Source organism: Pseudomonas asiatica (assembly GCF_009932335.1).
GTDB lineage: Bacteria > Pseudomonadota > Gammaproteobacteria > Pseudomonadales > Pseudomonadaceae > Aquipseudomonas > Aquipseudomonas asiatica.
This window is the reverse complement of sequence record NZ_BLJF01000001.1, coordinates 1,643,417-1,699,127: the sequence shown is the minus strand read 5'-3', so window position 1 is coordinate 1,699,127 and position 55,711 is coordinate 1,643,417. Positions and strand designations below refer to the sequence as shown.

The 55,711-nt window shown below is 60.9% G+C and carries 54 protein-coding genes and 3 pseudogenes (2 of these 57 cut by a window edge); 24 read left to right on the top strand and 33 right to left on the bottom strand.

Going from position 1 to position 55,711, the window contains the following annotated elements:
* The 6 genes from leuA to GYA95_RS07995 form a co-directional block, all read right to left on the bottom strand.
* On the bottom strand, positions 1-1,276 hold the 5' portion of the coding sequence (gene leuA, locus GYA95_RS08020) for a 2-isopropylmalate synthase (RefSeq protein WP_015270092.1). It extends 422 nt beyond the left edge of the window; 1,276 of the gene's 1,698 nt are visible here — the first part of the coding sequence; it begins with the start codon at positions 1,274-1,276; its stop codon lies off the left edge, out of view.
* 277 nt (positions 1,277-1,553) lie between these two features.
* Positions 1,554-2,060: a GNAT family N-acetyltransferase gene (locus tag GYA95_RS08015; protein WP_015270091.1), complete on the bottom strand. Its 507-nt coding sequence runs from the start codon at positions 2,058-2,060 to the stop codon at positions 1,554-1,556.
* A 91-nt stretch (positions 2,061-2,151) separates the two neighbouring features.
* Entirely contained in the window at positions 2,152-4,590 is a 2,439-nt protein-coding gene (locus GYA95_RS08010) for a TonB-dependent siderophore receptor (protein ID WP_043935566.1), read from the bottom strand.
* Between the two features lie 77 nt (positions 4,591-4,667).
* Positions 4,668-5,504: a FecR family protein gene (locus GYA95_RS08005; protein WP_015270089.1), complete on the bottom strand. Its 837-nt coding sequence runs from the start codon at positions 5,502-5,504 to the stop codon at positions 4,668-4,670.
* A complete protein-coding gene (locus tag GYA95_RS08000) occupies positions 5,501-6,025 on the bottom strand; it encodes an RNA polymerase sigma factor (RefSeq protein WP_015270088.1) in 525 nt (174 codons plus the stop codon). The genes GYA95_RS08005 and GYA95_RS08000 overlap by 4 nt, the downstream gene beginning before the upstream one ends.
* Before the next feature lie 93 nt (positions 6,026-6,118).
* On the bottom strand, positions 6,119-6,505 hold the full coding sequence (locus tag GYA95_RS07995; protein WP_043935564.1) for a MerR family transcriptional regulator: 387 nt from the start codon (positions 6,503-6,505) through the stop codon (positions 6,119-6,121).
* A gap of 73 nt (positions 6,506-6,578) precedes the next feature.
* Between GYA95_RS07995 and GYA95_RS07990 the strand changes: the two genes are divergently transcribed.
* The 3 genes from GYA95_RS07990 (at position 6,579) to GYA95_RS07980 (ending at position 10,275) form a co-directional block, all read left to right on the top strand.
* Positions 6,579-7,679 (top strand): SDR family oxidoreductase, encoded by a 1,101-nt coding sequence (locus GYA95_RS07990; RefSeq protein WP_015270086.1) that lies wholly within the window; start codon positions 6,579-6,581, stop codon positions 7,677-7,679.
* A gap of 160 nt (positions 7,680-7,839) precedes the next feature.
* Complete coding sequence (locus GYA95_RS07985; protein WP_080604863.1) at positions 7,840-9,351, top strand: sensor domain-containing diguanylate cyclase; 1,512 nt, start codon at positions 7,840-7,842, stop codon at positions 9,349-9,351.
* Between the two features lie 24 nt (positions 9,352-9,375).
* Positions 9,376-10,275: a DMT family transporter gene (locus tag GYA95_RS07980; RefSeq protein ID WP_015270084.1), complete on the top strand. Its 900-nt coding sequence runs from the start codon at positions 9,376-9,378 to the stop codon at positions 10,273-10,275.
* Positions 10,276-10,323: 48 nt separating this feature from the next.
* Here GYA95_RS07980 and GYA95_RS07975 read toward each other — a convergent pair whose 3' ends face one another.
* The 4 genes from GYA95_RS07975 to GYA95_RS07960 all read right to left on the bottom strand — a co-directional run bounded on the left by GYA95_RS07975 (position 10,324) and on the right by GYA95_RS07960 (position 15,530).
* Positions 10,324-11,577 carry an OprD family porin gene (locus GYA95_RS07975; protein ID WP_015270083.1) on the bottom strand — a complete coding sequence of 418 codons (1,254 nt, stop codon included), beginning with the start codon at positions 11,575-11,577 and terminating at the stop codon, positions 10,324-10,326.
* A gap of 58 nt (positions 11,578-11,635) precedes the next feature.
* Positions 11,636-12,940: a CitMHS family transporter gene (locus GYA95_RS07970; protein ID WP_013972233.1), complete on the bottom strand. Its 1,305-nt coding sequence runs from the start codon at positions 12,938-12,940 to the stop codon at positions 11,636-11,638.
* A gap of 123 nt (positions 12,941-13,063) precedes the next feature.
* Positions 13,064-14,377, bottom strand: a complete 1,314-nt coding sequence (gene dctA, locus GYA95_RS07965; protein ID WP_003256769.1) for a C4-dicarboxylate transporter DctA — start codon at positions 14,375-14,377, stop codon at positions 13,064-13,066.
* 73 nt (positions 14,378-14,450) lie between these two features.
* Positions 14,451-15,530 carry a 4-oxalomesaconate tautomerase gene (locus GYA95_RS07960; RefSeq protein ID WP_015270082.1) on the bottom strand — a complete coding sequence of 360 codons (1,080 nt, stop codon included), beginning with the start codon at positions 15,528-15,530 and terminating at the stop codon, positions 14,451-14,453.
* A gap of 147 nt (positions 15,531-15,677) precedes the next feature.
* Between GYA95_RS07960 and GYA95_RS07955 the strand changes: the two genes are divergently transcribed.
* The gene (locus GYA95_RS07955; RefSeq protein WP_013972231.1) at positions 15,678-16,571 is read left to right on the top strand and encodes a LysR family transcriptional regulator; all 894 of its coding nucleotides are present in this window, start codon (positions 15,678-15,680) and stop codon (positions 16,569-16,571) included.
* Positions 16,572-16,631: 60 nt separating this feature from the next.
* Here GYA95_RS07955 and tcuB read toward each other — a convergent pair whose 3' ends face one another.
* The 3 genes from tcuB to GYA95_RS07940 all read right to left on the bottom strand — a co-directional run bounded on the left by tcuB (position 16,632) and on the right by GYA95_RS07940 (position 20,317).
* Positions 16,632-17,813 (bottom strand): tricarballylate utilization 4Fe-4S protein TcuB, encoded by a 1,182-nt coding sequence (tcuB, locus tag GYA95_RS07950; protein WP_015270081.1) that lies wholly within the window; start codon positions 17,811-17,813, stop codon positions 16,632-16,634.
* Positions 17,794-19,248, bottom strand: coding sequence for an FAD-dependent tricarballylate dehydrogenase TcuA (tcuA, locus tag GYA95_RS07945; protein ID WP_015270080.1), 1,455 nt, complete (start codon positions 19,246-19,248; stop codon positions 17,794-17,796). Before tcuA ends, tcuB begins: the two co-directional genes overlap by 20 nt.
* Before the next feature lie 148 nt (positions 19,249-19,396).
* Positions 19,397-20,317, bottom strand: a complete 921-nt coding sequence (locus GYA95_RS07940; RefSeq protein ID WP_161551365.1) for a LysR family transcriptional regulator — start codon at positions 20,315-20,317, stop codon at positions 19,397-19,399.
* Between the two features lie 383 nt (positions 20,318-20,700).
* On the opposite strand from GYA95_RS07940, the gene GYA95_RS07935 reads away from it, so the two are divergent.
* The 6 genes and pseudogenes from GYA95_RS07935 to arsJ all read left to right on the top strand — a co-directional run bounded on the left by GYA95_RS07935 (position 20,701) and on the right by arsJ (position 25,214).
* Positions 20,701-21,057, top strand: coding sequence for a metalloregulator ArsR/SmtB family transcription factor (locus GYA95_RS07935; protein WP_013972227.1), 357 nt, complete (start codon positions 20,701-20,703; stop codon positions 21,055-21,057).
* A 9-nt stretch (positions 21,058-21,066) separates the two neighbouring features.
* Positions 21,067-21,153 (top strand): annotated as a pseudogene (locus GYA95_RS28200) (arsenate reductase ArsC); the annotation flags it as partial.
* An 18-nt stretch (positions 21,154-21,171) separates the two neighbouring features.
* On the top strand, positions 21,172-22,233 hold the full coding sequence (gene arsB / locus GYA95_RS07925; RefSeq protein WP_015270079.1) for an ACR3 family arsenite efflux transporter: 1,062 nt from the start codon (positions 21,172-21,174) through the stop codon (positions 22,231-22,233).
* Positions 22,234-22,236: 3 nt separating this feature from the next.
* The gene (arsH, locus tag GYA95_RS07920) at positions 22,237-22,953 is read left to right on the top strand and encodes an arsenical resistance protein ArsH (protein WP_015270078.1); all 717 of its coding nucleotides are present in this window, start codon (positions 22,237-22,239) and stop codon (positions 22,951-22,953) included.
* A 23-nt stretch (positions 22,954-22,976) separates the two neighbouring features.
* Entirely contained in the window at positions 22,977-23,981 is a 1,005-nt protein-coding gene (locus tag GYA95_RS07915) for an ArsJ-associated glyceraldehyde-3-phosphate dehydrogenase (RefSeq protein WP_015270077.1), read from the top strand.
* Between the two features lie 9 nt (positions 23,982-23,990).
* The gene (gene arsJ, locus GYA95_RS07910; RefSeq protein WP_015270076.1) at positions 23,991-25,214 is read left to right on the top strand and encodes an organoarsenical effux MFS transporter ArsJ; all 1,224 of its coding nucleotides are present in this window, start codon (positions 23,991-23,993) and stop codon (positions 25,212-25,214) included.
* A 124-nt stretch (positions 25,215-25,338) separates the two neighbouring features.
* Here arsJ and GYA95_RS07905 read toward each other — a convergent pair.
* A pseudogene (locus GYA95_RS07905) lies at positions 25,339-25,659 on the bottom strand (zinc-binding dehydrogenase); the annotation flags it as partial.
* On the opposite strand from GYA95_RS07905, the pseudogene GYA95_RS07900 reads away from it, so the two are divergent.
* Positions 25,595-25,798: pseudogene (locus tag GYA95_RS07900) on the top strand (LysR substrate-binding domain-containing protein); the annotation flags it as partial. The pseudogenes GYA95_RS07905 and GYA95_RS07900 overlap by 65 nt on opposite strands.
* A 99-nt stretch (positions 25,799-25,897) precedes the next feature.
* On the opposite strand, the gene GYA95_RS07895 reads toward GYA95_RS07900, so the two are convergent.
* The gene (locus tag GYA95_RS07895) at positions 25,898-26,749 is read right to left on the bottom strand and encodes a LysR family transcriptional regulator (protein WP_015270073.1); all 852 of its coding nucleotides are present in this window, start codon (positions 26,747-26,749) and stop codon (positions 25,898-25,900) included.
* Positions 26,750-26,859: 110 nt separating this feature from the next.
* Between GYA95_RS07895 and GYA95_RS07890 the strand changes: the two genes are divergently transcribed.
* Positions 26,860-27,240, top strand: a complete 381-nt coding sequence (locus GYA95_RS07890) for a cupin domain-containing protein (RefSeq protein WP_003256754.1) — start codon at positions 26,860-26,862, stop codon at positions 27,238-27,240.
* 92 nt (positions 27,241-27,332) lie between these two features.
* On the opposite strand, the gene GYA95_RS07885 is transcribed toward GYA95_RS07890, so the two are convergent.
* Both GYA95_RS07885 and GYA95_RS07880 read right to left on the bottom strand, forming a co-directional pair.
* The gene (locus GYA95_RS07885; RefSeq protein WP_015270072.1) at positions 27,333-28,544 is read right to left on the bottom strand and encodes a M24 family metallopeptidase; all 1,212 of its coding nucleotides are present in this window, start codon (positions 28,542-28,544) and stop codon (positions 27,333-27,335) included.
* Positions 28,545-28,743: 199 nt separating this feature from the next.
* Positions 28,744-29,307: a type 1 glutamine amidotransferase family protein gene (locus GYA95_RS07880; protein ID WP_015270071.1), complete on the bottom strand. Its 564-nt coding sequence runs from the start codon at positions 29,305-29,307 to the stop codon at positions 28,744-28,746.
* A 331-nt stretch (positions 29,308-29,638) separates the two neighbouring features.
* On the opposite strand from GYA95_RS07880, the gene GYA95_RS07875 reads away from it, so the two are divergent.
* From GYA95_RS07875 to GYA95_RS07865, 3 genes are all read left to right on the top strand, one after another.
* Positions 29,639-30,412: a creatininase gene (locus GYA95_RS07875; protein ID WP_015270070.1), complete on the top strand. Its 774-nt coding sequence runs from the start codon at positions 29,639-29,641 to the stop codon at positions 30,410-30,412.
* Between the two features lie 83 nt (positions 30,413-30,495).
* Positions 30,496-31,881: a GABA permease gene (gene gabP, locus GYA95_RS07870; protein WP_013972215.1), complete on the top strand. Its 1,386-nt coding sequence runs from the start codon at positions 30,496-30,498 to the stop codon at positions 31,879-31,881.
* A gap of 223 nt (positions 31,882-32,104) precedes the next feature.
* Positions 32,105-33,121 (top strand): GlxA family transcriptional regulator, encoded by a 1,017-nt coding sequence (locus tag GYA95_RS07865; RefSeq protein WP_015270069.1) that lies wholly within the window; start codon positions 32,105-32,107, stop codon positions 33,119-33,121.
* Positions 33,122-33,241: 120 nt separating this feature from the next.
* Here the strand turns inward: GYA95_RS07865 and grxC are convergent, their stop codons facing one another.
* Together grxC and GYA95_RS07855 are read right to left on the bottom strand one after the other, a co-directional pair.
* Positions 33,242-33,496 carry a glutaredoxin 3 gene (grxC, locus tag GYA95_RS07860; protein WP_015270068.1) on the bottom strand — a complete coding sequence of 85 codons (255 nt, stop codon included), beginning with the start codon at positions 33,494-33,496 and terminating at the stop codon, positions 33,242-33,244.
* Positions 33,497-33,509: 13 nt separating this feature from the next.
* Positions 33,510-34,028, bottom strand: a complete 519-nt coding sequence (locus GYA95_RS07855; RefSeq protein ID WP_013972212.1) for a carboxymuconolactone decarboxylase family protein — start codon at positions 34,026-34,028, stop codon at positions 33,510-33,512.
* 130 nt (positions 34,029-34,158) lie between these two features.
* Between GYA95_RS07855 and GYA95_RS07850 the strand changes: the two genes are divergently transcribed.
* Complete coding sequence (locus GYA95_RS07850; RefSeq protein ID WP_015270067.1) at positions 34,159-34,989, top strand: AraC family transcriptional regulator; 831 nt, start codon at positions 34,159-34,161, stop codon at positions 34,987-34,989.
* 50 nt (positions 34,990-35,039) lie between these two features.
* On the opposite strand, the gene GYA95_RS07845 is transcribed toward GYA95_RS07850, so the two are convergent.
* Together GYA95_RS07845 and GYA95_RS07840 are read right to left on the bottom strand one after the other, a co-directional pair.
* Positions 35,040-35,525 carry a glycine zipper domain-containing protein gene (locus GYA95_RS07845; RefSeq protein WP_015270066.1) on the bottom strand — a complete coding sequence of 162 codons (486 nt, stop codon included), beginning with the start codon at positions 35,523-35,525 and terminating at the stop codon, positions 35,040-35,042.
* 350 nt (positions 35,526-35,875) lie between these two features.
* Positions 35,876-36,571, bottom strand: a complete 696-nt coding sequence (locus GYA95_RS07840) for a DUF2238 domain-containing protein (protein WP_052329214.1) — start codon at positions 36,569-36,571, stop codon at positions 35,876-35,878.
* Positions 36,572-36,797: 226 nt separating this feature from the next.
* On the opposite strand from GYA95_RS07840, the gene GYA95_RS07835 reads away from it, so the two are divergent.
* Positions 36,798-37,997: a zinc-dependent alcohol dehydrogenase gene (locus tag GYA95_RS07835; protein WP_015270064.1), complete on the top strand. Its 1,200-nt coding sequence runs from the start codon at positions 36,798-36,800 to the stop codon at positions 37,995-37,997.
* 296 nt (positions 37,998-38,293) lie between these two features.
* Here the strand turns inward: GYA95_RS07835 and GYA95_RS07830 are convergent, their stop codons facing one another.
* The gene (locus GYA95_RS07830) at positions 38,294-38,527 is read right to left on the bottom strand and encodes a PLDc N-terminal domain-containing protein (protein ID WP_015270063.1); all 234 of its coding nucleotides are present in this window, start codon (positions 38,525-38,527) and stop codon (positions 38,294-38,296) included.
* 186 nt (positions 38,528-38,713) lie between these two features.
* Here GYA95_RS07830 and GYA95_RS07825 point away from each other — a divergent pair, with 186 nt between their 5' ends.
* The 6 genes from GYA95_RS07825 (at position 38,714) to GYA95_RS07800 (ending at position 42,229) form a co-directional block, all read left to right on the top strand.
* On the top strand, positions 38,714-39,217 hold the full coding sequence (locus GYA95_RS07825; RefSeq protein ID WP_013972207.1) for a CinA family protein: 504 nt from the start codon (positions 38,714-38,716) through the stop codon (positions 39,215-39,217).
* A 432-nt stretch (positions 39,218-39,649) separates the two neighbouring features.
* Entirely contained in the window at positions 39,650-40,114 is a 465-nt protein-coding gene (locus tag GYA95_RS07820; protein WP_004376291.1) for a hemerythrin domain-containing protein, read from the top strand.
* A complete protein-coding gene (locus GYA95_RS07815; RefSeq protein ID WP_015270062.1) occupies positions 40,114-40,359 on the top strand; it encodes a hypothetical protein in 246 nt (81 codons plus the stop codon). Before GYA95_RS07820 ends, GYA95_RS07815 begins: the two co-directional genes overlap by 1 nt.
* Before the next feature lie 45 nt (positions 40,360-40,404).
* A complete protein-coding gene (locus GYA95_RS07810) occupies positions 40,405-40,578 on the top strand; it encodes a hypothetical protein (protein WP_023661905.1) in 174 nt (57 codons plus the stop codon).
* An 86-nt stretch (positions 40,579-40,664) separates the two neighbouring features.
* Entirely contained in the window at positions 40,665-41,774 is a 1,110-nt protein-coding gene (locus GYA95_RS07805) for a mechanosensitive ion channel family protein (RefSeq protein ID WP_015270061.1), read from the top strand.
* Positions 41,775-41,800: 26 nt separating this feature from the next.
* Positions 41,801-42,229: a hypothetical protein gene (locus GYA95_RS07800; protein ID WP_015270060.1), complete on the top strand. Its 429-nt coding sequence runs from the start codon at positions 41,801-41,803 to the stop codon at positions 42,227-42,229.
* Positions 42,230-42,247: 18 nt separating this feature from the next.
* Here the strand turns inward: GYA95_RS07800 and xth are convergent, their stop codons facing one another.
* The 3 genes from xth to GYA95_RS07785 all read right to left on the bottom strand — a co-directional run bounded on the left by xth (position 42,248) and on the right by GYA95_RS07785 (position 44,056).
* Positions 42,248-43,042 (bottom strand): exodeoxyribonuclease III, encoded by a 795-nt coding sequence (gene xth, locus GYA95_RS07795; protein ID WP_015270059.1) that lies wholly within the window; start codon positions 43,040-43,042, stop codon positions 42,248-42,250.
* The gene (locus GYA95_RS07790) at positions 43,039-43,281 is read right to left on the bottom strand and encodes a hypothetical protein (RefSeq protein ID WP_003257678.1); all 243 of its coding nucleotides are present in this window, start codon (positions 43,279-43,281) and stop codon (positions 43,039-43,041) included. Before GYA95_RS07790 ends, xth begins: the two co-directional genes overlap by 4 nt.
* Positions 43,282-43,441: 160 nt before the next feature.
* Positions 43,442-44,056 (bottom strand): hypothetical protein, encoded by a 615-nt coding sequence (locus GYA95_RS07785; RefSeq protein ID WP_161551472.1) that lies wholly within the window; start codon positions 44,054-44,056, stop codon positions 43,442-43,444.
* Positions 44,057-44,822: 766 nt separating this feature from the next.
* On the opposite strand from GYA95_RS07785, the gene GYA95_RS07780 reads away from it, so the two are divergent.
* Positions 44,823-46,475 carry a SulP family inorganic anion transporter gene (locus GYA95_RS07780; protein ID WP_015270057.1) on the top strand — a complete coding sequence of 551 codons (1,653 nt, stop codon included), beginning with the start codon at positions 44,823-44,825 and terminating at the stop codon, positions 46,473-46,475.
* A gap of 237 nt (positions 46,476-46,712) precedes the next feature.
* Here GYA95_RS07780 and GYA95_RS07775 read toward each other — a convergent pair whose 3' ends face one another.
* The 8 genes from GYA95_RS07775 to GYA95_RS07740 form a co-directional block, all read right to left on the bottom strand.
* Positions 46,713-48,440 (bottom strand): PAS domain-containing hybrid sensor histidine kinase/response regulator, encoded by a 1,728-nt coding sequence (locus GYA95_RS07775; protein ID WP_015270056.1) that lies wholly within the window; start codon positions 48,438-48,440, stop codon positions 46,713-46,715.
* Positions 48,424-49,587 carry an alcohol dehydrogenase-like regulatory protein ErcA gene (ercA, locus tag GYA95_RS07770; protein ID WP_013972181.1) on the bottom strand — a complete coding sequence of 388 codons (1,164 nt, stop codon included), beginning with the start codon at positions 49,585-49,587 and terminating at the stop codon, positions 48,424-48,426. Before ercA ends, GYA95_RS07775 begins: the two co-directional genes overlap by 17 nt.
* A gap of 89 nt (positions 49,588-49,676) precedes the next feature.
* Positions 49,677-49,949, bottom strand: a complete 273-nt coding sequence (gene pqqD / locus GYA95_RS07765; RefSeq protein ID WP_003257646.1) for a pyrroloquinoline quinone biosynthesis peptide chaperone PqqD — start codon at positions 49,947-49,949, stop codon at positions 49,677-49,679.
* A gap of 52 nt (positions 49,950-50,001) precedes the next feature.
* Positions 50,002-50,073, bottom strand: coding sequence for a pyrroloquinoline quinone precursor peptide PqqA (pqqA, locus tag GYA95_RS07760; protein ID WP_003253598.1), 72 nt, complete (start codon positions 50,071-50,073; stop codon positions 50,002-50,004).
* Positions 50,074-50,345: 272 nt separating this feature from the next.
* Complete coding sequence (gene exaC, locus GYA95_RS07755) at positions 50,346-51,866, bottom strand: acetaldehyde dehydrogenase ExaC (RefSeq protein WP_015270055.1); 1,521 nt, start codon at positions 51,864-51,866, stop codon at positions 50,346-50,348.
* 162 nt (positions 51,867-52,028) lie between these two features.
* Complete coding sequence (gene pedH, locus GYA95_RS07750) at positions 52,029-53,813, bottom strand: PQQ-dependent alcohol dehydrogenase PedH (RefSeq protein WP_043935557.1); 1,785 nt, start codon at positions 53,811-53,813, stop codon at positions 52,029-52,031.
* A 162-nt stretch (positions 53,814-53,975) separates the two neighbouring features.
* The gene (locus tag GYA95_RS07745; protein WP_015270053.1) at positions 53,976-54,914 is read right to left on the bottom strand and encodes a quinoprotein relay system zinc metallohydrolase 1; all 939 of its coding nucleotides are present in this window, start codon (positions 54,912-54,914) and stop codon (positions 53,976-53,978) included.
* Between the two features lie 40 nt (positions 54,915-54,954).
* Positions 54,955-55,711, bottom strand: the 3' portion of a protein-coding gene (locus tag GYA95_RS07740) for a quinoprotein dehydrogenase-associated SoxYZ-like carrier (protein WP_015270052.1). It continues 11 nt past the right edge of the window; only the last 757 of its 768 coding nucleotides appear in the window; its start codon lies off the right edge, out of view — the gene reads right to left on this strand; its stop codon occupies positions 54,955-54,957.

Below are 55,711 nucleotides of genomic sequence, written 5' to 3'. Positions count from 1 at the left end.
CGCTGGTGATCTCCCTCCCTTCACTATCGGCGACCTGCTGCACCAGGCCGCTGAACTCCATCTGTAACCGACGCGGCAGGACGATACCCTGCTGCTCCAGGAGATAGGCCACACCACCCTTGCCTGACTGGCTGTTGACCCGGATGACTGCCTCATAGCTGCGCCCCATGTCGGCCGGGTCGATCGGCAGGTACGGCACCTCCCAGAAACCGTCGGGGTTTTTCCGCCGTTGGGCGAAGCCCTTCTTGATGGCGTCCTGGTGAGAGCCGGAAAATGCCGTGAACACCAGCTCTCCCGCATAGGGATGGCGTGGATGGGTCGGCAACTGGTTGCAGAACTCGACCTCACGCTGGACATGGATGATGTCAGAGAAATCCAGCTCCGGGCTGATGCCACTGGTGTAGAGGTTCATGGCCAAGGTCAGGATATCGACATTACCGGTGCGCTCACCATTGCCGAACAAGGTGCCCTCGACCCGCTCGGCGCCTGCCAGGCAGGCCTGCTCGGCGGTAGACACACCTGTGCCACGGTCATTGTGCGGGTGGATACTGATGATCACGCTGTCGCGCTTGCGTACGTGGCGGCAGAACCATTCGATCTGGTCGGCGAACACGTTGGCGGTCGAAACTTCCACGGTGGTAGGCAGGTTCAGGATCATCTTGTTGGTGGGAGACGGTTCGAATACGTCTATCACCGCTTCGCAAATTTCCAGGCCAAAATCGAGCTCGGTGAAGCAGAAGGTTTCTGGTGAATACTGGTAAGTCCACTGCGTCTGCGGATTGGCCTGCATCAGCGCCTTGATCTCCCGGGTAGCCTGCGTGGCGATGCCGATGCAACCTGCGCGATCCACGCCGAACACCACATCACGAAATACGGGAGCCGTTGCGTTGTACACATGAACGATGGCACGTGGCGCCCCCTTGAGCGCTTCGAAGGTACGCTCGATCAAGTGTGTACGGGCCTGTGTCATGACCTGGATAGTCACATCTTCGGGGATCCGACCGCTCTCGATCAATTCACGCACATAGTCGAAATCGGTTTGCGATGCTGCCGGGAAGCCAACCTCGATCTGCTTGAAACCAACCTTCACCAAAAGGTCGAAGAATCGACGCTTGCGTTCGGCGTTCATCGGCTCGATCAGTGCCTGGTTACCGTCTCGCATGTCGACGCTGCACCAGGTGGGAGCGACCTTCTGGACCTGATTGGGCCACTGGCGGTCTGGCAGGTCGACTGTGGCGAAATGGCGATATTTGATTGATGGATCCTTAAGCATCATGGCGGCTTTCTCCTGGGCCTGTGTAACACCTTGTACTTGCCCGTGATGGACAAGCCAAAATATTGGATCCAATTTACACAGAACCTGGCTTACCTCGATTGCGTTATTCAGCATCAATTCGGTAACTTGCGAACATTTATTGTTATAAACAATGAAAAAATGGATTTTTATATCGAAAAATGAAAATAGGCAGCCACAGACTGCCTTCAGCACCATCCCGTCGGAAGCTACAGCCCCAAAATCCGGCAAAGGCGAATGCGCCTTCATGAAAAAGCGCTTATTGGCTTGCTTCCGTCTCCTCTTGCTTGAAGATACGGAACCCTCGCGCCTGATAATTTCGAAGCGCGGCAGGATGGTCGAAGGTGCAGGTATGTACCCACACCCGCTCTGTACCGCTCCATCCCCACGCAGATCGGACAGCATGGCTCAGGAGCGCTCCGCCGAAGCCACACCCCAGGAATTGAGGTGCCAGCCCGAAGTAGCGTATCTCTGCGTTACTGCCATCGGGGCGATAGAGCTCGTAATAGCCAGCTATCGCACCACGGTAATAGGCAACCCAGGTACGGTGGCAATCCTGTTCGACGAGTGCCTGCCAGTCAGAAATCCCCCAGGTGTCAAGATCGCCCCACTCCCAAGGTGTGCCTACCAGCTTGTACAGAAACCGATTGAATTCCGCCTGAGGCACTTCACATTCAATGATCTGGAGTTCGTGAGGCTGTGGTTTTTCCTTCAGCTCGGATGCCGAGACCATTTCCAGATAATAAGTGGTGCAAGACCGTTCCATCGTAGACTCCCTACCCTACAAGCCAGCTATTGGTGTGAAACATGACAATGACCACCGGGGCCGACATCGAGCCCGGTGGTTTTTCACTACCTTACCAATTGTGCGTGTAACTGGCAGTCAATACCGTGCCGGGTGCCGGCAAGTGGCTGGTGTTGTTGTTATTGCGCAGCAACTGGCTGTAGAGCGGGTAGTAGTCGCGGTTGAACAGGTTCTGGATGCCGACGCTCACCTTGTCGTCTGCGGTGATCTGGTACTGGCTGACCAGGTCGACTGTCGTATAACTGCTAACCTGATGTCGACCAAAGCTGTCCAACCCATCGAGCCTGTAGTCCTTGGCATCGAAGAACGTGGCTTGCAAGCGGTTGCTCCAATCCAGGGTCGGCTTGTATTGCACGTAGGCGGTCAGCTTCAGCGGCGGAACGCGATAGCCGGTCATGTCTTGCCAGTCTTTACCGTCCGGTTTTTCTCGTCCGCGCATCCAGGTCGCACTCCCCCCTGCGCCCCACACCGCATCGTCCGACAGCCAATCGGCACTGGCTTCAGCACCGTAGATACGCTCCTTGGTGCGGGTCAGAATCAGGCCGTTGTTGAAACTTTGTACATCCCCCAGTTTGGAGGTGGTGTAGAACAGCGCCAGGGTGCCGAGTGTGTTGCTGCCCAGGTCTCCTCGCCAGCCAAGCTCATAGTTGTTGGTCTTGACCGGTTCCAGGTTCGATGCGCCGATGTCGAAGCCACGGCGCGCATTGCGCAGTTGGATGCCCACGTCGGGCAACTGGAAGCCCTGGCTGAAGGAGGCGTAGATTTCCTGGCCGAGTACCGGCGAGTAGACGATGCCCAGGTTCGACAGCACCGCATCGTAATGAATGTCGCCACCCTTCACCGCCACCGGGGAGGCAGACGTGGATTCGGACAACGGAACGAAGTCATCGAATTCGGCGGTGGAGTATTCGTAGCGCAGGCCGCCGTCGACCGACCAATGCTCATCGAAGCGATGCTGCAGCTGGGCGAAGGCACCGGCGCTCCGCGTCCTCAACGGGGGCATGTACGTGAGCTTGCCAGTCTTGTCGAAAACCAGGCCGCCACTGGCGTCATAAGCCGCCGGGTCGAAGACATCGAGCGGCATGTCGCTGCGCTCCTGGTTATAGTCACCACCCCACACCAGTTCGGTACTGCCGCTGTCGCCAATCGGCGTGCGCAGGGTCAGGCGGCTTCCGAAGACTTCGCTGTTTTGCATGATCTGGTCAACATTGCCGCCGCGGGTGGCAACGGCACGGGCATCGAACGGGGTGAAGCGTGTGAAGTAGTCCCGGTAGTACATCTGGGCAGAAAGCCGGCTCCCGAGGATGTCGAGATTTTCATACTCCAGGTTCACCAGCGTGTTGCGAATGCGGTTCTGCTCGTCAAGATCCAGGCCCTTGATCGTATTGGCCGGCACAGAGCCAGCAGGGAGTTTCGCGACGCTTGGGTCGGTAGCGTAATCGGTGTCCTGGCGGGCATCGTAGTGGCTGACTGCAAGCTGCACTCGCTGGTTCTCGTCAATGTGCAGCCCCAGCTTGCCGCCAATGTTGTAGATGTTCGAATCGAACAGGTCGCCTTGGCTTGGCTCCGGGGCGATCCGGTCACCGTGCGCATCATACGAGGCACCGATATGGCGGGTACCGAAGTCGAACGAGTAGTCCACCGCACCCTGAGAGCCCGCGAAATATTGCTGGAACTGCCCCCCCAGGCCATCGCTGCCAAGGCGGGTCAGCGGCGAGGTCGCGCTCAGGCTGGTTTCGGCGCGGTTTTCACCACCCGCGGGCCGTGTGGTAATGGAGATGATGCCCCCCGTGGCGCCGCTGCCGTAGATGGCGCTGCTGCCACGAATGACTTCGACCCGTTCGATCAGTGCCGGGTCGATGTTGGCCAGGTTGCGCGAGGAGTCGCGGTTGGTATTGAGCGGCACCCCGTCGACCATGACCAGCATGCTGCGCCCGCGCAGGGTCTGGCCATACTCGGTGACGGTGCGGCTGGAGTCGGACATGCCGGGAACCGCCTTGGCCAGTACCGTAGCCAGGCTCTCTGACCCCTGGCGCAGCTCCTGCAGTTGTTCATGCTCGAGAATGGTGGATTGCCGCGTCGCGGAAACCAGGCTGCTGCTGGTGCGCGAGGCGGTGATTTCCGTCTGGGCCATTTCCACGGGTCCGCTCTGGATTCCAGCACTTGATGCAGGGCCCCCCTGCGCGACGATGACGAACGTGCGCTCATCCTTGGCCTGTACCTGCAAGCCAGTATCCTTGAGCAGCGTTTGAAGTGCTTCCTCGGGTGTGAACCGCCCCTTCACCGCAGGCGCGTTTCGGCCTGCACCAAGATCGCTGGCGAAGATGATCTGTACCGAAGACTGCTGTGCGAGCGCGTTGATGGCCTCGCCCAGCGGTGCAGCGGGGAGATCCACGTTCACCTTTTCCCGGCCCTGGGCCGACATTGCGATGAGCAGGCTACTGGCAAGCAATGACAGGCGTAGCTGGCGACTGCGGAGGGGAAAATGCACTTCTCGAGTTCCTTTTTGTGGTTGGGCTTTTTCAGTAGCCGCCATGGGGATCGAGAAACCCTACCTGCGACTGAGAATTATTTTCTTGTCGGTTTGCGTTGAATCCGGACGCTGCCGTCCCCTACCTGCAGCACGGCGACAGGCAGGATGCTGGGCAGCAGATCCAGTAGCAGGTCGACATTGCGCGCTTCGAACACCCCCGTCACCTTGAGTGCGGCCAGGCTTGGGTCGCTCAGCTCGATGGGGGCCTTGCGATAGTGGCGCAACAACGACACCGCTTCATCCAGCGGCGTCTGCTCGAACACGATGCGATCATCTTTCCATGCCATCGCCTTGGAGGCGTCAGCCTTTGCAACCGGCATCAGTTGCCCGCCAATCGAGTCGACCTGTTGCCCTGGCCTCAGGGTGACAGGCGCCTGTGCTGCAGCTGCAGCGGTGACGTCCACGCGCCCACGGGCCAGGGTCACACGCACCGCGTCGTTATCCAGCCGGCGGACATTGAACAGAGTACCGAGCACCTCGACTTTCGCCATGCCAGCGGACACTACGAAGGGGCGGTACACGGCCGAGGACACATCGAAAAGCGCCTGCCCTGCGCGCAGGTCGACTTCGCGGCTGAGCAGACGCCAACTGATATCGACATGCGTGCCACTGTCGAGCAGCAGCTTGCTTCCATCGCTCAGCAGCACAGCGCGCCGCTCACCAATGGCGGTAGCGAAACGCTCGCTCTTGTAGGCAGGGTTCAGCCACGCCAGGGCCGCAAAGGCGATCGCAACCGCTAGTGTAATGCCGGCCGACTTCACCGCTTTGGAGGGCGCTGGCCTGAACGGCGGCATGGGGAACAGCTGCTTGAGCTCTTCACGATGTCGCCCCAGTGCCTCGTCCAATGGCGCCTGTTCGGGCTGCCTGGTCATGGATGCACCTCATCGCGCCCAAGCCGTTGCCTGCACGCCGCCAACCCCAGGCGCAGATGCTTTTCCACAGTCTTCAGGGAAATACCGAGGCGCGCAGCTACTTCTGCCTGGGGGATTTCGTGAATCTTGTGCATGACGAAAACAGCCTGGCAGCGTGGTGGGAGGTCTGCGATAGCGTTGACGAGCAGTTGAAACTCGCGCGCGCTGTCATACCTGGTCACCGGGGTGGCTGCCGGGCAGGCCACCTCTGGCAGCTCGGAAATTGCCTCTACCCAGGCGCCTCGGCGGCGATCGCTACGATAGCGGCTCACGGCGGTGTCGTGGGATATTTTTCGTAGCAGGGCCAGTGGGGTTCTGACGTCTTCTTTCTCACCGCGCTCAAGCAACTGCACACACACGTCATGCACTACATCGCGCGCCACGCTTCTGTCGCCGAAGCGTCGGCGAATGTGGTCCACCAGCTCGTCATAGTGACGGACCAATGTAGACAGCAGCGACGGTTTGGCGGGATCGAACGACACGATGCATCCTGGATAAGAGGTAGGCCTCGAAAACAAGACACAAGTGTAAATGAGAAATAATTGCGAATAAACAAGCTACAGCATCGAGCCATGCTAAACCGAGAGAGGGCGAGGAATGGTCAGACCGTTGGCAATGGCACTGGCTTCCAGCTTTGCACGCTCCGCATCCAGAAACACATAGGCGGCTTGCAGCGTGGTGATCTTCGCTTGAATTTCGGCCATCTTGCCGGCTACCAACATCGCGCCTTGGGCGCAATCGATCGTGTTACCGCGCTTGGCCGCAAGGATGTCGCCAATCTCGGCGAGCGAAAAACCGCCACTCTGGGCACTTTGAATAAAGGCCAGGTCAACAACGGTCTGGTCGCTGTAGCTGCGGTAATTGTTGGCTTGGCGATGGGCCACGATAAGCCCGAGTTGCTCGTAATAACGCAATGTATGGCGGCCCACCCCACTCCGGCGCTCCAACTCTCCGACATTCACGATAAAAATTCCTTGACTGTAGAGTAGGCTCTACACCTTAGCCTGCACTGATCATCCAGACAAGGATTCAGATATGAGCGTGGAATGCTTCGTCACTGGCGGCAGTGGGTTTGTGGGTCAACATCTGCTGGCCCATCTTACCGCGACAGGGCACAAGACCTGGGTGCTCATGCGCAACCCTGCAAACATCGAACGCCTCAAAGAGCAGGTAGGCCAACTGGGAGGTAATCCCGCGTATTTAAACGCAGTTGAAGGAGACATCAGCAGGGATGGGCTTGGACTCAGCGAAGCAGACAGGCAATGCGTAACTTCGGCCGCCGTGGTCTTTCACCTCGCGGCGCAGTTTACCTGGGGCCTTACAATGGAACAGGCCCGCGCAGTCAACGTACACGGGGCGCTGAGGGTCGCCAGGCTTGCGGCGAGCCAGCGTATCCGCTTGCTGATGGCTGGCGGTTATATGCTGCAGAACCTTACCCATCTTGCAAGTATCGGGGTTGATAACGCGCACCCTGAAAACACCAATTGGCCTGCAGTATACGGCCGTGTCGGGGGCTACGAAGGCAGCAAGCTGGAGTCCCATTTCTCGGTCGTCCGTTACATGCAGGAGGTAGGCGCAGATTACTCGATCGTTCATCCTGCTACGGTATGTGGTCACAGCGAGAGTGGGCATATCCCTGAAGGTCAACCTCTGGTGGACCTCATCAGAAACCTGGCACTGGGCCGGTTCAAGGCTGTCCCCGGCTCCGCCAGGCACTGGTTGCCGCTGGTCAGCGTTGATTACCTGGTAAAGATGATGACCTGCGTGGCGTTCGACCCATCAATGGTCAACCGGCAGGTCCTGGCGCTGTATGAGCACACGCCGAACCTGCAGGGTATGCTTGAGCAAATGGCACAAACGCTGGATATAGAGCCCCCCCGCCGCCATGTACCCATAGGGTTGCTGAAGTGGCTGTTGGCGATTCCAGGACTGGCCAACCGATTATCGATCAGCGCGGAGTCACTGAACTTCATCCAGACGCAGCGGTTCGACATGAACGACAGCCAGCAACTGGAACGAAAGTATCAGTTGGCCCATCCCGACATGACGCGAACTTTGGAAAAGACGGTGCGCTACGTTGAGGGTTACTTGCCCAATCGTCATGTTGATACTTCTGCATACCCTGCCGGAAGATAACAAACGGGTTCTGATAGAACGCGTGATTCTGTCGAACATTCCAGCAACTTCGGTGTTATATTGTTGCACATGAACCGGATGGTTACTTCCTGACCGTCTGGTTAGTTAAAGCGTGCCGACGCTCAACTTGGTCTTTAGGGAAAAAGGCGTGTGAATTGACGTGAAGCGTGACATCCACCTCGTTGTGCTACTGCTATCGGTCATCGGTTGCTCTCTCGCCTCGCTAACGCTGTGGAAGGTCATGGCTTCTCGCGAGCGTGCCCTGGAAGACGTCAATGTCCATGGCCTTAACCTGACCCAGGCATTGTCCACCTATTCGGAAGGTATTGTCCGTCAGAGCTCAATGCTACTGCTCGGGCTGGTCGAGCGCCTGGAAACCGAAGGCTCCGGACCTGCGCAGATCGAGCGGCTGGATCAACTGGTCAAGCGCCAGCAACCATTGATGCCGCCAATGAGCGGCATCATGATCTACGCCAGGGACGGACGCTGGCTGATGTCGTCCAACCAGCCGACCCCCGTCGGTGCCAACAGCAGCGACCGCGCCTTTTTCATACACCATCGTGACGACCCGTCCCGCGACCCTTTCATCGGCCTGCCAATCCGTAGCCGCGTCAACCAGGAATGGGTGATCACCATCAGCCGACGGTTCAACGATGACCATGGCGAATTCGCCGGCGTTGTCGCCATGACGCTTGGCGTGGAGAACTTCCTGCAGCTATTCGGCAAACTCGATGTCGGCCATGAGGGTGCCATCGGGCTGGCCTATACCGACGGTTCCATGCTGGTGCGCTACCCGTTTCGGGAACAGGACATGGGTCGCAACTTTTCGAAGTCGCCCATCTTTACCAAGTATCTCGTCGACCAGTCAGCAGGCACTGCATCGTTCACCTCCAGCCTGGACGGCGTGGAGCGCCTCTATGCGTTTCGCAAGAGCGACAAGCTACCTTTGGTGACAACGGTCGCGCTGGGCAAGCAGGAGGCACTCTCGGCCTGGCGGCTCGAGGCGCTGCTGTCAACGCTGGTGGTCGCTGTGCTGCTGGCACTGACCGGGGCCATTGGCTGGCTGTTGATTCGCGCCATGAGCCGGCGAAATGCGATCGAAAGCGAGCTTCGACTGACCCAGCAACGGCTACTCGACAGCAACCAGCAGCTCGAGAGCCTGGCGATGCACGATGCGCTCACGGGGCTTGCCAACCGGCGCTGCTTTGACGAAGCGCTGACTCAGGAAATCCGCACGGCCCATCGCAATGGCACCACGCTGGCTTTGCTGATGATCGACATCGATCATTTCAAACCCTACAACGACACCTACGGGCATCCGGCGGGCGATGCCTGCCTGCAGCAGATAGCCTCCCTGCTCTCCTCCTGCATTCGCCGCCCTCGCGACCTGCTGGCACGCTACGGGGGTGAGGAAATGGCGGTAATCCTGCCCGATACCGACAACGATGGAGCGGCCGTCGTCGCCAGGCTGATGCTCGAGCGCCTGGCCTTGCAAGCCATCCCTCACAAAGGCAGCCCATTCGGACACATAACCGCCAGTATCGGTATCGCCTGCTCCGATGGTACGGCCCTGGACAGCGCGCCATCACTGATTGAGCGCGCCGACCGGGCGCTCTATATCGCCAAGCAGGCCGGCCGCAATCGCCTGCATGTCGACCGGGCGAAGACATAAAGCCAAATAACAAGGAATGTATAAATGCAATCTCATTTCAGCAAAGGCTTGCTCTTTGCACTCTGCGCCGCTGCACTGAATGCAACGATCGGTGTACTCAGCAAGGTATTGATGAACAGTGGATTCAGTTCCAGCAGCATCGCCCTGATAAAAACAGTCCTCGGCTGCCTGTTGCTGTCAGCACTGCTACTGATCCTCAAGCGGCCACTGCATACGGCCAAATGGTTCCATGCCGCCGTTTGCGCCTTTCTCGGCATTTTTGTGCTGTTCCACTTTGAGACTTCGGCCTATAGCCATTACGCCGCGGCAGGCGTCGTGGTGATCCTGATGGCAAGCGCGTCCATTTCTTCGATATTACTGGGACGGATAGTCCTCAAGGATCCAATCACCGCCAATGCGACAGTAGGCGCCGGTTTGACCATAGCCGGTATTGCCGTGATTTTTGGAGCCGACCTGGACCAAGGCTTCACGCTGCAAGGCGCAATGCTTGCTGCGACTGGGGGCTGCGGCTACGGTGCATTTTCGGTTGCCATGAAGCGCATGGGCGTTTCCGGGGGGCTGCATTTCACTCGGCAACTATTGTTTTTCGGCAGTCTCTACCTGCTGATGCCGGCTGCAACCGATGGGTTCATCATTGGTGAACTGTCGCTGGGAGCGGTCCTGGCATTGCTGGCGCTGGCTGCGTTGCCGACTATCCTCGGCTTCTTCTGTACCACCAAGGCCATCGAGTACCTGAAACCCTCGCAAGTCCAGGCGCTGGAGCTGACCGAGCCGCTGTTTGCCGCACTGCTGGCGTTCGTGGTGCTCAATGAAGTACCGCGGGACACGTTGTACCTGGGGGCCGGGCTAATTCTCTTCGGCCTGTGCTTCTCCAATGAGCTGATCCGACTGGGCAGGAAAGCGCCACAGCCGTCCAAAGCATGAAACGCGTGCGAGCAAGCACCTCGAGGCATGCATGCTCGCACGGCCGCATTACCAGATCGCAATATCGTAGGTCAGGTAGATCCGGTTGCTGTCGCGCCCTCGGGAAAAGTCAGAGCGGTAGACGTAGTTGCGAAGCTTCACACCCAGACCTTTCACAGGCCCGGATTGCACCACGTAGGCAAGCTCCACATCACGCTCCCACTCGCTGAGCCCGGCTTCACCGGAACGACCGTTGTCCCCGCTCAGGTAACGCGCCATGAAGGTCAGCCCGGGCACACCGGCCGCTGCAAAGTTGTAGGCGTAGCTCGCCATCCAGGTTTTCTCTTCCTCCTCGATGAACTTGCCTATGCCAACGTTACTGAACGAGTAAACCGTCGCGCCGCTGATGTACGGCAGCCCTGCCTCGCCGTCGAGCACCTGGTAACCGGCACCGACAGTGTGCCCGGAGTGGGTATAGGACAACTGCCCGCTGAACATGTCATTGTCGATCTGGCCGCCATGAGCGGCTCCGCTGTCGCGGCTCTTGAAATAGCGCAAGTCGGTGGTGAACACCCCTCCACCCAACGGCAGGTCGTGTACCAGGCCGGCATAGTCCTGGCGATAGAAGTGTTCGAGCTGGCCGTGGAAATAGCTCAGGCGCAGCTGCTTGCTGACGGCATAGTCGGCACCGGCAAAGTTGAAATCGCCAGACTCGCCGCCACCATAACCATCCAGGAACAGACCGGTGCTGTCCGAGGAGTCCCGCTGCTTGAAGCGGTCCAGGTGGCCGGCGGTCAGGGTCAGGCCATCGACATCGGTACTGGTCAGCTGCGTACCCTGGTAGGTCTGAGGCAACAATCGTGCATCGTTGTACACCAGCACCGGTGTCTTGGGCAGCAAGGTGCCATGCTTGACGATGGTCTGCCCCAGTCGCGCCTTGGCGGTTACCCCGGCACTGGCGAACTCGTCCGCGGCACGGCCATCGTCATGCACCGGCAGCAAGCCGGTACCGCTGCGGCCGCGGCCCGAATCGAGACGGACGCCTACAAGCCCCAAGGCATCGAGCCCCAGGCCCAGCGGGCCTTGGGTGAACCCTGATTGGTAGTCGAGCAGAAAACCCTGCGCCCATTCCACCCGCTCGCTCTTTGCAGTTGCAGCAGCGCGGGCGCTCATGCCTTGTTCGTCGCGGAAGTTTTCGTTGAAGTAAACGTTGCGCAGCTGCAGCTTGAGCTTGCCGTCGTCGATGAATCCGGCAGCGCCGGCCACAGGCAGCCAGCCGCAAAGCAGGCCACAGGTGGCCCGGCGGAAAACAGTTCGGGACATTTTCGATACTCTGTTGTTGTTCTTGGATGAGGTGGGCGCCAGCGGCGCCCGAAGCAGATCAGACGAAGAAGGACAAGGCACCCGTGACCAAGGCCAGTGCGGTGATGACCAGTGATGTCAGCACCGCCCATTTCACGGTGGCCTTCTGGAAGTCGCCGATGTCGCGATCGACCATGCCCACCAGCAGCAAGGTCGAGGCCACCAGCGGGCTCATCAGGTGCACTGGCTGCCCCAGCACCGAGGCGCGGGCGATTTCAACCGGGTCGATGCCGTAGGCGGCCGCAGCGTTGGCAAGGATCGGCACCACGCCAAAGTAGTAAGCGTCGTTGGACAGTACGAAGGTCAGCGGCATGCTGGTCAGCGCCACCACCAGCGGGAACCAGTGGCTCCACGCCTCGGGAATCCAGTCGACCAGGGTCTGAGCCAGCGCATCGACCATCTTGGTACCCGAGAAGATCCCCGCGAAGATGCCTGCGGCGAATACCAGCAGTACCACTGTCATGGCATTGCCAGAATGGGCGAGGATGCGCTCTTTCTGCAGATCCAGCTGCGGGTAGTTGATCATCAGCGCCGCGACGAAACCGATCATGAACAACAGTGCGGAATGCATCACGCCCATCACCAGCGCTGCCATGACGGCAATCACCAGCACCAGGTTCACATACGCCAGGCGTGGGCGCTTATGTGGGCTCTCGCCGAGGATTTCCTTGATGTAGCAGTTGCCGCCACCCGACTCCAGGGCGATGTTGCCGATGCGTCGGCGCTCGGCGCGGCCCAGCAGGAACGCGGTGAACACCACCCAGGCCGCACCGCCGATCACGGTGGGCAGCATCGGGATGAAATACTCGGTCGCATCCAGCCCGAGCGCGGCAATGGCCCGGGTGGCCGGCCCACCCCAAGGGCTCATGCCACTCATGATGCTCAGCGACAGCATGGATACCGTGGCCAGGATCATCGGGTTCATGCCGATGCGCTTGTACAGCGGCAGCATGGCCGCACAGGTAATCATGTAGGTGGTGGTGCCATCACCGTCGAGCGCCACCAACAGCGAGAGCAGCGCGGTACCGATGGCGATCTTGACCGGGTCGCCATTGACGCGCTTGAGGATCTTGCGGATCAGCGGGTCGAACAGGCCGGCATCGATCATCAGGCCGAAGAACAGGATGGCGAACAACAACAGGGCCGCCGAGGGCGCCACCATTTTCAAGCCATCGAGCATCATCTTGCCCAGCTCGGGGGCGAAGCCGCCGATCACTGCAAAGACAATGGGTACCACGGTGAGCGCAACGATTGGCGACAGGCGTTTGCTCATGATCAGGTAGGTGAAGGTCACCACCATGATCAGGCCCAGGAGTGCGAGCATGGTCTTTTCTCTTGTTTTTATTCTATTGCGGCCATCGGCAAGGCAGACGGCCCCCTACCCCACTCGGCATCGCTGGGATGCTGAGTGGGATTCTAAGTCAACTATGGAAGGTGAAGAGGCTTTTCAGCCGTGATGCCGAGGCTCGGCAGACCAGTCGGCCTGCGCAATATCCGCCTCGTCCGGTGCAGCCGGAATGCCGTTCAGGCGGCGCAGCAAGGTTTCCCGCTCACAGGCATTCTCCGACAGCGAGATGACCACCGTGGCCACGGCATTGCTGGCCAGGCTGGTCAGGGCACGCGCCTCGGACATGAAGCGATCGATGCCGATCAGCAAGGCAAGCCCTGCCAACGGGATGTCGTGAATGACGGTCAAGGTCGAAGCCAGCGCAACGAAACCACTACCGGTCACACCCGCCGCGCCTTTTGACGACAACAGCATGATCGCCAGCATCGTCACCGTCTGGCCAAGGCTCAGGTCGATGTTGCAAGCTTGAGCGATGAAGACCGCCGCCAACGACAGGTAGATGGCAGTACCGTCGAGGTTGAAGGAGTAACCGGTTGGCAGTACCAGCCCGACCACACCTTTCTTGCAGCCCAGTTTCTCCAGCTTTTCCAGCATGCGCGGCAGTACAGGCTCGGTGGACGAGGTGCCGAGCACCACCAGAAACTCCTCGCGGAAATAGCGCAGCAGCTTCCACAAGCTGAAGCCATGGGCACGGCAGATGCCGCCAAGCACCACCAGCACGAAGAACGCACAGGCGATGTAGAGCGTACCTACCAGCTTGGCCAGTGCACCCAGGGACGTCACACCATACTGCCCGACGGTGAAGGCCAGGGCACCGAAGGCGCCGACCGGTGCGAAACGCATCAGGTAGCCAAAGATGCGAAACACCATGGTCGAGGCAGACTCCAGCACATCGAGTACCGGCTTGCCCTTCTCGCCCATCGAAGACAAGGCGAAGCCGCTGAGCACCGCGATGAACAGCACCGGCAACACTTCACCCTTGTTGAACGCCCCGATGAACGTGTCGGGAATGATATGCATGAAGAAGTCGACCACGCTGAGCTTCGCCGCAGATGCGGCGTACTGGCCGAGCCCCGCAGTGCTGAGAGTGGCAGGGTCGATGTTCATGCCGACACCAGGACGGAACAGGTATACCGCTGCCAGGCCGATCATCAGGCTGATAACAGTCAATACCAGGAACAGCAGCAAGGTCTTGCTCATTAAACGCCCGAGGGAGCGCTTGTCGGTCATCCCGGCGATACCGGTGACGATGGTGCAGAAGACCACCGGCGCGATCATCATCTTGATCAGCTTGATGAACGCATCACCCAGGGGCTTGAGCGCAACGGCCTGTTGCGCCCAGAAGTGACCGACCACCACGCCCAGCAGGACGGCGCAGAGGATCTGGAAGTACAGCGATTTGGCGAGTCTCATGAGGCATCACCCATTGTTGAAATTGTGCGGATGCGCTTGTTGCGAATGTACAGGTCTGGACTACCGCCTGGGCCTACCCCGCCAACCTGCGGAATGTAGGCGCGTAAACGAAGCCTGAGAACAGCCGCCGGGCGGTTCGCACCACAGAGGCCTGAATCGTCTTGCCATCTGCGCCACTGCGCGACAGCGCGACATCGATACCGCCGCTTGGATGTTCCAGACGCACTTCGGTCAACTGCACGGCGCCCTCGCCCAGCAGATCGCCGATCACCGTACCTGGGCTGACGCAGGCAGTCGCCAGCCCTATCGCTCCGGTGATGGCCAAGGCGCGGTGGCAGTTGTGTGGCATGAAGTAGCGAACCTGCAACGTGCCGTCATAACGGGGCTTGGACACCAGCACAGGCTTGGGGATGACCATGCCGCTGACATCACCCAGGCCCATGGCCTTGCCGGCCTTCAGGCGCAACGCCTCGAGGCGCTCGAGCAGTTCGCCGTTGGCGTCGAGTTCGGCCGGGGATTCCGAGCCGGTGACGCCCAGCTGGCTGGCCTCCACCACCATCATCGGCATGGCCATGTCGATGCAGGTGACTGCAACGCCGTCGATCACATCCTTGGCCTTGCCAGTCGGGAACAGTTTGCCGGTCTTGCTGCCGACCGCATCGAGGAAGGTCAGGTGTACCGGGGCGGCAGTGCCCGGTACGCCATCGATCGCCGTGCGGCCTTCATAGCGCACGATGCCGCCGGGGGTTTCCACCAGCGAATTGACGAAAGTGCCGGTGTTCAGGTTGCGAATACGCACCAGCGTCTTGCCGTCCTGGCCTTTGACAAGACCTTGCTCGATGGCGAACGGGCCAACGGCGCACAGCATGTTACCGCAGTTGGGCGCGGTATCGACCCGGCGCTGGGCGACCATGACCTGCACGAACAGGTAGTCGACGTCGGCGTCGGCATGCAGCGAGGGGCTGACAATCGCTACCTTGCTGGTCTGCGGGCTACCGCCACCGATGCCGTCGATTTCCAGTTCATGCCCGGAACCCATCAGGTTGATCAGCAATTCGTCGCGTTCGACCACATTGGCAGGAAGGTCCCATGCATGGAAAAAGGGGCCCTTGGAGGTGCCACCGCGCATGAGTACGCAAGGAATTCGTTGCATGATTTCGCACTCTTGTTGATCAATGGACATCATTGATGCTGTGGACAAAAGATTGACAGGGATGGATAAATCAATCCAATGCAAATATCGTAGTTATTGTTCCGATTTGAGCATCAATACCGAACCCAATGCCAAGAGCGATCCGAGATGGAATATGAGCTGCAAGACATACGATCTTTCGTGAAAATCGCCGAACTCGGCAGCTTCCACGAAGCCGCAGAAGCGCTGCACCTGTCCCAGCCCGCCTTGAGCCGACGGATCAAGAAGCTCGAGGAAGGCTTGGGCACTTCGTTGCTGGAACGCACTACTCGTCGCGTCAGTCTGACCAGCGTCGGGCGTGACTTCCTGCCCAAGGCCAGGCGCCTGCTGGATGACTTCGAAGACTCGATCCTGAGCATTCGCGAACTCGCAGAACGACAGACCGGCCAGGTAACCCTCGCCTGTATTCCGACCGCAGCGTTCTATTTCCTGCCATCGGTGATCCGCGACTACAACGAGCAATACCCCAAGATCCGCATTCGTCTGCTGGACCTCAGTGCCAACGACGGGCTCGAAGCCGTGCTGCGGGGTGAAGCCGATTTCGGCATCAACATGATGAGTGGCCAGCACCCGGACATCGAGTTCGTCTCCCTGGTACAGGAGCACTTCGTGCTGGCCTGCCGCAGGGACCACAAGCTGGCGAACCGTGAGGCCGTCACCTGGACAGAACTGGCCGACTACCGCCTGATCGGCGTAGGCCGGCTTAGCGGTAACCGGATGCTGCTTGACCATGCCCTGTCCGGGCTCAACCTGCGGCCCAAGTGGTTCTATGAGGTTCAGCACCTGTCGACCTCGCTGGGCATGGTCGAGGCCGGGCTGGGCGTGTCGGCCATGCCCAGCCTGGCCATGCCCAGCGCCGACCACCCGACGCTGGTCAGCGTGCCGCTGATCGAGCCCCAGGTAACCCGCACCCTGGGGTTGGTCTACCGCAGAGGGGCGTCGCTGTCGCCGGCAGCGGAGAAGTTCGTGTCGATCCTGCTGGACAAGTGGCCCAACCGTTGAACGAAATGCCTTGCTTCCGGCTCGGCACGGCGCAGGGGAAATACGGGCTGAGTTCATGGTTCACTCCCCGCCCAGGCCCAGCTTGTTGGGCCGGCGCTTCTCGATTGCAAACTTGAGCAGTGCCGCGCTGCGGAACAGGCCATGGGCAAACTTGCCATAGGGCAGCGTGATGAACAGCGCCATCACCGTCCCCAGGTGAAGCGCCAGCACGATCGCCATCGCTGCGGTATCACGCAGGCCCAGCAAGGCGAGGCCTGTGGCGCTGACCAACAGCAGAAGCAGAATGAAGGCCCGGTCCATGGGGCGCTGGGCCACATCGCCCTGCTCCGGCGCCCTGCGCAGGTTCAGCGCCAGCAACCCGGCCGGCCCGACAATCAAGCCAATTCCGCCCAGGGTTCCGAGCAACACCGGTGCACTCAGCAGCGGGTACGGCGCCTGCTGGCCCAGCAGGTAGTGATAACCGGTGGCGACCACCGTGGCGGCAAAGCACAGCATGAAGCCGTAGAAGGTGAAGTGATGGAAGCGACGGCGCCAGAGCGTGTAGCGATCATCGGCATTGTTGCAACCTTGGCCGTGCCCACCGTCGAGGTATTTCAAGGTCAACACCGCGCTTGATGCCTCGAACACCGCCCCATTGGCCGGTTGCGCCAGCGCCTCGGCAGGCGAGACCGAGCGCCAGAAGCGACGTATCGCCACCGCCAGGGCCAGCGCTGCAGCGGCAAAGACGCTTCCGAACATCAGTGCCAGGGTGTTGTGCGGGAAGACCGCATAGAAATTCCCAGCCAACCGCCCGGGCAGCAGCGTGCCGTTGACGAACAAGGTCAGCAGCAGGAACAGCGACAAGGCTACGGCCAATGCACTGGCGACATAGGTGCCGTTGTGCCTGTACAGCCGCCCGAAGAGGGCCGGCCAGGCGTACTCGGCGTATGTCTGCCCGCGCACTTTGGCCATCGCCTGGGGCACGTTCACCGCGAATTCGTGGGGCTGCGCGTACTGGCAGGCATGCAGGCAGGCGCCGCAGTTGTGGCACAGGTTGGCCAGGTAATGGATATCGGCCTTGCCGAACTCCAGCCTGCGGGTCATCGCCGGGAAAACCGCGCAAAAGCCCTCGCAGTAACGGCAGGCATTGCAGATCCGCATTTGCCGGTCCACTTCCTGCTCCTCGACGTTCAACACCGGGATCAGTTCGAGGGCCGGCCCGGCGGTGTCAGGCTGGCGTGGCTCAGGCAGTTGCGCAGTCATGGCTCTTCTCTTTTTCTGGATGTTCGTAACCCGCCGCCGCAGCAGCGCTGGTCCCGGCGATACGGCCGAAGGCGGTGCCGATGGACATGCCGACGCCTGCGGTGTAGCCCTTGCCCAGTACATTGCCCGCCATCATTTCACCGGCAACGAACAGGTTCGGGCTGGGACGCCCGTCGAAATGGACGGCGGCGGTTTCATCGGTGCGCAGCCCCAGGTAGGTGAAAGTCACGCCAGGGCGCAGCGGGTAGCCGTAATAAGGCGGCGTATCGATCGGGCGCGCCCAGTGGCTTTTCGCCGGTTCCAGGCCTGCGGTGTGGCAGTCGTCCAGCCGGGTGTGGTCGAAAGTGCCCACCTGGCAGGCTCGGTTGTAGGCATGCACGGTTTCGAGGAAGGCCTGCACAGGCAAACCGAGCAGGCCGGCCAACGCCTCCAGGCTATCGGCAGTAGCGCCCGGAAAAACCGGTGGCATGAAGCGCCCGAGGGCTTTCTGGTCGATGATAGAGAACCCCACCTGCCCAGGCTGATGCGCCACCAGGCGCCCCCAGATGGCATAGCGCTTGGGCCAGAAATCCTCGCCTTCATCGTAGAAGCGCTGGCCATCGCGGTTGACCACCACGCCCAGCGACACACAATCGATGCGCGTGCAAATGCCGCCGTCGTACAACGGCGCACGAGCATCGATCGCCACCATGTGCGCCTGGGTCGGGTCGCCAATCGTGTCGGCGCCCTGTTCGATCATGCGGCGCAACAGCACCCCGTCATTGAAGCGCGTGCCACGGATCAGGAAATTGTCCGAAGGCCACTCCCCTCGCTCGTTCTGCCCCCACGCCTCGCGCAACCACTCACGGTTGGACTCGAAGCCGCCGGCGGCAAGCACACAGGTACGCGCCTCGATGCGCTCGGCAGGCAGGTGTCGCCCCTGAACCTCACGCGCCGGCACATGGGCCGCGACGAAGCGTCCGCCCTGCAGTTCGATGTCGGCTACTGGCGTGTCGTAGCGTATCTGTACGCCAAGGTTTTCGGCGCTGCGAAAGTAGGCATTGACCAGTGCCTTGCCGCCGCCCATGAAGAAGGCGTTGGTCCTTGCTGTGTGCAGCGCACCCGACAATGAGGGCTGAAAATGCACGCCATGGCGGCGCATCCACCCGCGACAACTGGAGGACGCGCGAATCACCAGCCGCGCAAGCTTTTCGTCGGTCTGGCCACCGGTAACCTTCAGCAGGTCCTGCCAGAATTCTTCTTCCGGGTACGCCTCGACCAGCACATCCTGCGGTCCATCATGCATGCACCTCAGGTTGCGCGTGTGTTGTGAGTTGCCACCACGCCAGGCGCGGGGTGCGGCCTCGAGCAGCAGCACGCTGGCTCCGGCCTCTCGCGCCATCAGCGCGGCACAGAGGGCGGCATTGCCCCCTCCGATGACTAGCACATCGATCATTTCGCCTCCAGATCACGAAGAGCCGAATGTTCGGCTGCTCCTCGTGACCGGGGACTTTAATGAGCGCCCGCAGACCGCGAAACGCGATGGTCGGGGGGAGGCATTCAGTTTTTCTAAAGGGTCGGAACAAGCGCCCCCGGCGCCTGGGTCAAAGCAGCCGTGCGCCTGGCCATCGGCCCTGCTCCACCAGCTCCCGGGCAACGTCCTGCAGTACGATCCGCGTAGCCAGCGCCGCCGGTGAGAGCTCGTCATCAGTCAGGCTGACAATCACATTGCGACGCTGCGCCAGGGCTTCGTCGACAGCAAACACGCGCAAGCCCGCCTGATGCGCCCGGGCCACCGTCGCGCCGGGCTGGATGGTGGCGGCATGGCCCGCACACACGCAATCCATCAACAGCGACAGGCCATCGACTTCCATGACGATGCTGGCCTCCAGCCCTGCCCGCTCGAAAATCGAGCGCAACGTCGTGCGCAATCCATGCTGGTTGCTGGGCATCACCAACGGCAACGTCGCGATCTGTTGCAACGTGAGCGACTCGCCCCAGCCGTCCTTGACCAGCGGTGCGGGAACCAGCACGAACAGCCGCTCCGTCAGCAGCCCCCGCACCTCCAGGCGCGGCCCCGTCTCTGCCTGGAACAGCACCGCCAGGTCAAGGTGCCTGGCATTGAGTTGGTTCATCAGATAACCAGACAGCATTTCCACCAGGTGCAGCCGGATGTCGGGATAGCGCTCTCGCATCCTGTCGATCAACGCCAAGCCAAGGATCGATGCAGTGATCGGTGCCAGCCCCACGCTGGCATAGCCGCTCATGCGACCACTTTGTGCCGCCAGGACAGCATGCTCCGCCTGACGAAGCGCCAGGCGCGCATGGTATTCGAAGGCCAGCCCGGCCGCGGTCGGCGCTACGCCGGTGCTCGAACGCGTCAAAAGCCGGGTACTCACCTCGCTCTCCAGCTTCGACAACTGCTGGCTCAAAGCCGAGGCGCCAACCCCTAGCTCGACCGCAGCCCTGCCAAGGCTGCCGTACTCCAGAACACTCAGGAAATAGCGAAGCTGACGTAACTCCATACAGATCTCTTCAACGATGGGGGCAGGCCTGGAGCATGTTAAACGTATTTGCACAGCCTTGATTGACAGAACGCTACCGTGCCTCATCAAGTTGACAGGGACCCTGTGGGAGCGGCCTTGTGTCGCGAAAGGGCCGCAAAGCGGCCCCAGGCTTGATGCGCAACAGTTGAAATTGCTGGGGCTGCTTTGCAGCCCTTTCGCGACACAAGGCCGCTCCCACAGGGATCGCGCCAGTTTTGGGAATTGAGCAAGGCCGTTGCTTTCACAAGGTGCGCAGAACAGATCCGGCGGCCTTGCAATACATTCGAAAATCCGTATATTCGAAAAAACATATACATTGAATGCCCCGCCATAGGCACCAGCTGCCCGCGCCGAGAACGCCCATGACTGACTCGCTGACCCCGACCCAGGTCTTCAAATGCCTCGCCGACGAGAACCGCATTCGGATGATGCTGCTGATCGCTCGCGAGGAAGAGCTGTGCGTCTGTGAACTGATCTGCGCCCTGGAAGAAAGCCAACCCAAGGTTTCTCGCCACCTCGCACAACTGCGCACCTGCGGCCTGCTTGAAGACCGCAGGCAGGGCCAATGGGTTTACTACCGCCTGCATCCAGAACTGCCCGCCTGGGTACGCGATGTGCTGGTAACCACGCTGGAAGCCAATCGCGAATGGTTGAGCACCAGCGCCAAACGACTGGACACCATGGGTGACCGCCCTCAGCGCGTCGCTGCCTGCTGCTGACCACTGCCGAGAAAAAAGGCATTTCTCGCATTGCCTTTCGAACAACTGGATGCAGCCCGGCTCAAGGCTGAGCTGGCGATCATCGGAACGCTCTGACGTTCAGGGAGATACACCATGAGCAAAAGCCGGCTTTCCTTCCTCGACCGCTACCTGACGGTCTGGATCTTCCTGGCCATGGGCCTGGGGATCACTCTCGGCAGCCTGTTCCAGGGGTTGCCAGCGTGGCTGAACAGGCTGTCGGTGGGCTCGACGAACATCCCCATCGCAATCGGCCTGATCGTCATGATGTACCCGCCATTGGCGAAGGTGAAATACGAGGAGTTGCCACAGGTCTTCAAGAACAAGCGCATCCTTGCCCTGTCGCTGATCCAGAACTGGGTGATCGGCCCGGTGCTGATGTTCGGGCTGGCAGTAGTGTTCCTTTCCGACAAGCCCGAGTACATGACCGGCCTGATAATCATCGGCCTGGCGCGTTGCATCGCCATGGTGCTGGTATGGAACCAGATCGCCGGCGGCAATAACCAGTACGTGGCCGGCCTGGTCGCCTTCAACAGCATTTTCCAGATTCTGTTCTTCAGCGTGTACGCCTGGATCTTCCTGGGCCTGCTGCCGCCACTGTTCGGCCTGGAAGGTAGCGTCATCGAGACCAGCTTCCTCGATATAGCCCAATCGGTGTTGATCTACCTGGGTATCCCGTTCCTGGCCGGTTTCCTGACCCGCAAGACCCTGATAAGCCGTAAAGGCGCCACCTGGTACCAGGAGCACTTCATTCCGAAAATCAGCCCGCTGACCCTCGTGGCGTTGCTGCTGACCATCGTTGCAATGTTCAGCCTGAAAGGCGACATGGTGCTGCAACTGCCGCTGGACGTGCTGCGCATCGCCATCCCGCTGACCATCTATTTCGTGGTGATGTTCTTCTTCAGCTTCTGGATGGGCAAGCTGCTGGAGGCCGACTACCCCCGCACCACTGCGCTGGCCTTCACCGCTGCAAGCAACAATTTCGAACTGGCCATTGCGGTGGCCATCGCCACCTTCGGCCTCGCCTCGCCGGTCGCGTTTGCCACCGTCATCGGGCCCTTGGTGGAAGTGCCGGTACTCATCTCGCTGGTTGGCGTGGCCTGGTGGCTCAAGCGTCGCTGGTTCGATCAGCCATCTGGCGCCTTGTCCCAGGAGTGAAACATGACCGAACACCACATTCCCAACATCGACAACGACCTGGTCGATCTGCCGACAGCCGAGAAACTGGCGATCGCGCAGCGGTCCACCCACAAGCCTCGCATCCTGCTGCTGTACGGATCGACCCGCGAGCGTTCGTTCAGCCGTCTGCTGACGGAAGAAGCGGCGCGCCTGCTGGAGCACTTCGGTGCCGAGACGCGCATCTTCAATCCGACCGGGCTGCCACTGGCGGATGACGTGCCCGATGACCACCCCATGGTCAAGGAACTGCGCGATCTGGTGTTGTGGTCCGAAGGCATGGTCTGGTGCTCGCCGGAACGCCACGGTGCAATGACCGGCGTGTTCAAGTCGCAGATCGACTGGATCCCCCTGAGCATGGGCGCCGTACGGCCGACCCAGGGCAAGACCCTTGCGGTCATGCAGGTATGCGGCGGTTCGCAGTCGTTCAACGTGGTCAACCAGCTGCGTGTGCTTGGCCGCTGGATGCGCATGTTCACCATCCCTAACCAGTCGTCCGTACCCAAGGCCTACCTGGAGTTCGACGAAACGGGCCGCATGAAACCGTCCCCGTACTACGACCGTGTCGTCGACGTCATGGAAGAACTGGTGAAGTTCACCCTGCTGTTGCGCGACCGCGCCGACTACCTAGTCGACCGCTACTCCGAGCGCAAGGAGTCGGCCGAGGAATTGTCCAGGCGTGTCAATCAACGATCCATCTGAAGTCACAACTCGAGAACAAGACCATGGCAATCAAAGTAGGCATCAATGGGTTTGGCCGTATCGGTCGCCTGGCGCTGCGCGCGTCCTGGGGCTGGCCGGAATTCGAATTCGTCCAGATCAATGACCCGGCCGGCGACGCCGAGACCCACGCCCACCTGATCAATTTCGATTCGGTCCACGGGCGCTGGGATCGTGAAGCCGGGGCAGATGGCGACTCGGTGGTGATCGAGGGCAAGCGCATCAAGGTCACCGCGAACAAGAACATTGCGGACACCGACTGGTCGGGCTGCGAGCTGGTCATCGAAGCCAGCGGCAAGATGAAGTCGGTAGCCGTGCTCCAGGCCTACCTGGACCAGGGCGTCAAACGCGTGGTGGTCTGCGCGCCAGTGAAGGAGAAAGGCGCGCTGAACGTGGTAATGGGCGTCAACCAGCACCTGTTCGACCCGGCGCAGCACCGTATCGTCACCGCCGCTTCCTGCACCACCAACTGCCTGGCCCCAGTGGTCAAGGTGATTCACGAGAACCTGGGCATCCGCCACGGCTCGATCACCACCATCCACGACCTGACCAATACCCAGAGCATCCTCGATACACCGCACAAGGACCTGCGTCGCGCCCGCGCCTCGGGCATGAGCCTGATCCCGACCACCACGGGCTCGGCTACCGCAATCGCCGAGATCTTTCCTGAACTGCGCGGCAAGCTGAATGGCCATGCCGTGCGTGTACCGCTGGCCAACGCCTCGCTGACCGACTGCGTGTTCGAAGTGGCACGCGAGACCACTGCCGAAGAGGTCAATGCGTTGTTGAAGGCGGCTGCCGAAGGCCCGTTGAAGGGTATCCTGGGCTACGAACAGCGACCGCTGGTGTCCATCGACTACCGCACCGACCCGCGGTCCTCCATCATCGATGCGCTATCGACCCTGGTGGTCAATGGTACCCAGGTGAAGATCTACGCCTGGTACGACAACGAGTGGGGCTACGCCAACCGTGCAGCGGAACTGGCCCGAATGGTCGGCACGGCGGAGTAACCGGCAATCATGAAGGCGTTGTCAGCCCTGCCTGCACACGTGCGTCAGTACCTGCTGGTTACCGGCAACTACTGGGCCTTCACCCTCACCGACGGTGCGTTGCGCATGTTGGTGGTACTGCACTTCCATACGCTGGGCTACACGCCGCTGCAGATCGCGGCGCTGTTCCTGTTCTATGAAGTGTTCGGCGTGATCACCAACCTGGTGGGCGGCTACCTCGGCGCCCGCCTGGGGCTGAATCGCACCATGAACATAGGCTTGGGCCTGCAGGTTCTGGCCCTGCTGATGCTCACGGTGCCGGCAGCCTGGCTGACAGTGCCCTGGGTGATGGCGGCACAGGCGCTGTCCGGCATCGCCAAGGACCTGAACAAGATGAGTGCCAAGAGCTCCATCAAGCTGCTGGTGCCAGGCAGCCAGCAAGGCACCCTGTACAAGTGGGTGGCCATCCTGACGGGCTCGAAAAACGCGCTCAAGGGCGTGGGTTTCTTCCTTGGTGGCGCCCTGCTCGCCCTGCTCGGCTTCACCCTGGCGGTGCTGGCCATGGCGACGGTACTGGCATTGATCTGGGTCGGCAGCCTGATCCTGCTGAAGAAGGACCTGGGCAAGGCCAAGGCCAAGCCGAAGTTCCGCGACATGCTGTCCAAGAGCCGGGCCATCAACATTCTTTCGGCCGCACGGCTGTTTCTCTTTGGCGCCCGTGACGTCTGGTTCGTCGTGGCTTTGCCGGTGTACCTGAGCACGGCTTTTGGCTGGGACTTCTGGCTGGTCGGCGGCTTCCTGGCTGCATGGATAATCGGCTACGGCATCGTCCAGTCGCTTGCCCCCCACATCACTGGCAAGAAACGCGGCCAGGTGCCCGACGGTCGCGCGGCTTTCATCTGGGCGATCGCCCTTGCCGGGCTGCCGGCGCTCATCGCCGTGGGCCTGTCGGCAGGCTGGTCGGCCCAGGGGATGGTGCTTGGCGGGCTGATGCTGTTCGGCGTGCTGTTCGCCGTGAATTCGTCGCTGCATAGCTACCTGATCGTCAGCTATGCCAAGGAAGACGGGGTATCGCTGGATGTGGGCTTCTACTACATGTCCAACGCGCTAGGGCGGCTGGTCGGTACGCTGCTTTCCGGCTGGGTATTCCAGGCTTACGGGTTGGAGGCCTGCCTGTGGATCTCCACAGTATTTGTTCTGCTGGCAGCATTGATATCGAGTGCATTGCCAAGGCATGCCAGCGATTGCAATTGACCCACTCAGCGTGTGCCATAGAATCGCGTCCCCCGAAATCTGCTCTCCAGCACGACAAAGTCAGGGGGCCGCTCGGTAAAGCGGCCCCCATCGGCGGATACCTTGGCGTTCAACGTTCTCGATTCTATTCGCTCAACAACTGGATGATTGTCTTGCCCTTGGCGCGGCCTTCTGCGACCTGGCGGAAGGCGTCGTTTACCTCGTCCAGTGCGAACCGTTGCCGGTCCACCCGTATCGTCAGTTGCCCCGCATCTGCCAGCTCGGCCGCCTCGCGCAGGATTGCGCCATGGTGTTCGCGGCCCTGGCCCGTGAGCAACGGGGCCAGGGTGAACACCCCCGAATAAGTGGCGCTTCTGAACGAGAGCGGCGCAAGACGGTGCGGTTTGGGCATCTCCCTCTCGCCACAATGGCTTTTCAAAGCAGACGTTGAACGCGGCAGCGTGCTAAGCGTGCTTGACGATTACAAAGCCACGGCACTGCCCGTCAGCGCGGTGTTCAGCCGCGAGCGGCGACATTCGGCACGGGCGATGGCCTTCATCGACTTTCTGCGCGAGCACCTGCACGGTCTTGCGCAAGAGCCGTAGGCCTGCGTCAGTCGAGTACACAGGCGTGGGGCAACATCAACAAACAATCTGGACCTGCTCATTCGGACCGGCTTCGCAGTGATGAGAAACGCAGCCGTCTCAGCGCTTGAAATGTTCCCGGATAATGTCCGCGAGGCCAGAAACGGAACGACTGGCATCCTCGACCGTCTGCAACCGCACGGCGAACGCGGGCAGTGTCGGTAACCCACATTCGGCTGCAGCCAGGCTGATATCTTCAGGAACGAGACTTCGCAGCCATGGCGTAACCGCCAGCCCGTTGCGAACCATGGTCAACGTGGTATCGACCGACGCATTTTCAAATACCACCTTTGCCACGATACCTGCTTCGCCAAGACACCGGAAAACGGTGTCGCGAAAGGCGCAATTCGCCGTCAGGAAGCACAGAGCCAATGGGCGCCGTGCCGATGCGGTCTCGTTGCCCAGCCACACCAGCTGATCAACAGCCAGGCGTTCGCCCAACTCGACATCAACCGGGCCTTGGCTGAGCACCAGATCGAGTTCGCCCGTGGCGAACACCTGGTCGAGGTCCACGGACGAAGCACTGAAGATCTTTACCTCGGCCTTGGGGAAGGCATCACCGAACGCCTTCAGCACGGGAGCAAGCGGCGCGCCGGCCATATCGAACGGGAGCCCGAGACGCACCGGGGCGTCTGATTCCCTGGCCCCGACACTGGCGCAAAATGCATCATGCATCCGCAGCAGGCGACGAGCGTCAGGCAACAACGACCTCCCCTGCCAGGTCAGGCTACTGCCTTGAGTGTCACGCATCAGCAATGGGCAGCCGAGGAATGCCTCCAGCCGCTTTATTCGCTGGCTGACAGCCCCTTGTGTCAGGTGCAGCCCTACCGATGCAACACTCATGCTTCCGGTATCCGCCACTTCGACAAAGGCCCTGAGCAGCGCCAGATCAAGGGTGTGGTTCTTGTTCATGCCAGGCCATTAGCAGTGTTAATACCGGTATTGTAATTCGTCGCTACGCAAAAGCCACGCGCCGCTCTAGATTGCAAGCCTCAGACTGACTTGCAGAAGGGAGTACGCGCATGATCAACACGGTGGACAGCATCAACCTGCAACATGAACTGGATACGCTGACCGGATACTGGAAGCCCAAGGTCATCGGCCGCGTCAACAACCATTTCATCAAGATTGCGAAATTGAAAGGCGCGTTCGTCTGGCATGCCCATGAACATGAAGACGAAATGTTTACGGTGGTCTCTGGCACGCTTCGCATCGAGCTCGAAAGCCGCACCATTGTCCTGAACGCAGGAGAATTCTGCGTGATTCCAAAGCAAATGCGACACCGGCCGATTGCCGAGGAAGAATGTGCAGTCATGCTGATCGAAACGGATACCACCCTCCACACCGGCGCAGAGACTTCATCACTCACGGTTTCGATAGAGGAGCAGTTATATCCGGCGTAATTCAGTCAACCGCGGTTCACGCCTTCAGGCGCACCGCGCAAATCGCCGGTGCAGGGAGAAAGCCGCACAGGTTGACTGTGCGGCGGGTTCAGTCACTTTTTGATGATGTTGTGTTCCGGGCCGTACGGGAACTTGGTGATGTTTTCACTGCCGTGCTCATTGACGATCAGGATGTCGTGTTCACGGTATCCGCCAGCTCCCGGCAGGCCTTCGGGCAGCATGATCATCGGCTCGATCGACACCACCATACCCGGCTCGAGTACGGTGTCGATGTCCTCACGCAACTCCAGGCCTGCCTCGCGACCATAGTAATGGCTCAGCGTACCGAACGAGTGGCCGTAACCGAACGTACGGTATTGCAGCAGATCGTGCTCCAGGAAGATCTCGTTCAGCTGCAGGGCGATGTCGCTGCAACGCATGCCGGGCTTGACCAGTTCAAGGCCAGCCTCATGCACCTTGACGTTGACCTCCCACAGGCGCAGGTGCTCATCGGAACAGTGGTCCAGGAAAAGCGTACGCTCCAGTGCGGTGTAATAACCAGCGATCATCGGGAAGCAGTTGAGGCTGAGGATGTCGCCCTTGTTGACCTTGCGCGAGGTCACCGGGTTGTGGGCGCCGTCGGTATTGATGCCCGACTGGAACCAGGTCCAGGTATCCATCAGCTCGGAGTCCGGGTAGGTGCGGGCGATCTCACGCACCATCGCCTGGGTAGCGTGCAATGCCACTTCGTACTCAGGTACCTGGTCACGCAGGGCCTCGACCACCGCAGCGCCACCGATGTCGGCTACCCGGGCGCCCTGGCGGATGATCGCGTGTTCTTCAGCCGACTTGATCATGCGCATGCGCATGCACGGCGCGGCGATGTCCACCAGCTCGGCCTGCGGGTAACGGCAGGCCAGTTTGTCCCGGTTCATCAGGTTCAGGTGGTCGAACTCGATGCCGATGCGCCCGGCCTTCGGCAGTGCCTGCTGAATCGCGACAAAATAGTTATCACGCTGCCAGTCGGTGTAGATGATGTTGTCGGTACCGACCGTACGGCGCCATGGCTGGCCACCATCGATGTTGGCACTGATCGACACGACGGCTTCCTGAGTGACAACCAGTGCATAGGGGCGGCCAAACGAGCAGTACAGGAAGTCGCTGTAGTAGTTGATATTGTGGTAGGAGGTAAAGACCGCAGCATCGATATTGTTTTGTGCCAGGTAAGTGCGCAACTTGGACTGACGGTTGGCATATTCCTGTTGCGAGAACGTCGGTTTGACTTTTTCGCCGTTCTTGATCTGAATGGTTTTTGGCATTTGCATGTTTTTTATTCCTTGTAGTTAACAGCGGAGAAACTTGTTTATCGGTGCCACTGGTGACCATTCGACCAGATAAGCCGAATGGTTTTTTGCGCGAATCCGACCCGTAAATGACCAGATCCGTCGCCCTGCAAACGAGGCCAAACACTGCAAAGGCGACGCAGAATCCGAGGCGCCAGCGCAATCAACCGATAGTGAGGATTCAGTGGGGTCGGTGCGCGAACAAGCGCTCGAGAAGTTGCCGCGAAACGCCGATCAGCGTTGCCAGTTCGCTGACTCCAAGCAGGTGGGATGTAGACGGCGGGAACAAAGCCAGGGTCTTCTTGACTTGTTCCGAAACACTGGCCGGTGCATGCACACATTTGATCTGGCCGACAGGCAGGTCTGCGTGATCGTCAACGGTGGGCAACCACCACGTCATCTGTTTTGCCGCACAGCGCACCTTCGGCCCCGATACACGGTGGCGCAGGTGCGGGGTGCCTGTGCGTGAACGCATTTCATCACCCGGGCAGACAATGAGTATATCCAGCGGTTTTGCCTGGCTCAGTTCCACGGTGGCCGTGGAAATGCCGTTGCTGGCCTTCAACGGCCGGCCGCCAAGGCTGATGATCTGCCACTGGCATACTTCGCACCGGGCAACTTCATTGGCGATGCGCAACGGCTCCAATGCGGCGGCTAATGCATAGAAATCAAACCCTTCACTCAACAGGAAACCAATGCGCACTGTGCTTGCCAATGGCTGGCCCACTTCGGTCAATTGCTGCATGTACTACCTCCAACTTTACCCACGCAGCGTCTACTGCGAACAGTAATATTGTCCCGGTAGTTGCTTGGCCAGATATGTCAGATTTCGACCCCTAATTGCCAGACAGAATGGGCAAGCAAATCAGTTCGTCCGACATGAACGTTTTCGCCGCCCCTGAACTCGTGAATCAACGCATGCCGTGACCTACGGGATAGAGCCACGGCAGCTTTTGTCAATTTCAGGTCGGAAACTGACAATTCCAGCCGATGGCGATCTGATCAAATTGGGACATCTGCTACTGCTGCAAACCGGACGAGCTTTTGCAATTACAAGAACATAGAGAGACCACCCGATGAACGATAGCGTTGTAATTGGCGAACTCACCTGGCCCGAGTACGCCCGGCGTGTTGCATCCGGCAGCACGATATTCTTGCCTGTAGGCGCCCTGGAGCAACACGGCCACCACATGTGCATGGAAGTGGATGTACTGCTACCGACCGCGCTGTGCAAGGCCGTAGCGCGCAATGTCGACGGCCTGGTGCTCCCCGCATTGGCCTACGGCTACAAGTCGCAGCAAAAATCGGGCGGCGGAAACCACTTTCCCGGCACCACCAGCCTGGATGGCGCAACACTGACACATACCATCCAGGACATCATCAGGGAGCTGGCCCGGCACGGCGCGCGTCAGCTGGTGATGATGAACGGGCACTACGAGAACTCCATGTTCATCGTGGAAGGCATCGACCTGGCGCTGCGCGAACTCCGTTATGCCGGCATCACCAATTTCAAGGTCGTGGTCCTGTCCTACTGGGACTTCGTCAACGCGCCTGAGGTCATCCAGGAACTCTACCCTGACGGATTCCTCGGCTGGGACATTGAACACGGTGGCGTCTTCGAGACTTCGTTGATGCTGGCCCTGCACCCCGAGAAAGTCGACCTGGCCCGTGCCATCGATCATCCGCCAGCCACCTTCCCCCCCTACGATGTGTTCCCGATCATTGCCGAGCGCACGCCGGCGTGTGGAACCTTGTCATCGCCAAAAGGCGCCAGCCGCGAGAAAGGCGAACTGATTCTGCGTGTCTGCACCGAAGGCATCAGCAACGCTGTCCGCGAGGCATTCAGTTAAGCGCCGCAACACCGCATTGATCTACCAGAGCACGATTCGCATTAGCTGTTAACCCGCCATCTATAACAACAAGGGTAATGATAATGTCCAGCCATTCAACTCTGGCCCCCGGCCTCAAGCAGCGCCACGTCACCATGCTCTCGATAGCCGGCGCTATCGGTGCCGGCCTTTTCATCGGATCGGGGCATGCAATTGCAGCGGCCGGCCCAGCGGCCATCCTGGCCTACATCATGTCCGGCACACTGGTTGTGCTGGTCATGCGCATGCTCGGTGAAATGGCAGTTGCTTCCCCTGATACCGGTTCGTTTTCCACCTATGCCGAACGCGCAATGGGTCGTTCGGCCGGTTTTACCATTGGATGGTTGTACTGGTGGTTCTGGGTGCTGGTCATTCCCATCGAGGCAATTGCCGCAGCGGCAATCCTGCATGCCTGGTTCCCCGCGATCGAAACCTGGGAATTCGCACTGGCCGTTACTGCCCTGCTCACCTTGACCAACTTGTTCAGCGTTGCGCGCTACGGGGAGTTCGAGTTCTGGTTCGCCATGCTCAAGGTCATCGCCGTACTGGCCTTCATCGCCCTGGGTGCGCTGGCCCTGACCGGCGTGGTGCCAAACCTCAGCGTCAGTGGCGTGGCCAAGCTGAGCAACGACTTCGGCGGTTTCATGCCCAACGGCATGGCAGCGGTGATTGGCGCCATGCTGACCACGGTGTTCAGTTTCATGGGCACCGAAATCGTCACCATCGCCGCCGCAGAATCCAAGGACCCCTCCAGACAGATCACCCGCGCTACCAACTCGGTCGTGTGGCGCATGGGCATCTTCTACATCGTCTCGGTGTTCCTGATCGTCTCGATCGTGCCCTGGAACGACCCCATGCTGGTGCAGGTCGGCTCCTATCAGAGGGCCCTTGAGCTGATGAACATCCCTCACGCCAAGATGATCGTGGATGTCGTCGTGCTGATTGCCGTGGCCAGCTGCCTCAACTCGGCAATCTACACCGCATCGCGCATGGTCTACTCGCTGAGCAGACGTGGCGACGGCCCTGCCGTTCTCCAGCGCACCTCATCGGCCGGTGTGCCATTCGTCGCGGTCATGGCCAGCACCGCTGTAGGCTTCCTTACCACCGCGTTGAACTACTTTGCGCCGGACGAGGTGTTCTCCTTCCTGCTGGCGAGTTCCGGTGCCGTGGCACTGCTGGTCTACCTGGCCATCGCGGTATCGCAACTGATCCTGCGCAAGCAGATGGCTCGTCGAGGTGAGGTCATGGCCTTCAAGATGTGGTTGTTCCCCTGGCTGAGCTACTTGGTCGTCGCCTCCATCATCGGGATTCTGGCAATGATGCTGATCATGCCCGGCCACCGCATGGAAGTAATGACAACCGGCGCGCTGGCAATTGCCATCGTGTGCATGAGTTCGATCTTCTCGCCCAGGAAGCGCCCACTGCCCCGTGTCGCAACCAAATCGGCCTGAGGCTGGCTCAGCCGCTTCGCCCTGCGAAGGCTATGCGTTCGCAGGGTGTCGCCTTTTTGCGTCAAACTGAAAACAGGGGGCGAATATCGGCCAGTGCGCACCCTGTAGCCTGATTGCTGCGTGTAGTATGCCGCCGCAGGCTTGGAGCCCTTTTACACAAAAAATTGCCTGTATCGGGAGACAGGCGCTGAACACGTCATCTTGCATTGTAGGAGTCGTATTGATGGCTACGCCGAGATCCTCCCCGCTGGCCACGGGTTACCCTGTCGATGCCCCCACACCCAAGATCGTCGGGTTTCTGGTGATCCCCAATTTCACCACCATCGGGTTCGCCTCTGCGGTGGAGACCTTGCGCATGGCTAACCTTGCTGCGCGCAGGGCCATGTTCCAGACACTGATCATCGCCGCCGACATGGAGCCGGTGAGCGCCAGCAACGGCATGCGCATCCTGCCTGAATACACCATCAAGGATGCGCCCAAGCTGGACATGCTGTTTGTGGTAGGGCCAAACCCCATCGTCTCCGACCACAATACCCGCGCCATCCTGAACTGGCTGCGCAAGCTCGCCCATGACCAAGTGGCATTGGGTGGCATTTGCACGGGTAGCCATTTGTTGGCGCGTGCCAATCTGCTCACGGGTTACCGTTGCACCATCCACTGGGAAGATATCGAAGCGCTGAAAGAGCGCTTTCCCGGGATCATCATTTCCAGCCAGTTGTTTGAACTTGACCGTGACCGGTACACCAGCTCGGGTGGGGTGGCATCAATGGACATGTGCCTGCAACTGATCGCACGCGAACCCGGCGGGCGAGAGATTGCCGAACATGCGGCCGAATTGCTGTTGTGCGACCGCGTTCGCAGTTCGCAGGAACGCCAGCGCGTGCCCCTGCGACAGCGGCTAGGGACGTCCCAACCCAAGCTCAGCCAGGTAGTCAGCATCATGGAGGCCAATCTCGAAGACCCTGTGACCCTGGAGGAACTGGCGCAGTTGAACGACATCTCAGTTCGGCAGTTGGAGCGCCTGTTCCACAAGCACCTGCAAAGTACCCCTAGCCAGTACTACCTTGAATTACGCCTGTCGCGCGCCCGACAACTGTTACTGCACAGCGAATCGCAAGTACGGGATATCGCCCTTGCCTGTGGTTTCGTTTCGCCGGCGCATTTCTCCAAATGCTACAGCCGTTTCTTCGGCGTCTCTCCCATGGGTGAACGCAAGCAGGTTGCTGCGGCTCAGTGCTGATCATCGACGAGTGCAACGAAGCGTCGGTGAAACAGGGATCGCAAGTGACCGCTTTGAACCGTTAGCTGCCCTTGCCAAGGGCGGCTAACGGCCAAAGGCAAATATCGCTGAATCAGCCCTTCAGGCACTGAGCAGTGCTTCGAGCTCGCCCTTTTGATCGAGGCGTTTCAGATCATCAAAACCTCCCACATGGACACTCCCCACAAAGACCTGCGGCACGGTCCTGCGCCTGGATCGCAGCAGCATCTCGGCCAGATGGTTCGGCGAAGCCTCGATATCGATTTCCACGGCACTGACCCCCTTGTGCGCCAGCAGTCGCTTGGCGCTCACGCAGTAAGGGCAGTGTTGGGTGGTATAGATTGTCACCTGGTTCATGTCGGTTGCCCTCCTAGTGTGCCAACGGCGGGAAGTCGATATCGGTGGTGGCGATGTTGTTCAGGTAGTTGGTCAGGGTCAACAGCGTGACCTGTGCCACCACCTCCACGATCTTGCCATCGCTGAGACCAGCCTCGCGTGCTGCGGCGACCTGATCGTCATTCAATTGGCCGCGGCTTTCGGTGATCTGATGCGCCAGCGCGGCGACCGCGCTGAGCGTGCCACTACGCGCCTGGCTAATGGCCTCATCGCTCAAGCCGGCTTTGGCACCAAAAAAGCTGTGTGCGGCCAGGCAATAGTCGCAACCATTGATTTCCGAGGTGGCAAGCGCAACCACTTCACGCTCCGCGGCGCTCAGTGAGCTCTTGCCCAGAGCCTGGGCGAGGCCCAGGTATCCATTGAGAGCGGCTGGGGAGTGAGCCAGGGTCTTGAAGGCGTTGGGTATGAAACCAAGGCCTTTCTGAATGCCTTCAAGGGCAGTGCGCGAGCCAGCAGGGGCCTGGTCCAGCGAGAGAGCAGCGATACGAGTCATGGTAGTTTCTCCAGTAGGGTGATTAACCAGCTTGTCGATCAAGCCTGGAGTCAATACTAGGGAAGACGACTATCCTTTCGGCTTCAGATCGTCGAATCTATGCAACCGATCGTCCAAACCTGAGCGCCCCATGGACCGACTATCGACACTGCTCAAGCACTTCAACCTGCATGCGTCTACCTTCCACCACGGTGGTTTTTGTGGAACGACCCGCTTTCATGGGCAGCAAAGTTCCGGCCACGCGCACCTGCTTCGTTCGGGTCGCCTGACCTTCAGTGACAAACGTGGTCAGCTCATGGAGCTGGCGGAGCCAAGCCTGATACTTGCGGTACGTCCGCAGGAGCATCAGTTGCTGGCGATCGAAGCAGACGAAGCGGAGTTGGTGTGCGCCACCTTGCAGTTCGATGGTGGCGCCAACAATCCGCTGACCCAGGCCTTGCCGGACTTCATCATCAAGCCGTTGCGCGAATTGCAGGGCCTCGATGGCACCCTCGAATGGCTGTTCGAAGAAGCCTTCGGCGACGAGTGTGGACGGGATGTCATTCTCAATCGGCTGTTCGAGTTGATGGTGATTCAGCTACTTCGCCATCTGATCGCCAGCCGCAGCATTGCTTCGGGGATGATGGCCGGGCTGGCCAACGCACAGCTGTCCCGTGCGCTCGTGGGTATCCATAACGAGCCACAGCACAATTGGACCGTGGCAGAGTTGGCTGACCGCTCAGGCATGTCGCGCGCGAGCTTTGCTGCGCACTTTCGCGAGACCGTGGGCATCACCCCTGCCGATTACCTGGCGAACTGGCGAATCAGCCTTGCCCAGAAACGGCTGCGCGAAGGCCGCCCCATCGCCCTGATTGCCGATGAGGTCGGCTACGAAAGCCCGTCTGCGTTGGCCCGCACCTTTCGCCGCAAGGTGGGTGCAAGCCCGAGGGAGTGGCTACAGCAGAGCACGCATGATACCTAGCCGAGAGACAGCTGCGTCCAGCCCCCGGCGATGGGCCTGTAACGCGGGGATCAATCGTCGTAGCGATGTTTGTTGCGCCAGCCATAATGATGGCCACGGTCGTGGCGGTGACGGCGCCAGCCCCGGTCGTCGTCATCGTCGTCATAATCACGGTAGCGATGCCCGCTCTCGTCATCGTATTCCCGGCCCATGTGGTTGCCCAAGGCACCACCCACACCGCCACCGGCTGCTGCGCCGATCATGCTGCCAGTGGTGCCGCCCATCTTGCGACCCACCACGTTGCCGCCAGCTGCACCCAGTGCGCCGCCAATGGCCGCCTCGCCACGGCTGTGCTTGTCGGCACCCACCGCACCACCGGCCGCACCACCCAGGCCGGCGCCGATTGCCGAGCCGGTGCTGCCGCCGATCGACTGGCCGACTACCGAGCCCAATACTCCACCCAATGCGCCACCTATACCTGCTTCGGTATTGCCGCCTGCCGACGCAACGCCGCTCAGCAGGCCAAGTGACAACAACAGAATCGAGGAGTACTTCATTTGTGAAAGCCTCAGAGGGATACGGAGGCGATCCTGAGGCTCTGGACAGGGGCTTACAATGGAAATCCGACGAGTGACACGACTTGGAAAAATTCTCCAAGTTATTGTTTTCCCGATGGAAACTTAAGGGATTTTCGATAGTCACAGGCTGATTGCGAGAGGCCTTTCCAGTGATGGAGAGACCTTTTGAAGTTCTGATCGCGCTGGATGCTACCTGGAGCGGCCTTGTGTCGCGAAAGGGCTGCGGAAGCAGCCCCAGCAACTTATGCGTCTACGCAGAAACCCTGGGGCTGCTTCGCAGCCCTTTCGCGACACAAGGCCGCTCCTACACAGCGATAAGTCCTGCCCCTTCAGCCGTGCCTGTCCTCCAGACACACTACCTTTGTGCCCCAAAGCTTGCGTGACCCAAGCCACTGGATGAACAAGGTGACAAGTGCACCGAGCAAAGCCAGGGCCATGTCCTTTTGTGCATCCCAAGGGTCTTGCTGGGTCGCGACAAAGGCTTGTGCCTGGTCATCACCCAGGTATTGGCCACCTATCCACTCCAGCAGCTCGTACAGCGCCGATGTGGCGAGGACGAAGGAAACAGTACACAACGCCAACCAGCCGCCTCGCAACAGGGCCTGGCGCTGGAGCAGCTCCCTGATCGGCAGGACGAACAAAAGGCCGTAACTCAGATGCACCAGACGATCGAACTGGTTGCGCTGCCAGCCCATCCAGGCATTCAGAGAGTGGTCGGTAAGCGCACGCAGCCAAGCGTCATAGGGGACTTTGGCATAGGTAAAATGCGCTCCTAGTTCGTGAATCGCCAGCATCACCACGATTGCCAGGTAAGCATGCCGAGAAAAGCGCCAATAATGGCTGGTCGCAGCCAAGGTGAGCAGGAGTGCCAGCGGCAAAACGTTTTCGAGCCACCAATCCGCACGATCAACCGGCGCAACCCCCGAGGCAAGCATCAGCAACGTGGCCGATTTCAGCAAGCCCGCAGCTTGGCGTGGCGTGGCCGAAGGGGCAAAGCTTGTTTGCAATGCTGGATTCTTGTTCATGGTTTTACGCTCGGCTTGAGCACGGTTGAGCCTGGCAGGGCAACTAAAGTTTCCTCCGGTCGCCGGTTTCACCTGATGCCATGTCCCCCCAACGACAGTTCTTCATGATGTTGGTGGGGCCAGTAGCACTGAAAATTACCGATGGATGATTCCACCTGAACTTTACCTCCCTCCTTGGCTTCCCCTGCATAGACCATCCGGCCCCGCCTCTGCAGGAGATGAAACAATGAGAGCATTGACTTACCACGGAACCCAGGACGTCAGGGTCGACAATGTCCCCGACCCACTCATCCAGGACGAGGACGATATAATCCTCCGGGTCACCGCTACCGCCATCTGCGGCTCCGACCTGCACCTCTACCATGGCAAGATTCCACAGACCGAGCCGGGAGATATCTTCGGCCACGAGTTCATGGGGATCGTCGAGGAAACCGGCCGCGGGGTGACCAACCTGCAGGTCGGTGACCGCGTGGTGATTCCCTTCGTGATCGCCTGCGGCAACTGTTTCTTCTGCCAACTCGATCAGTTTGCCGCTTGCGAAACGACCAACACCGGCCGGGGTGCAATCATCAACAAGAAAGGCATCCCGCCAGGAGCGGCGCTATTCGGCTATAGCCATCTGTATGGCGGCGTACCCGGTGGCCAGGCGGATTTCGTGCGGGTGCCCAAGGCCAACGTCGGCCCGTTCAAGGTGCCTACCGACCTTCCGGACGACAAGGTGCTGTTCCTCTCGGATATCCTGCCCACAGCCTGGCAGGCCGTCACCAATGCGCAGGTCGGCCCAGGCTCGACAGTGGCCATCTACGGCGCCGGGCCGGTCGGCCTGCTGAGCGCAGCCTGCGCGCGCATGCTGGGCGCCCAGACGATCTTCATGGTCGACGACAATGACTACCGCCTGGCGTTTGCCCGCGATGCCTACGGCGTGGTGCCGATCAACTTCGAGCAGGATGACGACCCGGCCGACAGCATCATCCGCCTGACCCCCGGCATGCGCGGCGTGGACGCCGTCATCGATGCGGTCGGTTTCGAGGCCAAGGGCAGTACCACCGAAACGGTACTGACCACTCTGAAGATAGAGGGCAGCAGCGGCAAGGCGCTACGCCAGAGTATCGCCGCGGTGCGCCGGGGCGGCGTGGTCAGCGTGCCTGGGGTCTATGCGGGCTTTATCCACGCCTTCATGTTTGGTGATGCCTTCGACAAGGGCCTGACGTTCAAGATGGGCCAGACCCACGTGCAGAAGTTCCTTCCTGAACTGCTCGAACATATCGAGGCCGGGCGCCTGGAGCCGGAACTCATCGTCACCCATCGCCTGGCCCTGGAAGAAGCGGCTTTGGGTTACAGGCTGTTCGACCAGAAACAGGACGACTGCCGCAAGGTCATCCTCGTGCCGGGCGCTGCTGCCGGTACATTGGGACCTGACCATTAGCAGGGACCTGTGGGAGTGGCTTTAGCCGCGAACACCGGCGCAGCCGGTGCCATGCACCGCGTCGGATTCTTCGCGCCTAAAGCCGCTCCCACAGGTTACGCGGACCGCTTGCGAATTCAGTTCTTCCAGCCGACCCGATCAACGCTTGCGTTGCGTTTCCTCACGAGCTGTTTTCTGCGCAGTGGAATCATGGGACGTGCCAGTCGAACCATCAGGACGCTGCGCATCATTGTCCCGTTCCTCTTCACCTTGGGTTCCGCTGCGAGGTGCCTCCGATCCTTTCTTCATGTCCCCTCCTACCCCTTGCTGTGTTCAGGCGACGACGGCCCGGTACCGCGTTTGATCCCACGCGGCCCGAAAACGCCCCAGATAGCCAGGCCGACAACGGGCAGCACCAACAGCAACAGTGCCCACATCGCCTTCGTCATGTCGCTCTTGTCACTGCGGAAGACACTGACGATGGCCCACAGATCGAGCAACACGATGATCGCCGCAACAGCGATCCAGAAATACGTCACAGGCTCGGTCATGATCGCTTCTCCTCTGTTGTTCCGGCAGCAGCGCGAGGTCCGCACCGCCGCCCTCCTACCCAGAGGAAGCCGGCAAACGGAACAAAGTTCAGGAAGCTTTCCCCAGCATTGATGGGTGGCACCCAAGCAATGAACCAATCCCACAGGAAACACGTCCACAAGAAAACAACGCACGAGTGACCGGCCATGACGACCGACCCCGTACTCGAGGCCCTTGATTACCTCAAAGCCCACAAGCTGGTACTGACCACCGCAGAATCCTGCACGGCCGGTGCCATGGTTGCGCTGTTGGCAGCAGTGCCGGGGACCGGCGAGGTTCTGGAAAGCGGCTACGTGGTGTACTCGCCAAGCGCCAAGAAACGCCTGCTCGGCGTCAGCCCACAGACTATCGAACGCTACGGCCTGACCAGCGAGGCGGTAGCCTGGGAGATGGCCCTCGGCGCATTGAAAGACAGCGACGCCACCGTCGCCATCGCCAGCACGGGAGTCGCCGGGCCACAGCCGCAGGATGGCATCGCCCCGGGCACTGTGTGCTTTGCCTGGGCCTTTGCCGGCGAGCCTTTGGCGGTATTCACACGCAGCCAGCGCTTTTTTGGCGAGCGCGCGGATGTAATCCGCCAGGGCGCGCTGTACGGGTTGTCGCACCTGGCCCATTACCACCAACGCTGGCTGCGCGGTGAGCGCGCCTGAGGGGCAACGTAAGGGGCTGCGTGAGAGGCTGCGAGCATGGACGAAGACGAGCTGGCTTCAAGGCATTACCCCGTCGAGGATGACATGCGCATGCAGCAGCGGGTCTGGCGATTCGAACGGGTCGGATGGTACGCGCTGGTGCTGGTGGTGCTGCTGGGCCTGGCCGGGCTGTTCGGCAACGGTCCGCTCATACCTGACCCTGCGCAGCGAACATGTCGGCACTCTCGAAGGTGTTGTCAGCGCCGGCCCAGGCAGCGCAGTGCATTTTCATTCCGCAGGAGTGACCCTGCCTGGCCGGCGCAACCTGCACGGATTCCGGTGAGAGCCGCCTTTCGCGACAGCAGTACGCTGATCATCCGCTTTGAACCTTGGCGCGCGGCCCCTACTCCATCGAAGGCAATCGTGAATTTTTCAGCCCCGAAGAGGTGTCGCATGAACGCTATCGATTTGCTGATCCAGGACCATGAGCTGGTGAAGAAGCTGCTGGAGGAACTCTCCTCCACCACTGAGCGCGCGGTGAAAAAGCGCGCCGAGTTGCTCGAACGCATCAAGCAGGAGGTAAGCATCCATACCGCCCTGGAAGAAGAAATCCTGTACCCGGCCATCAAGCAGGCCGGCGGCAAGGAAGAAGCGAAGATGTACTACGAAGCCAAGGAGGAACACCGCACCGTGGACTCCCTGGTGCTGCCGGACCTGCTGCAAACCGAAACCGGCACCGTCGAGTTCGCCGGGCGGGTCAAAGTGATGAAGGAACTGCTGGAACACCATATCGAGGAAGAAGAAAGCGAGCTGTTTCCGACCGCCCGCAAGTTGCTGGGCAAGCAGCAACTGGATGAGCTCGGCCAGGCCATGGAAGCGCAGAAAAAACTGCTCAAGGGCGAACAGCGTGCTGCGTGATGGAAGCCTGGATCGACTTTCTTGAATGGCCTGCCATGGCCCTGACGGTACTTGCTGCGTGGTGCATCGGCTCACGGCGCCCAGGCCGGCGCAAGCTGGGTTTCTGCTGCTTCATTGCCAGCAACGTGCTGTGGGCCGCCTGGGGGTGGCAGGCGCAAGCCTGGGCGCTGATCATCCTGCAGGGTTGCCTGTGCGCCATGAACCTGCGGGGCTGGAAGAAAAACACTGCCGTGGAGTCGGGCTGAACGCCCGGACACATGCCAGAAAGCCCAACGGCGAGGAGCCAGACCATGATCGACCCCAACCAACCCGACCCGTACGTGGACGAAGTACCCCACAACCCGGGCGAGCCTGTGCCTGAACAGGAACAGGAACAGGAACAGGAACAGGAACAGGAACAGGAGAAGGAAGCACCCGACTGGCCCGAAGGCCAGGTGCCGCCAGAGGAGCAGTCCGACGGCTGAGGCTCACCTGGCGAGCGGCATTGCCTGCTTCGCCGGCAATGCCGCTCCACCAGTCACCCAATCCTATGGAAGGAGGCAAGTGTCTCATGAGTGATCGCATCATCGCCTTGTTCACCGATACCACACTGTTCGGAGTTTCCGTTCTTAATTTATTGCTGGCACTGACGGTAGCGCTGCTGACATTCGTCGTGGCGCGGGCGGCCATCAGTTTCATGCTGCATCGGGTCAGGCGCTGGTCCGAGCATGACGGCGCGCTATGCCAGGTGCTGGCCAAGGTGCTCGCCGGGACCAGCAATTTTCTGCTGTTCCTCGCCTCGCTGCTGGTGGGCCTGAGCATGCTCGACCTGCCCGAGCGCTGGCTGACCCGGGTCGGTAGCCTGTGGTTCGTGGTCGCGGCATTGCAGATCGGGCTGTGGGCCAACCGCGCCATCGGCCTGGGCCTGAGTCGCTACTTCGCCCGGCATCGCACCGACGGCTTGAACCAGGGCAGCGCGCTGGCCACGCTGTCGGCATGGGGTGCGCGGGTACTGTTGTGGTCAGTGGTGCTGCTGGCGATGCTGTCCAACCTGGGCGTGAACATCACCGCCTTCGTCGCCAGCCTGGGGGTAGGCGGTATCGCTGTTGCACTGGCCGTGCAGAACATCCTCGGCGACCTGTTCGCCTCGTTGTCCATCGCCGTCGACAAGCCGTTCGAGGTGGGCGATTTCATCGTCATCGGCCCGCTGGCCGGCACGGTGGAGCACGTGGGGCTGAAGACCACACGCATCCGCAGCCTGGGCGGCGAGCAGATCGTCATGGCCAATGCCAGCATGATCAGCAGCACCATCCAGAACTACAAGCGCCTGCAGGAACGACGGATCGTGTTCGAGTTCGGCCTGTCGTACGACACGCCAACCGAGGCCGTGAAAAAGGCACCCGCCATCGTCGAGGAAGCGATCAAGGCACAACAGCAGGTGCGCTTCGACCGTGCCCACCTGCGCGGCTTCGGCAAGGAGGCGCTGGAATTCGAGTGCGTGTATATCGTCAAGGACCCGGGCTACAACCTGTACATGGACATCCAGCAAGCGATCAATTTCCACCTGCTCGAGCGCTTCTCGAAGGTAGGTGCAAAATTCGCCGTACCGGTACGCGCGATCAAGGTCACGGCCTTGCCAGAAGAATCGAAGCGCGGGCCTCAAAGTATTCACGTGGGGTAACCCGCCCCCGTGCATGTCAGCGCTCCATGCATTCCGTCGATTTCACGGCACGCCCGTGGGTGATGCAGGCCGAACAGAAGGTGACCAACCCGCAACGGAGTATCGCCATGAAGATCATGAAGCCTCATTCGTTACTGCTCGTGCTGTGCCTGGGGCTCAGCGCACCTGTGGTGCTGGCAGCCACCGACCTGAACGATCAGCGTGCTCCTGGCACGCAGCCGCATGACAGTGGGCACATGAGCAACCAAGGCGGAGCGACCGGCTCCGGCACGCCTGCGGATGCCATGGGGACAGGTTCCGGCGGAACCGATGGCAATGACACTGACAATACCGGTGGCGATGGCACCACCGACCGATCCGGTAGTGACCGCAGTGGATCGGAACGCGGCACCGGGACGGGTAGCGGGACCGGAGGCTCTGGTGGTTCGGGCTCCAGCGGTGGTTCCGGTAGTTGAAGGTTCGCTCGAACTGCCCTATGGCCGGCGACGCGTGCCCAGCTCGATCCAGACGGGCGCATGGTCGCTGGCCTTGGGTTCGTTACGCACCCAGGCATCGACACCAGCCCGCTTCAGGTAGGGCGCGAGCTCGGGGTTGAGCAGCAGGTGGTCGATACGTAAACCGGCGTTGCGTGCCCAGTGGTTGCGGAAATAATCCCAGAAGGTGTAAATGCGCTCGTCCGGATACAGATGGCGAATGGCGTCGACCCAGCCTTGATTCAGCAGTTTCTGGTAGCACGCACGTGATTCGGGCTGCAGCAGCGCGTCCTTCATCCAGGAGCGCGTGTCGTAGATATCCATATCGGTTGGCACCACATTGAAATCGCCCGCCAGCACCGCGGGATGGCCACCGTCATGCAGCCCTTTGACATGCTCGATCAGGCCCTCGAACCAGCGGAGCTTGTAATCGAATTTCGGCCCCGGTTGCGGGTTGCCGTTCGGCAGGTACAGGCAAGCCACCAGCACCCCGTGCACCGCGGCTTCGAGGTAGCGGCTCTGGTTGTCGTCCTCCATGCCAGGCAGGCCACGCCGTACTTCCAGTGGTTCGCTGCCTCGCGACAGAATGGCCACACCGTTCCACGAAGGCTGCCCTTGATAGAGGCTGCCGTACCCCGCCGCTTCCAGCGCCTGGTGAGGAAACTGCTGATCCGCCGCCTTGAGCTCCTGCAGGCAGGCAATGTCAGGCCTTTCCCGCTCCAGCCAGGCCAGCAGTGCCGGCAGTCGGCTACGAATGCCGTTGATGTTGAACGTGGCAATCTTAAGCGCTTTCATGCGTCGGGGTCGCTCACATGGGCCTGCACGGCATCTTCCAGGGCGCGCACATGGGCGTCATCGGCCAATGCCTTGAGTGCCAGCCAGTCGTCCCAGTCGATGGCACCATCGTCACGCAGCGCCTCGGCCGTGCGTAGCAGTTCATGGTGGTAGGCATCCGGCGACTCACGGCGGTAACTGATGTCGTCGTATTGGGCGTACCAGGCTTCGAGCTCGGGGATGCTGCGTTCAATGCTCATGATGGAGCCCTCACGGTGTCCTTTGCATTAAGAGCCCCACCATTGGGCGACGTTCAAATTCAATGCCGCCAGTCGAACCGCCCAGAGGCTGCGCATGAAACGAGCTCGCCGCGAACCAGGTTTCCCGGTTCGCGGCGCAACCGAAGCGTTACTCAGGCAATCAGGTAGGAATGCCTGCCAGTCGCCAGACAGGCGCTGGAGCTGGTTCGGCCTGGCTGCGTTTGCGTGCCCACTGGGTCAGGGCAGCCATCATGGCAAAGCCCAGCAGGATCAGTACCGGATAGGCCAGCAGCAACTCGGTCAGCGAGTATTTCCAGGCCAGTGGGCGGCCAACACCCAGCATCGCCGCATACAGCCAGGACACACCCGACAGTGCGCCGGAGAACAGTGCGAACATCCGCACGCCAAAATTAAGGTCCAGCAAGTTGCCTGCTTTGAGCAGGGCAGGCAATACATAACGATGCAACAGCATGCCATTGAAGGTCAGCAACATGACAATAATGACCTTCGCTTGAAGTTTAGGATTGGCAAAATAGTTCATACCTTTATCAAGGTAGTCAATTCCAATCACTGCGGCACCCGTGAACCACAAGAATATCAGGGCATTGGCCACGGACTTCTGCAAGCTCGTCATATGCTTACTGTCATGCCCAGTTTCTTTATGACCCTTCAACAAGTTCCTGACCATCTCGGCGTCACTGGCGAATACCATGCCGATGGCAATGCAACAGGCCAATAAATGGACGTAAATAACAGACAACCGCACCAGCTCCATGGATTCTTTCTGCCCGAACAGGCTAATAATTGTATTAATCTCCACGACATTTTCTCCACGCAATGCGTTAGCGCTAGATGGCTTTGAAATAGGTGTGCGAACGATTTAATCGCAACGACAGAGCCAAATTCTAATCGTTAAATGAAAAAGCAGATTGTCACTCAATATACGCGGTGGCTCACCCGAAGAGCCTCGGTTGGGCATGGCAATACTCCACTATTCAGGAATAAAAAAGCCCCATGAGCATCCCTGCAATGCCGATGAGGTTGATCGTCCATAAGTTCTGGGGAAAGGCGCGAGGTGCAATCACATTGAACGCACCTGCTGGCAAATAGGAGTCAGTGTCATCCAAATCGTTCATTTCTCGAGCAAAACGACCGACAGGCGGCACACTAAATCAAGTTAGTTAGTTTGCTAAGTTGTTGTAATTTGACCGAATGGAAAGTTTTACCAACAACTGGATCCAAACTTAGCAAGTGTCTTTGGACGCTCTATCCTGCTGTTTCGCAGTTATCGCTTTGCAGGTGACCGTGCCTGAAGTGCCATCAGTCAGGCCCGGCAAGCTACATTCCGATCATCACGGGCGGTCGGAAGGAAGCGTGCGAGACATCGTGAATCTGGACCCGCACAACGCCTTCACATTTGAGGGTGCAGATGCCGCGCCTGCCCTGCTCCGCCTCGTTCAGCTCGATCAGTTCGTTCAGAGGCACAACAGGCCCATGGCATGCTAAATACTATGTGCATGCACCTTATCAAGGAGCCTGCAATGATCGCGGTTCGCGAAGCCTGGAACGCCGGCCTGTTCAAGCGTGAACACTGGATGCGCAACCTTGTCTCCGGCCTCATCGTCGGGGTTGTTGCGCTGCCCCTCGCCATGGCCTTCGCCATCGCTTCCGGGGTCAAGCCGGAGCAAGGCATCTACACGGCGATCATAGGCGGGCTGCTGGTTTCCTTGCTGGGCGGCAGTCGATTGCAGATCGCCGGACCAACCGGGGCCTTCATCGTGATCCTCGCAGGGGTGACGGCGAAGTACGGAGTGGAAGGCCTTCAACTGGCCACGATGATGGCTGGCGCCATACTGCTGGTGCTTGGCATTACCCGCCTGGGTGCAGTCATCAAGTTCATTCCCGACCCGGTGATCGTAGGTTTCACCGCCGGCATCGGCATCATCATCTGGGTTGGGCAATGGCGTGACTTCTTCGGCCTGCCCGTAATCGAAGGTGGGCACTTCCACGAAAAACTGTGGCATCTGTTGCTAGCCCTGCCGGACCTCCACATTGCCACGACGCTGCTCGCGACATGCAGCCTTGCTTTGCTGATCCTGGCACCAAGGCTGCCCGTGCTGAAACGCCTGCCCGGGCCACTGGTAGCCATGGTGTTCGCGACGCTCGTCCAATCCCTGTTCCATTTTGACGGTGTGGCTACCATCGGCACCGCCTTCGGGGCGATCCCACAAGGTTTGCCGTCACTGACCTGGCCCGAAGTCTCCCTGGCGCGGGTGATCGAACTGATCGGGCCAGCATTTGCGATCGCCATGCTGGGGGCCATCGAATCATTGCTCTCGGCTGTCGTCGCCGACGGCATGGCAGGGACCAGGCACGACTCGAACCAGGAATTGATCGGCCAAGGGGTCGCCAACCTGGTAGTGCCGCTGTTCGGGGGCTTTGCCGCCACAGGTGCCATTGCCCGGACAGCGACCAACATCCGCAATGGTGCTACCGGGCCGTTGGCCGGCATCATCCATGCGCTGACACTGGTACTGATCATTCTGTTCCTGGCGCCACTGGCGTCGAACATTCCACTCTGCGCACTGGCAGCGATCCTGTTCGTCGTCGCCTACAACATGAGCGAGCTGAAGCATTTCAAGCGCATGCTGCAGCGCGCACCGCGAGCCGACATCGCCATCCTGCTCGTCACCTTCACCTTGACGGTGTTCAGCGACCTGGTGATCGCCGTGAATATCGGCGTCATCCTCGCCATGCTTCAGTTCATGCGCCGCATGGCATCGTCCGTCGAAGTCCAGCAGGTGGTCGAAGAGGAACTGGCCAATGAACTGCACAGCAACGGCCAGAAATCGCTGCCCCCCGGCGTGCTGGTGTACACCATCGAAGGCCCGCTGTTCTTTGGCGCCGCTGAAACCTTCGAGCGCGCCCTGTCACAAACGCATACCGACCCTGAACTGCTGGTAATTTGCCTGAAGCGGGTGCCCTTCATGGATATCACCGGGCTGCAGACCCTGGAGGAAGTGATCCAGCAACTGCATGAACGCCAGATCGTGGTGAAACTGTGCGAAGCCAACGGCAAGGTGCTTGGCAAGCTCGAAAAGGCCGGAATCTTGCGCCTGCTTGGCCCCGGGCACTATCACCAAATGCTCGGTACCGCCCTGCTGGAGGCAAAGGCACCAGCGGCACACAACTGACTTGTGATCCACCAGCAGTACAGCGGCGTTATTCTTGTCCAGTCGCTTGTATTGAAAGGCCATACAGAGTCCCATTTCAGGAACAGCCACCTGGCACTGCGCGGCCCCCCCCTGTAGGAGCAGCCTTGTGCTGCGAAGAGGCCGGTACAAGCAACAGATATGCATAATCAGTACGGGCCTCTTCGCAGCACAAGGCTGCTCCTACAGAGGTACGCGCAAGGCCATGGGGTTGAGGCTTCAGCCCAGCAACTGGCTCAACACCGCACGCAACTTCCCCGGTTTGACGGGCTTGTTCAGCAACGGCGCACCGAGCTTGTTCAAGGAGCGTCGGCACTGATCGCTGCGGTCGGCAGTGATGATCACCGCGGGAATGGCGGCGCCGAAATGTTCACGCAAATGCCTGACCACCTCGCAGCCGACGACACCGTGGTCCAGGTGAAAATCCGCCAGGATCAATTCCGGTGCCCGCCCCTGCAAGGCCAGCAAGGCCCCGGCCTGGTCGGTCGCGGTAACCACTTCGCAGCCCCACTGCCCGAGCAGCGCGCCCATGCTCTCGAGGATGCTCACTTCGTTGTCCAGTACCAGCAGGCGGCGGCCCGGCAACGGGTTGCCGGCGCCAGGCTGCGGCGCGGCCTGGTGGATAGGCAGCGGCATGGCTTCGCCGATCGGCACGTCGATACTGAACATCGAGCCACGCCCCGGCCATGAACGCACCTCGACGCGATAGCCGAGGATCTTGGCGATCCGCTCGACGATCGCCAGCCCCAGCCCCACACCCTTGCGATCGGCGGCACGGCCTACGTCAAGTTGGTTGAACTCGAGGAAAATGGCCTGCAGCCGATCGGCCGCGATGCCCCGCCCGGTATCCCACACCTCCAGGCGCAAGTGATCGCCGCGGCGCCTGGCGCCCAGCAGAATCCTGCCCTCATCGGTATAACGGCAGGCGTTGCTGAGAAAGTTGCGCAGGATACGCGTCATCAGCCGCAGGTCGGTGCTGATGGCGTAGTCGGCAATGCGCGCACGCAACTTCAGGCCTGCCGCATCGGCCACCGTGCGGAACTCCGAGACCAGTGGCCCGAACAGCTCGTCGAGGCGGTACAGCGCCACGTCCGGCTTGACCGCCGCCTGGTCGAGCCGGGAAATGTCCAGCAGGTCGGTCAGCAGGTCTTCAGCGCCCTCCAGCGCCTGATGGGTACGCTCCACCAGCACTTTTTCCGCTTCTGGCAGCGGTCTTTCGCGCAAGGTCGAGATCAGCAGCCGCGCGGCATTCAGCGGTTGCAGCAGATCATGGCTGGCGGCAGCGAGGTACTTGTCCTTGCTGCGGTTGGCGGTTTCCGCGGCGTCGCGGGCATCGCGCAGGGCGCGGGCGATCTGTTTGCGCTCGGCGATCTGCTGTTGCAGGTTGCGGTTGGCCTCCAGCAGCTCATCGGTACGGGCAGCCACCCGTTGCTCGAGCTCGTCATTCAGTTGCTGCAGGCGCTGCTGGGCCAGCTTGCGTTCGGTGATGTCGGCGACAAACCCTTCCACCAGCCCTTCCTGACCTGGCTTGAGCAACAGGTTCATCAACACATCGAGGTGGCTGCCGTCCTTGCGCCGCAAGCGGGTTTCATAACCGTGCAGGCTGCGTTCACGGGCGAGGGTCGCGGTGATGGCGTGCAACTCTTCGGCCCCGCCAACAAACAGGTTGGCGGCAAGGTCCGTCAGCGGAAACAGCAACGCTTGCGGGTTGTCGTAACCCAGCATGCGTGCCAACGCCGGGTTGGCGGCACGCATGCCGTCTTGCAGGCTGGCCTGGAAAATCCCGTGCACGGCGTTTTCGAACAGCCACTTGTAGCGGTTGCGTTCGGCCTCCAGTTCGTCCAGGCGCGCAGCCAGCTCCGGGTAATGGCTCTTGCGCGCCGAGTGGTCACCCAGCCCCAGCAGCCCGGCCAGCGCCCGTTGCTGCTCGTCAGAGGGCCTCGCCATAGACCACCTCGACATCACGCTGGCTCGACGCACGCGGGTTGGTGAGGATGCACGGGTCGTCCATCGCATGTTGCGACAGGAACGGGATATCGGCCGTGCGCACGCCGTGCAGGCCCAGGGTTTCATGGAAGCCGATGGCACGCTTGAGCGCGATCAGGTGCTCCACCAGGCGTGCGCAGATCTGCCGGTGGTTGAGGCCGCGGCAGTCGATACCCAGCACTTCGGCAATCACCTTGAAACGCTCCGGTGCCGAGCTGTAGTTGAACGCCACCACGTGTTCCACCAGCACCGCATTGCACAGGCCATGCGGCAGGTCGAGGAACCCGCCCAGGCTGTGCGACATGGCGTGGACCGCACCCAGAATCGCATTGGAAAACGCCAGCCCTGCCTGCATGCTGCCCAGCATGATCTTCTCGCGCAGGGCGATATCGGTGGGGTTGGCGATCATCTCCACCAGGTTGCCATTGATCAGGCGCATGGCTTCCAGCGCATGGGGGTCGGTCAGCGGGCCGTGGCCGGTGGAAACGAAGGCTTCGATGGCATGCACCAGCGCATCGATACCGGTGCAGGCCGACAGGAACGGGTCCATGCTCAGGGTGGTTTGCGGGTCGATCAGCGACACGTCCGGCACCACCGCCTTGCTGACGATGGAGAACTTCATGCGCTCCTGCTGGTTGGAAATGATCACGAACTGCGACACGTCCGCCGAGGTGCCGGCCGTGGTCGGGATCAGGATCAGCGGCGGGCTGGGCACACGGATCATGTCCACGCCTTCGAATTCGAGGATGCTGCGCCCGTGGGCGACCACGATGCCGATGGCCTTGCCGCAATCCATCGGGCTGCCGCCGCCGACCGCGACGATCACATCACAGTGGTTCTGCCGGTAGATCTCGGCGCCAAGCATCACCTCTTCCACACGCGGGTTGGGCGATACGGCGCTGTACAGGCAGTAGTCGATGCCCTGGGCCTGCAGGCTGGCCTCCACGTCCGCCACCCAACCGGCGGCAATCACACCGGGGTCGCTGACCACCAGCACCTTGCGCGCACCGAAGGTCTTGGCGTAATTGGCAACATTATGCCGGCAGCCGGCACCAAAGATGATCTCGGGCGAAACGAACTTGCGAAGCGGGCTGAAACTCTGGCTCATCGGGAAGCCTGTTCTTATTGTTCTGGAAGGTAACCGCCAGCGTAAAGCATCCCGCAGCGAAAGCAACCAGACCAAAGCCTGGCCAGGGCTCATTCGATCCAGTACTTGGCACGGGCCACCTCCAGGAACGCCAGGATGTCCTCGTCCAGCCCCGGCACCCCGGGGAAGCGCTGTGCAAGGCGGTCGATGACCGCCGCCACGCTGCGCCGGCCGTCCAGCAACTCGAGCACCCAGCCGGCACTGGCATTGAGTTCGATGGTGCCCTCCGGGTACAGCAGCACATGGCAGGCCCGGCAGGGCTCCCAGCGCAGGCGGAAGCCCTTGCGCAAGGCCAGGGCTTGTTCGCGATCGATCAGGTTCACAACGGGCATGCTCAATGAAGAACCGGCCATCGCGCTGATGGCCGGACAGGCATCAACGATTGGCGAAGTACATCGTCACTTCGAAGCCGATGCGCAGGTCGGTAAAGGCGGGTTTAGTCCACATGGGGCATTCCTCTTCTTGGTGCCGGGCGATTCCGGTAGAGGCATTAATGCACGAGGGGCGACGGGGCCGAATGCTACTTTGGGACAGGTTTGCGGGGTGCGTTGGTAGGGGTAACACGGAGCTGCTGTGGATTTGTGCATGGCATTGCCGGCCTCTTCGCGGGCTCGCCCGCTCCCACAGGGATTGCGCGAGATCCATGGCCTGCGCTGTCCCTGTAGGAGCTGGCTTGCCTGCGATGGGCTGCAAGGCAGCCCCCGAGGCCATCCCAGGTTTTAGAAGAAGCCCAACGGGTTGATGTCGTAGCTCACCAGCAGGTTCTTGGTCTGCTGGTAGTGATCGAGCATCATCTTGTGCGTCTCGCGGCCCACCCCGGACTTCTTGTAGCCACCGAACGCGGCATGCGCCGGGTACAGGTGGTAGCAGTTGGTCCACACGCGCCCGGCCTTGATCCCGCGGCCCATGCGGTAGGCACGGTTGATGTCACGGGTCCACAGCCCCGCGCCCAGGCCAAACTCGCTGTCGTTGGCGATCGCCAGGGCTTCGGCTTCGTCCTTGAAGGTGGTCACGCCCACCACCGGGCCGAAGATCTCCTCCTGGAACACGCGCATCTTGTTGTTGCCCTTGAGCAGGGTCGGCTGGATGTAGTAACCGCTGGCCAGGTCGCCGTCGAGCCGCTCGGCAGCGCCACCGGTGAGCAGCTGCGCGCCCTCCTCCCGGGCAATCTGCAAGTAGGAAAGAATCTTGTCGTATTGCTGCTCCGAGGCCTGGGCGCCGACCATGGTCGCGGTGTCTAGCGGGTTGCCACGGGTGATCTTGGCGATCTTCTTCATCACCTCGGCCATGAACGGCTCGTAGATCGATTCCTGGATCAGCGCCCGCGACGGGCAGGTGCACACTTCACCCTGGTTGAAGAACGCCAGCACCAGGCCTTCGGCTGCCTTTTCGATGAACGCGGGCTCGGCCTGCATGATGTCTTCGAAGAAGATGTTCGGCGACTTGCCGCCCAGTTCGACGGTGGACGGGATGATGTTCTCGGCCGCGCACTTCATGATGTGCGAGCCCACCGGGGTGGAACCGGTGAAGGCGATCTTGGCGATGCGCTTGCTGGTGGCCAGGGCCTCACCGGCTTCGCGGCCAAAGCCCTGGACGATGTTCAGCACGCCTGCTGGCAGCAGGTCGGCGATCAGCTCGGCGAAAATGGTGATCGACAACGGCGTCTGCTCCGCCGGTTTGAGCACCACGCAGTTGCCGGCTGCCAGCGCCGGGGCGAGTTTCCAGGCGGCCATCAGCAGCGGGAAGTTCCATGGAATGATCTGCCCGACCACGCCCAATGGCTCGTGGATGTGGTAGGCCACGGTGCCCTCGTTGATTTCGGCGGCGCCGCCTTCCTGGGCACGGATGCAGCCGGCGAAGTAGCGGAAGTGGTCCGCCGCCAGCGGCACGTCGGCGTTGAGGGTTTCGCGCACGGCCTTGCCGTTGTCCCAGCTCTCGGTAACGGCCAGTACTTCGAGATTCTGTTCGATGCGGTCGGCGATCTTCAGCAGTACCAGGGCGCGGTCCTGCACCGAGGTCTTGCCCCAGGCCTCGGCAGCGGCATGCGCGGCGTCCAGGGCCTGCTCGATGTCCTGGGCGCCGGAGCGCGGGAACTCGGCAATCGGCTGGCCATTGACCGGCGAGCTGTTGGTGAAGTACTGGCCGCCCAGCGGCGGCACGAATTCGCCGTTGATGAAATTGCCGTAGCGTGGCTTGAAGGACACGATGGCGCCTGGGGTTCCGGGTTGTGCGTAGATCATGCTGAGCCTCTGTGGGTCGATGCCTGTCCAGCGACAGGCGATGAGCCGATGGTAAAAAGCCCCGCCTGCCGGGCGAATGCATCGTTGGCAGCGGGGCTCTCGTCATTTGGTAGTAGGGCCGCTTGCCACAGGGTCCCTGGCAGCAAGCGGCAGGTTGTCGGCTTAGCGACTGGCGCTTGCCGTTTGCAGTTGCTTGGGCAGCTTGAAGGTCCAGAGCATGCCGCCCTGGTTGAAGTCCTTGACCCGCTTGGCCACTTCACCGCCCCACAGCGGCACCGCGCCGCCCCAACCGGAAACCACCGAAACGTACTGCTCGCCGTCCATTTCCCAGGTCACTGGCGAACCGAGCACGCCGGAACCGGTCTGGAACTCCCAGACCTTGTCGCCGGTCTTGGCGTTGAAGGCCTGCAGGAAGCCTTCCGGCGTGCCGGTGAACACCAGGTTGCCCTTGGTGGTCAGCACCCCGCCCCACAGCGGCGCATAGTTCTTGTGGCGCCACACTTCCTTGCCGCTGACCGGGTCGATGGCGCGCAACACGCCAATGTAGTCTTCGTTGAGCGGCTTGATGGTGAAGCCGGCACCGAGGAACGCCGCGCCCTTCTTGTAGGCGATGCCTTCGTTCCAGATGTCCATGCCCCACTCGTTGGACGGCACATAGAACAGCCCGGTGTCCTTGTTGTAGGCCATCGGCATCCAGTTCTTGGCCCCGAGGAACGCCGGGGCGACGAACACCGAGCTGCCCTTGGCCTCGCTACCCGGCGCCCCCGGCCGGCTGGCCTCGTTGTAGATTGGCCGGCCGTCCTTGTCCAGGCCGGTGGCCCAGGTGATCTTGTCGACGAAGGGGAAGCCGCGGATGAACTTGCCGTTGGTGCGGTCCAGCACGTAGAAGAAGCCGTTGCGGTCAGCGGTAGCGGCGGCCTTGACCTCCTTGCCGCCGTCCTTGTAGTTGAACGAGATCAGCTCGTTGACGCCGTCGAAATCCCAGCCGTCATGCGGCGTGCTCTGGAAGTGCCACTTGATGGTGCCATCGTCGGGGTTCAGGGCCAGGCGCGAAGAGGAATACAGGTTTTCGCCCGGGCGCAGGTGCGAGTTCCACGGCGCCGGGTTGCCGGTGCCGAACAGGATCAGGTTGGTTTCCGGGTCGTAGTAGCCGCCCAGCCAAGGCGCCGCACCACCGGTCTTCCACAGGTCGCCGGGCCAGGTCTTGCCCGCCTCGCCGCCAGAAATGCCGTTTTCGATCGCCTTGCCGTCCTTGTACACGTAGCCCATGTGCCCTTCCACGGTCGGGCGCATCCACAGCAGCTCGCCGTTTTCCGGGTTGTAGGCCTGGATCTTGCCCACCACGCCAAACTCGCCGCCGGCGACGCCGGTGATCAGCTTGCCGTTGACGATCATCGGCGCGGCGCTGATGGAGTAGCCTTCCTTGTGGTCGGCCACTTTCTTGCTCCATACCACCTTGCCGGTGTCCTTGTTCAGCGCCACCAGCTTGGCATCGAGGGTGCCGAAGAACACCAGGTTGCCGTACAGCGCCACGCCGCGGTTGATCACGTCGCAGCACGGGCGGATGTCATCGGGCAGGCGCGCATCGTATTGCCACAGTTTCTTGCCGGTACGGGCGTCCACGGCGAACACCCGTGAGTAGGAGCCGGTCAGGTACATCACCCCGTCCTTGACCAGCGGCTGGGCCTGCTGGCCGCGCTGCTTCTCACCACCGAAGGAAAATGCCCAGACCGGCCGCAGGTCCTTGACGTTGTCGGTATTGAGCAGGTTCAGCGGGCTGTAGCGCTGGCCCTGCACGCCCAGGCCATTGGTCACGATCTGCTGCGGGTTCTTCGGGTCCTGGAGAATTTCTTCATTGCTGACAGCGGCGTGGGCTGCACCGGCAAGCAGCATGGCGCTGAGCACCAGGCTCAAGGCGAACACGGGACGACGTGTGGATCGGGTCATGACGGCTACCTTTGGTTTTTTTGTTGTATCCGGGAAAACTTCCCGGTGTGTCGGGAATTCTTGGTCCCGACCTGCTTGCCAACAATTGCCCGCAGTGCTGAGTTTTCTAGTTCCTTGGTAGCAGTGAACTTGCGCGGTCCCACAGGGGGCCGTGTTACACCCTCAGATAGGGGGCTTGGCGTCGACACGCCGCAGCTGCTGGCGTTCGTAACGGGGGTACAAGTGGCTGACACTGCGAATCAGCTCGTAACGGGTCAGGCTGATAGCAGCAAACCGTTCGGGTATGGGGCTGCGGATCATCTCGGCCATGTCATCGCCACGCGCCGCGCCGTCGCGCATCAGCCCGTCCAGCCAGCCCAGGTAATCACGCATCTGGGCAAACGGCCGGGCATCGCTGGCCAGCGGGCCATGACCAGGCACCAGCTGCTTCCAGGGCAGCGCTTGCAAGGTGTCCAGGTCCTTCAGCCACACCTCCAGCCCCGGGCTGTTGGGCGTGGTCAATGCGCGCTCGTAGAACACCAGGTCGCCGGCGAACAGCACACCGGTGCTTTCATCCAGAATCGCCAGGTCGGCACCGGTGTGCCCGCCCAGCGCCAGCAGCCGCAGGCGGTGCCCACCCACCTCGTGAATACCTGGCTCCAGCACACGGGTCGGCAGCACCACCTCGGTACCGCGCATCCAGTCGCCAACCAGGCGGTACATGTTCTCGGCCATGGCCTCCCCCTGCTGGCGCAACAGCTCGCCGGTACCGGCCAGGGCGCCGATGGGCACATCGGCAAAGGCCTGGTTGCCCAGCACATGGTCGGGGTGATGATGGGTCAGCAGCACTTCGACCACCGGCTTGTCGGTGGTGGCGGCAATGGCCTGGCGCAATGCTTCGCCGTAGCGTTTCGACGGCCCGCTGTCGATAACCACCACCCCGTTGTCGGTGACGATGAACGCGGTGTTGACGATATTGCCGCCGTTATCCTTGGCGAAATTGTCGGTGCTGCCCTCCAGCAGCCAGGTGCCTTCGGCGATCTGCCGGGGCTTGAGCCGATAGTCCAGGTCTGCCCAGGCCGGCAGGCCCAGGCACAGTAGCAACAGCAGAATGCAACGCATGACGGGCGCCTCTGGTCAGGGATGGAGTCGGGCAACGCGTTCAGGGCACTGCCGCCTCGAACTGGTTGCCGCTGTTGTCCTGCAACACCAACCGGGTCGGCCCGGGACCCTGGATGTCGAAGCCCAGGTTGGGGTTTTCGCTGACCGCCGGGTACAGTTCCAGGCTGGCCAGGCGCTGGCCGTCCGCGCCTTGCAACTCGGCATGGTTGAGGAAGAATTCGGGAATGCCGCTGACCAGGCCGTTGTCCATGGGGTGAGCCACCTGCAGGCGCAAGCGGCTGCTGTCGCCGCGCGGGTAGCGCCCGCCCAGGACTTCACCGAGGTGTTCCTCCCAGCCGGGCTGAGTGCGTACCACGCTGGGCGCGGTACAACCGCCGCCGGCAGCATCGATCAGGGTCGAGCCGACATGCCACAGGCCGTCGCGGGTCAGCACCGCGGCACGCAGCGGTGTGGCCTGTTCGACGCGGATGCGGATCGACAACCAGGGCAGCACGCGCTCGCCAGGCTGGAAGTCGACGATACGCGGCAGCGGGTTGAGTTCGGCCCAGGCAATGATCCGCACCACTTCGCCGCTGAACGCCCGAGCGTCGATCTCCAACGGCACCTGGCGTGCGTCCTCGGCAAAGGGTGGCGCCAGCAGCTTGACCCGATCATCGAACACGAATGCGGCCTGGCCCAGCAGCTGCTTGTGGTAGAAGTCCCACATCACCGACGGCACCGGGTCCTTGTGGTTACTCGGCTCGCTGGCCTGGGACTGTGCGGCCCAGGGCATCCAGCAGGCCAGCAGGAAAGTCGCT

Excerpts from the sequence above, each read along its gene's own strand:
- GYA95_RS08005 (WP_015270089.1), bottom strand. The coding sequence starts at position 5,504 with ATGACCAGGCAGCCCGAACAGGCGCCATTGGACGAGGCACTGGGGCGA.
- GYA95_RS07955 (WP_013972231.1), top strand. The coding sequence starts at position 15,678 with ATGGAATATGAGCTGCAAGACATACGATCTTTCGTGAAAATCGCCGAA.
- GYA95_RS07975 (WP_015270083.1), bottom strand. The coding sequence starts at position 11,577 with ATGTCCCGAACTGTTTTCCGCCGGGCCACCTGTGGCCTGCTTTGCGGC.
- GYA95_RS07980 (WP_015270084.1), top strand. The coding sequence starts at position 9,376 with ATGCAATCTCATTTCAGCAAAGGCTTGCTCTTTGCACTCTGCGCCGCT.
- GYA95_RS07895 (WP_015270073.1), bottom strand. The coding sequence starts at position 26,749 with ATGAACAAGAACCACACCCTTGATCTGGCGCTGCTCAGGGCCTTTGTC.
- xth (WP_015270059.1), bottom strand. The coding sequence starts at position 43,042 with ATGAAAGCGCTTAAGATTGCCACGTTCAACATCAACGGCATTCGTAGC.
- pedH (WP_043935557.1), bottom strand. The coding sequence starts at position 53,813 with ATGACCCGATCCACACGTCGTCCCGTGTTCGCCTTGAGCCTGGTGCTC.
- GYA95_RS07800 (WP_015270060.1), top strand. The coding sequence starts at position 41,801 with ATGCATTCCGTCGATTTCACGGCACGCCCGTGGGTGATGCAGGCCGAA.
- GYA95_RS07815 (WP_015270062.1), top strand. The coding sequence starts at position 40,114 with ATGGAAGCCTGGATCGACTTTCTTGAATGGCCTGCCATGGCCCTGACG.
- GYA95_RS07885 (WP_015270072.1), bottom strand. The coding sequence starts at position 28,544 with ATGCAAATGCCAAAAACCATTCAGATCAAGAACGGCGAAAAAGTCAAA.
- GYA95_RS07785 (WP_161551472.1), bottom strand. The coding sequence starts at position 44,056 with ATGGAGCTGGTGCGGTTGTCTGTTATTTACGTCCATTTATTGGCCTGT.
- GYA95_RS07840 (WP_052329214.1), bottom strand. The coding sequence starts at position 36,571 with ATGAACAAGAATCCAGCATTGCAAACAAGCTTTGCCCCTTCGGCCACG.
- GYA95_RS07825 (WP_013972207.1), top strand. The coding sequence starts at position 38,714 with ATGACGACCGACCCCGTACTCGAGGCCCTTGATTACCTCAAAGCCCAC.
- GYA95_RS07845 (WP_015270066.1), bottom strand. The coding sequence starts at position 35,525 with ATGAAGTACTCCTCGATTCTGTTGTTGTCACTTGGCCTGCTGAGCGGC.
- GYA95_RS07745 (WP_015270053.1), bottom strand. The coding sequence starts at position 54,914 with ATGCGTTGCATTCTGCTGTTGCTACTGTGCCTGGGCCTGCCGGCCTGG.
- GYA95_RS07865 (WP_015270069.1), top strand. The coding sequence starts at position 32,105 with ATGGCTACGCCGAGATCCTCCCCGCTGGCCACGGGTTACCCTGTCGAT.
- GYA95_RS07880 (WP_015270071.1), bottom strand. The coding sequence starts at position 29,307 with ATGCAGCAATTGACCGAAGTGGGCCAGCCATTGGCAAGCACAGTGCGC.
- grxC (WP_015270068.1), bottom strand. The coding sequence starts at position 33,496 with ATGAACCAGGTGACAATCTATACCACCCAACACTGCCCTTACTGCGTG.
- GYA95_RS07855 (WP_013972212.1), bottom strand. The coding sequence starts at position 34,028 with ATGACTCGTATCGCTGCTCTCTCGCTGGACCAGGCCCCTGCTGGCTCG.
- GYA95_RS07805 (WP_015270061.1), top strand. The coding sequence starts at position 40,665 with ATGAGTGATCGCATCATCGCCTTGTTCACCGATACCACACTGTTCGGA.
- GYA95_RS07810 (WP_023661905.1), top strand. The coding sequence starts at position 40,405 with ATGATCGACCCCAACCAACCCGACCCGTACGTGGACGAAGTACCCCAC.
- GYA95_RS07935 (WP_013972227.1), top strand. The coding sequence starts at position 20,701 with ATGACTGACTCGCTGACCCCGACCCAGGTCTTCAAATGCCTCGCCGAC.
- tcuB (WP_015270081.1), bottom strand. The coding sequence starts at position 17,813 with ATGACTGCGCAACTGCCTGAGCCACGCCAGCCTGACACCGCCGGGCCG.
- GYA95_RS07835 (WP_015270064.1), top strand. The coding sequence starts at position 36,798 with ATGAGAGCATTGACTTACCACGGAACCCAGGACGTCAGGGTCGACAAT.
- GYA95_RS07790 (WP_003257678.1), bottom strand. The coding sequence starts at position 43,281 with ATGAGCATTGAACGCAGCATCCCCGAGCTCGAAGCCTGGTACGCCCAA.
- GYA95_RS07780 (WP_015270057.1), top strand. The coding sequence starts at position 44,823 with ATGATCGCGGTTCGCGAAGCCTGGAACGCCGGCCTGTTCAAGCGTGAA.
- GYA95_RS07820 (WP_004376291.1), top strand. The coding sequence starts at position 39,650 with ATGAACGCTATCGATTTGCTGATCCAGGACCATGAGCTGGTGAAGAAG.
- arsB (WP_015270079.1), top strand. The coding sequence starts at position 21,172 with ATGAGCAAAAGCCGGCTTTCCTTCCTCGACCGCTACCTGACGGTCTGG.
- GYA95_RS07990 (WP_015270086.1), top strand. The coding sequence starts at position 6,579 with ATGAGCGTGGAATGCTTCGTCACTGGCGGCAGTGGGTTTGTGGGTCAA.
- dctA (WP_003256769.1), bottom strand. The coding sequence starts at position 14,377 with ATGAGACTCGCCAAATCGCTGTACTTCCAGATCCTCTGCGCCGTCCTG.
- GYA95_RS07915 (WP_015270077.1), top strand. The coding sequence starts at position 22,977 with ATGGCAATCAAAGTAGGCATCAATGGGTTTGGCCGTATCGGTCGCCTG.
- GYA95_RS07830 (WP_015270063.1), bottom strand. The coding sequence starts at position 38,527 with ATGACCGAGCCTGTGACGTATTTCTGGATCGCTGTTGCGGCGATCATC.
- GYA95_RS07970 (WP_013972233.1), bottom strand. The coding sequence starts at position 12,940 with ATGCTCGCACTCCTGGGCCTGATCATGGTGGTGACCTTCACCTACCTG.
- exaC (WP_015270055.1), bottom strand. The coding sequence starts at position 51,866 with ATGATCTACGCACAACCCGGAACCCCAGGCGCCATCGTGTCCTTCAAG.
- GYA95_RS07775 (WP_015270056.1), bottom strand. The coding sequence starts at position 48,440 with ATGGCGAGGCCCTCTGACGAGCAGCAACGGGCGCTGGCCGGGCTGCTG.
- arsH (WP_015270078.1), top strand. The coding sequence starts at position 22,237 with ATGACCGAACACCACATTCCCAACATCGACAACGACCTGGTCGATCTG.
- GYA95_RS07850 (WP_015270067.1), top strand. The coding sequence starts at position 34,159 with ATGGACCGACTATCGACACTGCTCAAGCACTTCAACCTGCATGCGTCT.
- arsJ (WP_015270076.1), top strand. The coding sequence starts at position 23,991 with ATGAAGGCGTTGTCAGCCCTGCCTGCACACGTGCGTCAGTACCTGCTG.
- GYA95_RS07875 (WP_015270070.1), top strand. The coding sequence starts at position 29,639 with ATGAACGATAGCGTTGTAATTGGCGAACTCACCTGGCCCGAGTACGCC.
- GYA95_RS08015 (WP_015270091.1), bottom strand. The coding sequence starts at position 2,060 with ATGGAACGGTCTTGCACCACTTATTATCTGGAAATGGTCTCGGCATCC.
- ercA (WP_013972181.1), bottom strand. The coding sequence starts at position 49,587 with ATGAGCCAGAGTTTCAGCCCGCTTCGCAAGTTCGTTTCGCCCGAGATC.
- GYA95_RS07940 (WP_161551365.1), bottom strand. The coding sequence starts at position 20,317 with ATGGAGTTACGTCAGCTTCGCTATTTCCTGAGTGTTCTGGAGTACGGC.
- GYA95_RS07960 (WP_015270082.1), bottom strand. The coding sequence starts at position 15,530 with ATGCAACGAATTCCTTGCGTACTCATGCGCGGTGGCACCTCCAAGGGC.
- GYA95_RS07890 (WP_003256754.1), top strand. The coding sequence starts at position 26,860 with ATGATCAACACGGTGGACAGCATCAACCTGCAACATGAACTGGATACG.
- gabP (WP_013972215.1), top strand. The coding sequence starts at position 30,496 with ATGTCCAGCCATTCAACTCTGGCCCCCGGCCTCAAGCAGCGCCACGTC.
- tcuA (WP_015270080.1), bottom strand. The coding sequence starts at position 19,248 with ATGATCGATGTGCTAGTCATCGGAGGGGGCAATGCCGCCCTCTGTGCC.